The organism is Bifidobacterium sp. B4142 (assembly GCF_026537325.1).
GTDB lineage: Bacteria > Actinomycetota > Actinomycetes > Actinomycetales > Bifidobacteriaceae > Bombiscardovia.
Genome location: NZ_JAFNMJ010000002.1, coordinates 1 through 57671 on the forward strand (window position 1 = coordinate 1; position 57671 = coordinate 57671).

The following is a 57671-nucleotide window of genomic DNA, read 5'->3' on the forward strand; positions in this document are numbered from 1 at the left end:
CACCATCATCCCCCTGGTCATCGCCTTCCTCCTCCTGCAGAAATACTGGCAATCCGGCCTCGCCGCAGGAGCCGTCAAAGAATAACAAAAGAAACTAAAACCGTGCTACAGGCCTTGAGCCGTAGGACAGCGAAAAGATATCAATAGTCATGTGTTGTTGCCAAGGACAACAGAAAAGGAGATAGGGACAATGAGGTTCGAAAAGATGACGAAGGTCATAGCCCTGACAGGTGCTGTAGCCATGGCGTTTGGACTCGCCGGCTGCGGTGGATCCGGCAGCGGCTCCTCTGCGTCGGGCAAAGGCGGGAAGACCGAAATCTTGGTCTGGTCCTGGGATTCGACCCTTCCTCGAACAGTCAAGGGATTCGAAGCCAAGAACCCCGACATCAAGGTGAAGGTCACCAATGTCGGCACCAACAAAAAAGAGTACACGGCCTTGAACAACGCTCTGTCCGCCAACAAGGGCGCCCCTGACCTTGCACAGATCGAGTATTATGCTCTGCCCGAGTATGCCACTCAGGACAAGTTGCAGGATCTTTCTGACATGGGCGCCTCCGGGTACAAGAGCTTCTACACGCCGGGTACCTGGAACTCAGTGAATCTGAATGGGGGCGTCTACGCACTGCCTATGGATTCCGGCCCCATGGCCCTGTTCTACAACAAGGAAGTGTTCGACAAGGCCGGAGTGACTGAAGTACCTACGACCTGGGATGAGTATTACGAGGCGGCCAAGAAGATCAAGGCCGTCGGTTCTTACATCACTTCGGACTCAGGCGATGCAGGGTTCTTCGATTCCATGACCTGGCAGGCCGGCGCCAAGCCCTTTGCCACCAGCAAGGACGGCAAGACCGTTACCATCAATCTGACCGGTGACCCCAAGGTCAAGAAGTGGGACGACTACTGGCAGAAGATGATCAATGAGGACTTGATCAACACGAAGATTCCTGGATGGTCGGACGACTGGAACAAGGGTCTCAATGACGGATCAATCGCTTCTTTGCTCACCGGCGCTTGGATGCCCTACAACCTGCTGTCCGGTGCTCCTGATGCCTCCGGCAAGTGGCGTGTGGCGCAGATGCCTACCTGGGAGAAGGGTGGCACAGAGAATTCTGAGAATGGCGGGTCTTCCCTGGCTATGATCAAGACCAAGGACGATTCCAAGAGCAAGGCCGCATACAAGTTCTTGGAGTACGCTTGCCACAACGCCGAGGGCATTAAGACCCGTGTCGATGGCGGCGCCTTCCCGGCTGACAACAACACGCTGAAGTCCAACGAGTTCCTTTCGATGACCAGCTTGAAGGATGCCGACGGCAAGGACAACGCCTACTTCGGCGGCCAGAAGTTCAACGAGGTCCTGTCGCAGGCCGCCAAGAACGTTCTGCCTGGCTACAAGTTCCTGCCCTTTGAGGTCTACGCACGTGGAATCTACGGTGACAAGATGACCGCTTTCACCTCCAAGTCGGCCACATTGGATCAGGGGATCGCGGCTTGGCAGAAGGATCTGCAGAACTACGCCAAGCAACAGGGCTACACGGTGAAGAAATAAGGGTAACTCTCATCGAGTCAGCGCTGTAGCGTAGGTTCCTTAATAAGGTATACCGGCCAGAGGGGTTCCGGGGTATTCCCTTGGCTTTCCCTGGCCGGTTTTTTCATGCACATCGTGGTGCTCTCCCTGCGGTCTTCTATAAGACGTAAAGCGGGTAAGACTTTTTAAGAATGATCAATACCAGAATGTTCCACATTAGCAGTGGTCATCTGTTCGATTGTTGTCGTGCAACGAAGAGGCAACGTCGGCAATTCCTTGTCTTCAATGTCTGAAGAAGGATAAGAGGCATACTTATGAAATTCATGCGAACTATGGCGGTTATCATAGCGGCAACTTCGACGGCTGTAGGCGGTCTCATGCCGGCCTATGCCGAGCCTTCCTCCCCAACAACAGCGACGGTGCGTCCTAACCCGTGGTATGCCAATGGTCCCTTCCAAGGTTGGGGCACTTCATTGGCCTGGTTTGCCAATGCCACAGGCCAATACGGTGAACCAGGGTCCATTACCCGCAGCAGCGGAAACTCCGTGACGGATGCCAAGGCACTGGAGTATGGCAAGCAGCTGCGGGAGAAGTTCTACACCAGTATTTTCGGTAAAGAAGGACTGGGGCTGAATAAGGCCCGTTTCAACATTGGCGGAGGCAACGCCTCAGATGTGGCTTATGGATACCCCTTTATGCGCCAGGGGGCGGCAGTTCCTGGATATTGGGCGGAAGATCCTGACGGAAGCAAGGGGCTGTATGGTGGCGTGACGACCAAACAGTCCGATGGGAATGCCTTGGATCAGGCCTTTGATCCGGCATCGGAGGATTCCTATGTGTGGGGTCCCAAGTCTTCTAAGAGCGGAGCCGCCAAGTCCGTGAAGGCGCAGGAATGGTGGCTGAAACGCGGGGTCAAAAACGGCGATATTACTCATCTTGAGGCTTTTGCCAACTCAGCTCCTTGGTTCATGACCGAAGATGGGTATGCCACTGGCGGTTTTCGATCCGGAGACAACAACCTCAAGGATCCTGAGAAGTTCGCTGGATACATAGCCAGCGTGGTAAGTCATCTGGATCAGTTGAAGGCTGACAACGGCAACAAGGTAAAGATCAATACGGTCGAACCCTTGAATGAGTCGGAGACGGCCTACTGGGGAACGCCGGGCGGAAGGGCTTCAGACGCTTGGTCCAGTGATCAACAGGCCCTGATCACACGCTATTGGGATCGATACTATGCAGATAAGGACAAGTCTGTCACGCCTTATTCAAATGCGGTGAAGAAGCCCCAGGAGGGAATGCATGTCGACAACGTCAAGGCTCAGCAAACTATTCTGGCCTTGGCCAAGGCGCTCAAGTCAGAAGGCTTGAAGGGCGTCAAGGTCTCTGCGACGGATGCAACCGACTCCGGACAGTTTGTTGATTCCTACAATCTATATTCGCAGAATGTGCGCGATGCCATAGGGCAGTACAACACGCATTCATATGGCACCAATCGCCAACGTGTGGCCAGAGACATTGCCCAAGGGGACGGCAAGGTCATGTCCATGAGCGAGGTAGACGGCTCCTGGCAGGGTGGGGGATTCAACCCCTATGGCTTCGACAACGGCCTGGGCATGGCAGGCAAGATCAACAGTGATGTCTATGCACTGCAATCGCAGGATTTCACTTTCTGGCAGGTGGTCGAGGATCTGTACAATATGTCGACCGGGGACCAGGATGTCAATGGGCATCAAGCCAATCCCAGAGGGGAGAACACCAATTGGGGGACCGTCCTGATCGACTTTGACTGCACTGTTGCGGGCAGTGACGGAAAACTGTATTCCGAGCGTGCCGTAGACAACAATGGGGGTACGACCAGAGGCATCAAGCCTTGTTCCGTCGTAGTCAACTCGAAGTACAACGCGGTCCGGGCCTACACCCACTTTATCCATGAAGGGGATTCGATCCTGGCCAACGATGCCACCAAGGATAATATGACTGCTCGTTCGGCTGACGGTAGGACGCAAACCATCATCCATCGCAATGACAGCGACAATAAACAGCGCTTAATCATTGATCTATCCAACTATGGAAACATTGACAAGAATGCCAGCGGCAAGCTCTTCCTGACCACTGCGCCTGAATCCAAAAGCGATCCTTACGAGGCCACCATGGATTACATGAACGGGTACTCCAACCAGGAGCGTCCGGGAGCAGTCCATATCGATACAGTCGCCAAGACGGCCACTGTTGAATTGCCGGCCCGCTCGATCGCCTCCATTCAGCTGTCTGGTGTGAGCGGTCAGTCTAATCAGGCAGGCGTGAAGGATGGTGAGAGCTACCAGCTTGTGGGGCAACAATCCGGACGTACTCTTCAAACCGGGAGTGATGGCAGCCTGACCATTGAGAATTCGGCGGCGGATTCACAGAGTGGCCCAGCACAGACCTTCGTCTACCATCAGGTCAAAGCCTCGCGAGAACGTCCTGAACTCAAGCTGTTCATGATCACCGATCCCACCGGGAAAAAGATATTGAATGATCAAGGCAGAATGGTCGCCGGCTCCATCGACACGACAAATCCGGATCCGCGGCAGTCTTGGATATTTAATACCGAGGGTGGAACCACATGGAGTATGGTCAATGCAGCGAGTAAGAACGCACTTGAAGTGAGTGGACAGGCCACTGCCGCTGGTTCGCCGGTCGGTCTTTACTCTTCCAATGGTGGTGAAAACCAGGCTTGGACTCTGAGGTCTACCAAGCCTTCGGGCGTGCAGCAGGTCTATGTTCAGGCCCGAAAAGGCGGACATTTGACTATGCCGACGACGGTCACTCCCTACTATCCTTGGGGACTCGGGTCTCCGGTCCCTGTTCAATGGGATACCAGTATGATCGACGTCAGCAAAGAAGGTCGGTACCAGGTGACTGGGCAGGCCGTCGATGTGTTTGGCAATTCCATCGCATGCAAGGCTGAGGTTTACATCGGCGACTTTACAGTAACTGATCCGGTATCCGTCACCCTCATGGTTGGTGCAAGCCGTCAGCAGGTGGAGGATGCAATCAAAGCAGCCCCGGTTCATGCGCACGTTGGTGCCTCGGAGGCTATGGATGCAGACCGCACAGCTGTGAAGTGGGACTTCTCCCAACTGGATGGACAGCTTGCCGAAGCGCATGCAGGCGACAGACTCACAGTCAAAGGACGCTTGGGGTCGGTCGGAGACGGCGGGCTGCCAGTGACAGCCTCGGTCTATCTGATGCAGGCCAAAGAGCAGAACATTGCTGACACCAGCAGCAACCTGACAGTCACTGATCAGCAAACCGAATACGGCAAGGCTGAACAGTGGAAAAAGCTGACAGACGGGGATACCTCCGCCGAGGCCTGGGTGACATGGAACTCCGCAGGCGATTACTCACACAAGCCCACCGCCACTCTAGATTTCGGCCAGGAGCGGGACTTAGGCTCACTGGTCATCACCTATGGCGACCACGCTCCAATCAGTGCGCTGGCTGAATACAGCTTGGACGGTCGCACCTGGCTTCCCTTGGGAACAGCTGCGAGTCCAAAGCCGGGACAGACTGTGACATTCAAGGGCAATGCCCAGGTCAAGGCCAGGCAGGCTCGAATTGTCAATACGGTGCAGGGGGACTTCATGAACACCTCCGAAATACAGGCTTGGGCCATTCCCAAGGCTGATCCGGTGCACAATATCGCTCCGTCCTCCAGCTCTCACTTCAAGGTGAATGTGCAGGAAGGTTCGACGGCTGCAAAGGCCATAGACGGCGACAGCGATCACAAGGGCTGGTCCACTTGGAACCAGGCGGGGATTCCGGTTGCTACCTTCACCTTCGACAACCTCCAATCCATCAGCGAGGTCAAGACTACCTTCTTCAGAGACGGCCGTGCTTCCTGGCCTAAGTCCCAGACTTTGGAGTATCAGGACGACAAGGGTGTCTGGCAGAGGGTCGGTGTGAAGAGCGGCTGGTATGTCCAGCCAGGTTTCGGCGCGGATACATCTACGGATGAGGACACTCCTGTGGCTGACTTCCGCATGTCTACACCCATAGTCGCCAAGGCACTGCGTCTGACCAACACCCTGCAGGATACAGGCGTCTATATCAACGTCGCGGAAATCGAGGTTCTGGGAACTCAGGCGCAAGTCAAGGCTGAACCTATGCCCTCCGCTGATAAGGCCTTGGGCGATTTGCGGTTGGATGGCAAGACCATAGACGGATTCCTTCCTGACAAGACTGACTACACGGTACAGCTCCCGGTCGGCGCGGAAAGCAATCCGAAGCTACAAGCCTTTGCCCGCGATACTGCCGCTACGGTGAAGGTCAGGCATGTCAATGCCGAGGAGTCCGTCAAACGTGACGGGAACGTTCTAGGCGGCAAGGATGTGATCACGGTAAAAGCGGCTGACGGCAGAGGGAGCTCCGAGTACACCGTCAACTACGTTTCTTCCGTTCTTCAGAAATTGTTGGTCACTCCACCCAGCAAAACCCGATATCTGCTCAATGAGCGACTCGACTTATCCGGTATGGTTGTCAAAGCTGTGTATTCAGTGCCGAATGAGGAATTTGTCAAGGTGGATATCAGCATCAACGACCCTGAATTGCTGGTGAGCGGTTTTGATTCAGCACAGCCAGGCAGGAAAAATGTGACCGTGACCTACCGTGGTGTCAGTGCGACCTTCCAGGTGGATGTGGTTGATGGCAATGTCGGAAACGCTGATTCACAGCCAGGCTCGGGTCGTGGTCCAGGAGCCCTCGCTCATGCCAAGCAAGAGGGCGGCTCAGATGGCAGCAGCGCCTTGAGTCAGACCGGTGCGAATGTGATGCCAACGATTCTAGCGATCGCAGTCTGCCTGCTATGCGCAGGATCAGCATTAGCGGCGGCTCGCCGTCATCTGGGATGATGCGGAGAAGAGGAAAGCGATGAAGCTCAATCGAAGAAATATATTGGGATTCGCCGCGGCAGTTGTCGCCTTGGCGCTCCTGTCGCCCGGATCTGCGGCTATGGCCGTACAGGAGAAAACAGAGCAATTCGGTTCCGCCGGATTCAGCCGGCTGAAAACCGCTCAGGATGATGATCTCCGGACGATACTGGATACCACGAGGGTTGAGGATCTGCAGCCACTGGCTTCAGGTCATCGATCCGATGATCAGAGCACAGCGCCCTATGATCATGCAGAGCCTAACAAGGACGACGTGGATAAGTTGAAGCATGCTCGGTCTGTGGCCGAGGGAGTCCTAGCCTCAGGCTCTGCCGATGAAGGCGAGAAGGATCAGGCGGGCAAGGACTTGAAGCAGGCCTTTGCCGCCGTGCGCTTCATCTACCATTACACTGCAGTGACAGGCACTAATGGCGACAGATTTTTTGACAACAAGGGTGATCTGCTGCAAGCGCATGGTGCCGGAATTCAACGGGTCAGTGCTGCTCTTCTTCCTGCTGCCGATCGGGGCTTGGATGCGGATGGAGACGGATATGTCTACGTCATGTGCGGCGAGGACAAAACTGATGGTCTGGTAGCGCATGGCGTGCGGATATACTACTCCGACGATCTGTGCAACTGGGTAGATAAGGGGCTGGGCTTTCAGACCTACCAGGGCGACAAGGATCTGGCTGGTAAATTGGCGGGCTCTGACCGCGTCTACCAGCATTATTATAATGTGGCCAACCTTGAATCCGATCCGGATTACACGAACATCTACGGCCAGGATTTCAAGGCATTCTCCACGGATGCATCCAATGCCAACATCTCCGGCCCTCAGCAAGCCTTGGACTATCTGCTTTGGGATTTGAAGGTTCTGAAGGGCGACGGATCGGATCCGAAGAAGTCCAGCTGTGTCTTCGAGCGTCCCAAGATGGTCTATAACCCGACCACCAAACGCTGGGTGATCTGGTTCCATGCGGATGGGCCACGATATGGCAACGAGGCCACTGCAACGTATTCCAAGGCAAAGGCCGGAGTCGCCATTTCTGAGAGTTCCGATCCTGCTGGGCCATACAAGTACCTGGGATCCTTCCGTGTGAGTCCCGGTGCCAATGCCGGTAACCCTGGCATGGCGCGTGACATGAACCTGTACGTGGACTCCGGCAAGGATCAGAATCATGACGGTGTTGATGATGCCTATCTGGTGTATTCCAGCAACGAAAACCGCGATCTGACCATCTCGCTTCTGGACAAGACCTACACCAAGCTGGTTGAGCCGAACGCTCGACAGCGGAAAGGCGTGGACGTCTCTATTGGCGACACATACAACATCATAGCCAGCAATAGCAAGGAATCCCCGGCTCCATTCAAGTGGAACGGCAGATATTACATCATTTATTCGGGTACTACCGGATGGGCGCCCAATGAAAACAAGTACGCAATCAGCCAGGGCGACGATTTTCTAGGTCCTTATTCGGAGATGGGGGTGCCCTTCCTCAAAGGGGAGGGGTGGAACCAGAGCCCGGCCAATTCCTTCTCGACCCAATCCAGCTCGGTCATTCCCTATGACCCCGCGCACGGCGTTTTCCTCTATTGGGGCGACCGCTGGTTCAACCCTGACACCGGGAATGACATCAGCCAGTCCAGGTATGTGATGACACCGATGCAATTGGTGAACGGGCATGTCCAGGTGTTGCCGGCTGCGGACTGGAAACTGTCTGGTATGGACAAGTATCAGGCCATCGATGTGGTCAATGCCAATCTGCCGACTGAAAGCAGTTCGGTCAGTCGAATTGTTGCTGCGCTGCCCAAGAGCCTAGGCATCAGAGTGGGCGGTCAGACAGCCATCCGACAGGCCACGGTCAACTGGGAGCCCTACTTTGGCACGGACCGTCCATACGGGCAGGTGACGTTCAAGGGGAAGCTGCCTGAATACCAGAATGCGCCTATCAGCTTCACGGCTTCCATCTATCCGGAAAACTCCCGTCTGTTCATTGACGCGGGTTCGGCCCCTTCGAATGAATCGAGTTACTACCGGAAGCTGAAAACCAAGGCTCCACGACTGATGAATGCAGACCGCAGCGACCAGGAATACACTGCTCAAGGCAAGTGGGGTCTGAGCAGCCGCATAGGTTCCGATGTCGAAGCATACGAGACCAGCCAGAACGGTATCTACGAAACAGGCTACTGGGCAAAATCCGGCAAGGACATACGGTATCAGGCGGATTTGCCAGCCGGTACTTATACAGTTCAGGCGGGCTATCAGGAGTGGTGGAACAACAAGCGCCAAACTGAGTTCTCGGTCGTCTGCCATGACAAGACCGTAGGCAAGACGAATATTGTGCCTGTTCAGGCCGGGAATGCCACCGATCCGATCACTTTCACCTTGGAGCATGCCGACAGCGTGACCTTCCTGACAAGATCCACAGGCGGCGGCGATCCGTTGCTGAGTTGGATCGGAGTCTCTGCGCAGGATGACGACCAGGTGGTTTCAGTCCAGCAGGTTCAAGGCATCAGAACATTCAAGCGGGGAAGACAGCCCGGGCTTCCGGACAAGGTGAGCGTCAACAAGGCGAATGGAAAAAGCGAGGAGCGGGCCGTGCGCTGGCTGACCGATGCGTCGAGCTTGATCCTCTATGCGCCTACCGAGGTGCTGGGCATCGTAGAAGGCACAACGCTGCCTGCCAGAGCCAGCATTCAGGAGGTGGAAGACGGACTGTCCTACTTCATTGATGTCAATGGAGGGGAGGCCTCGCCCACCTACAAGGCGCTGACTGCTTTGCATGATGGCAAATTGGCCAATGGGTCCGCCGACCAGGGCTTTGACGATTTGTGGGGCAATACCTCCGGTAACTTTGGAAAACAGGCTGACGGCAATGCCGATCCCTATAGGTCAGGGATATATGCCGGCGCTAACGGCAAGAAAGATAAACTATCCTACAGGGTCTTACTGGCACCTGGCGAACATCAGGTTTCTTTCGGTTTCCATGATTGGTGGAGCCAGAGCAGACCGACTGTGATTAGCTATTCGTATGACAATCTTCCGGCATTCCGTACAGAGAATCGGCTGACGACCGCGACTGTCAACGGCGGACGAACGATTGCTTCCGGAAGGATCAAGATTCCGCAGGGCTGGAATAGGATAGTCACCTTCACCTTGGATTCCTCTACGGGGACTGGGCCAATACTTAATTGGATCTCTATCAAGGGTTCGCTGCCCCTAGGACCAGTGCCTGTGCAGCAGCAGCCTGTGATCTCGGGAGCATCCAATGTGAAAATCGATCAGGGTCTCAGCTTCGATCCTAAGGCCGGGGTCAGTGCAGTGGATTCTTTGGAAGGTGACATTACCGAGGCGATTCAAGTACAGGGATCCGTGAATAGTGCTAAGACAGGGCAATATACGCTTGACTACACGGTTGCTAATTCAAGGGGCAAACAGGCATCTGAAAAGCGGATAGTCACGGTCAGCCCCGTTGGAGGCAGCTCTTCCAACAAGTCTAAGAATCCGGCCGACAGCTCCTGCATCAATCCCGGTAAGGGTACCGGTTTAAAGCACAAGACCGGAACTCACAAGCATTCTGAGGGTTCGAGGCTTTCAGAGACGGGGCCGAACACGGGATTCTTCCTAGTGATGGAAGCCCTAAGCATGCTGTTGGCCCTAGTCAGCTTCGGGCTGATTCCGCATATCCGTCGACACGGGATGGAGGGCAAGTGATAGCGCATCATTCCAGTGTGATGTGAAATGCTGATACCCCTATCTTCAGTGATAGGGGTATCGGTCAATCTGCCGGACGAGCCGCCGGGTTAAGCCAGACCATGTTCGTACTTGCTCGGTTAAGTTTCCTTTTAGGCTTCCGTCGAGAAGGTCAGGGTGACCCGAGGCTGATTGTGGGGCATGATCCATCCCCTGAGATCAGGACTGTACTCAAGCATTGGCAGTGATTGCCAGTCGTCCACATTATGCTCGCCTATGGCCTCTATAGTCAGTCTGGTCTCCAGCAGGGCGCTGCTTATTTCCTGGAAGTCATGAGCCCAACTGTGATTGATGGAATGTGTAATTCGGGGTTTGTCCCATCTTCGATCGAGTCGACTGATGACGTGTAGGTTTGATCCGTCTTATAAGTCGTTTCTGTTCCGCCACAATAACTTGGAACTATTGACATGCCCTCATTGTTCAAGGCGAAAAGCAGTGGATGGTTGTCGCGGATCATGAATATTCAACCGTCTGCTAGCAGGGGAGCGATTGAGCGAGCCCAGTCCTCCAGATTAGAAAGCCAGGTGATGGTTCCATTGCTGGTGATGCTTACACCGAACGAGCTTTTCTGCTCGGGCATGGCATTTGCAGCGTAGCGAACATCGCCTTGAACATAGATTATGGATGCGCAGGTTCGTTCAGACGGACTCCTGGCATAATCCAGCGAGGTGGGAGAGAAATCCAGGTCATAAACGTCTCGTGACCCAAGCGTCACCAAGATAGGGTATCAGTGCCTATGTGGCATTGCAGATGCAAAAGACGCAACCCCTTGATGCTGTGTTCGGGCAGGTGGGGCTTCAAAACCTCCAGATCGCGCAAGGCCACTGGCGACAGGGCTGATGCGTCCTTTGCAAAATCGTCAAGATCTCCATAACTACCGTCGGCATGCACAACTGCCCCGTCATTTCAGTTGAGATTATCCTGTACAATCTCGTCCTGGTGCATTTTATGAGGCATGGTGTTCCTTTCGGATAGATGCCTAACGACGGTGATCGAACCAGGAAATATAATAAACACTCTTTCGAGTGCAGATTAATCGGTCATATACAATTATGTGACCCTGCTATATCTTGAACACCCACTTCGTTAGCAAATGCACAGTGCCCTGTTTGTGATTTGAATGTTTCTGTTTGCTGGTTGGTTTTGGTTTTTTCTCTGTCTCGGGCGGTCTGTTGCGTTGCTGTTTTATTGTTAGGATTTTGTTCGTGGTCGAGGTATTTGATTTATCCGTCCATATCATTTGCTTGCCTTGGATAAGGGTTTATCCAGGGGAGGGGAAGCCATGGGATGCGCGCGTTCCCAGGGTTTTCTCGATAGGTACGCTTTTGGGTGCCCTCCCCGAATTATTGACTCTTTTATAATCTTGCGGTTCTCTCTTTCATGTCTTGTTCCGTTGAAGCGATGAGCATGAAAGGTGAGCTATGACCCGTTCTCGCAGTAAGTGGGGGGGTGTCTTCCTTAAAGAAGGTCGGGAGTGGGCGCGTCACCGTCTGGCTTGGCGGGTATTCTAACCCGCTTGACCACGGCAGGAGGGTCGGCAGGCAGTTCGGGCCGGAATACCGTACGGAAGCGTTTGCCTGGCTGGAACGTGAGCATTGCCTGGTCGTTTTTCATGACAAGGGAACACGGGACTGGTGGCCTCCGAGTGGCAGGAACGCCGAGTCGAAACCAGAAGACGAAGAAGTCCTGTTCGAGGATTACCTGCAGGAATGGATGAAGCATAGGAAGAGGAACGGGAACTCCGAACTGCGGGGTGCCACGAAAAGGAACCTGAAAGCGGATATTGCTCATTTCTCGCTGTACTTCAAAGGCAAGCCAGTCGCGGAGATCAGGCCCGGCGATGTGCGTGATTGGTATGAGGCCTACCATCCCGAGGGTCCCTGGGCGTTCTACGGGGCGTGCCAGTGTGGCGGTTACCGTCCACGGGGCATCGGAGCAAGGCGATGTTTCCAATGCTGCACGATGCCTTGGGGGAGGGGACTCAGAAATGGATCGCCGATCGTGGCGGCGAGCGACCTCTGGCCGTGTCCCGCTGGGAGGATGCCGACAGTTCACAGGCGCAACCGCACCACGAGGTGCGGGAGATGCTTGAGCGCCTGCGAAATCGGGCGGATCGACGCACACAGGCTCAGGTCCGCGATCCCCTTTGCGGTGCCTACATTGTGCGCACAGCTTTTCTGCTGGTGGAGGAGCGGCCCGCGTGTGCCGCCCTGTCGGCCGACCATAGAGGATGCTTATCCTTCTTCCTAGGTGGCGCCTGAAGCGTCTTTTCTTCATCCACTTATAATGGATGCCAATTGATGGATAATAACAAGTGATAATCAGGGAAAAGTAAATGAATTAATTCATTCACGACTTTCATCACGGCACTATGGCTCGTTTTATGAAGAAGTGAATGGTCTGAGGGCAAGGGGGAGGAAAGGAAGTATATGTTCCGCGCCGAAGAACAACAAAGCCGGAATCGTATCGACAGGATGTCAGGGAAGGAAGCTGCGAGTAATGGCGATCGGATGGCAGCCGGATATCTTTCGAGAATGTCCCGCCTCCTCAAGGGCCCGCTGCTTGTCGTGCTCTGCCTGGCTGTGCTGTGCGCCTCGGTGATCGGCATCGGAACAACGGGGGCTCCAGCCGTGGCCGCTGGTGCGGAGACCCAGGTCGACACCAAACCCAAGGTCTTCCAATTCATGGCTTATAACGATAAGGTCGATTCGTATCAGGATGAGCTCCGCCTTGATCTGGTTCTACGGGTGCCCCACAAGGAGTTCGACCCAAACTGCGTGGCACTAGGCCAGACGACGCCGGCCGCATCCAGGGGTTGTTCCCTGTCCTTCCTGTACCAATACTCCGGATCAGACCAACCAAGGGGGTTCAGACGATCCCGATACATCAATACCATGGGGCGGAAAGGCGCAAACAGCTACGATGGAGCCCTCGCATGGGCGAGGAACCAGGATGAGGCCTTTACCGTTCACGAAATAATCAATTCAGGTGTTTATGACTACTTGGCCATCTCCATTGAAGGCGACCTTGACTACACGGATGCCAAATCCTCGATCGACGCCTACAAGACGGGTGGTTCGAAGCAGGAACTCGCCGTGTACGCCGTCATCGACCATGACCGTCAGGGGAGGAACATCCTATGCGGCGACGCTGTATGGAATTATGGAGATGATATGTGCGGCACCTTCAATCCGGATTCCTTGGACAGCGCACGATCGGTCAATATCATGGATGCCATTGGGGAGCGCAGTACCAGACTCTATATGCAGAATTGCAGAACGTCCGGAGGGGCCAAATACTGCAGTGGTCCGGCTTCTTTCGTCGGCTGGGATGGGCACCCGCTCCTGTGGAGCGGGCGTCAGGCGAACTGGGGGTTGGTGACCGATTTCGGGTTCCCCGCGGGCAATAACAATCCGGCCGTGCCGGAAGGGGTGGCACCGGCCAAATCGTTCTTCGTGTATTGGTATAACGTGGGAGGACCAGGGTCCTCCAAAAACCCTGGGTGCACGGAGAACACCTCCTTTAAGTATCAATGGGTGGGGTTGAAGAACAACACATGGGTGCCGGTCAAGGCGCTCACGCCCAAAGCGGTGGAAGTCCAAGGACAGCCGGCGGGCTACAGCTCACCGGGGTCCGCCTCCGGCTCCGAGCAAGGGGCCGCATATAATGACAAACCCAGGGCAGCCGGTTCGTCGCGGGCCAAGACCAACAAAACCTGTTCGCCGTCAATGATGCCGGTGAGCCCATGCCGGCGCAGCGCCCGGACGGGTCCATCGACTTCAAACTCGCCAAGTCCATGCAGGGGTTGGATGGATACTTCAAGTTACTCACTTGGCCCATAACCAAGGATGCGAACGGCCAGATCTGCAAGACCACCACACAGGTGGAGAAGGACACCTACAATCCCGAGGCCGGCATCGAGAACCTGGATGCCAAGGAAGTTGAGCACCGGATGCAGACGGCCTGGACCATCGATACCGCCTTCTACCGGTACAGTGTCAACCCTCCACAGGCGCCTACCATCAATTCCATCGATGGAACCGGTCTGGGGTCCGGAGGAGCCGTTTGGGCCGATAGTCTCACTCCGACCATATCCGGCACCTGTCAGCCGGCCGTCGACCCCCAAACGCCGAACAGGGTGACCCTGTTCGGCGAGAATCCAGCGAAACCCATCAGTGCGAACAATCCAGACGAATCGGACAATCGCGGGTTCGCCATAGGCACCGTCGCTTGCGTTCCCAACGACGCCAGGAATCCAGACAAGGGCGGCACCTGGAGTATCCGCGATGACAATACGGCCTATCCAAGCAAGGGCGTCAACACCAACATGGGCCGTCGGCGGTATCATGCCTGGATAACCGAGCACTCGACCGGCTACAACCTCACCTCCGGCTTTTCCAACCTGGCAACAGCACGATTCGCCGCTCAGAACGAGGCGGCTCCGGTGGTGCAGGCCATAACGGTACCCCATACCCGCAAGGGCGTTCTGCCAGCGGGATCGGCGGTGAGGGTCGAGGGCACAGCCAGGCCGACCTATCTTGCGGGGAACGACACGAACCTGTCGGATTCGAGGCTGGAAGTCTTCATGGTCCAATCCTCATCCGGTGCCGAGACCTCCCTAGGAACCTCAGGCGAACATGATTTCAGCACGAGCACCCCTTCAGGGGGTTCATCCCCGGTAGGTCACATCGTCATTGAGCCCGTCACGGAAGGACATGTGTGGCACTGGAAAATCGACATCAATCCATTGGTGTTCCTAAATGCCTTTGACGGCAGCCCTGGCAGCGAGCAGTATACATTCGGTGCCCGTTTGGTCAATCCCGCAGGAAAGCCTTCGGACGATGCCCGCAAGGATCAGATGGTGGATATGACCCCGACCGATCCGGGAATCATCGGCGCCGACTGGCAAACGGTCAGTGGCAGGGCGGTGATGAAGGGAACCGAAACAGTCGACGCGAATGCCAAGGTGACCGTGACTTGGCCGTCCAACCCGGCCGGCAGGACCAGCGATACCGTCATGTCAGGAGCGGACGGTGCCTGGGCGGTACTGCTCCCCAGTGGGATCGAGCCTGGGGAGGTGAGCGTAACGGTTGTGGATTCGAATGGCAATCAATCTGAACCGTATAAACAGTACCTGGATGTTGCGCCTCCATTGGATGGCCTCCCTCTCGCGGGTGCTCCAAAACATACGACGCTGCTTCTGGTGTTCTCCCTTGTTCTGCTCGTCGCCTTGACCTGTGCATGGCTGCGGCGCAGGCGCGAATTCACTCCGTCTGCATCCTGAATCGGTGGGGGTATCGGACCTTGTATGCGAGCGGGAACTGTCGTTCAGGCAGGTTCGGATGCGGCATCAGCGTGTCCCTTTCCTTGACTGGTTGTCGTAGAGTGGTTGACATGGACGAAGGCAACAATGTGACGGTGAAAACCCAAGAGGGACGTCGGCTTTCCGGCAGAGCCTATGGCCCCCGTGACGGCGACCCGGTACTTTTCATAGCCGGGGCCGGCATGGGCAAGTCCATGCTCTTCGGTGAGGAGGTACTTCCGCAGCACGGCATCCGCGTCTTGACGATGGACAGACCCGGCATGGGCGCTTCGGACCCGGAACCGAACCGCACGATGACAGGAACTGCCGAGGATTACCGAATATTCACCCAAGCCTTGCTCGGCACGGGGGCCGCATCCGTCCCGGTGGTGGCGAATTCACAGGGCGGTATGTTCGGTCTCGCGCTGGCGGCACTAGGTTTCGCCGCAGCATTGGCGCTAGTCTCTCCCGCTGATGAAGTGCAATACCCGGCCGTTCATGACAAGCTGTCTCCGCAGGCCACGCAGCTTTCCGACCTGGCCGTATCATCTCCCGACTCCGCACGAAAGATACTTCAGGATTTCTCCGCGAAGTCCATGGAGGATATGGTAATCGGCGCTTCCACGGCGAAGGATGCCGAATTTTACACCAGCGAACCATTCCTGACCCGGTACCGCCGGGCACTATCCGAAGGGTTTGCACACGAGGGTGTCGGCTATGTGCAGGACACCATGCTGGCTATGAGGCCTTGGAACATCGATATGACCCAGGTGCGATGCCCTGTGAGCATCCTGTTCGGTGAAGACGACAAGGTGCACTCGCCCGACCATGGCTTGGTGTTGCAGAGCAGAATCGAGACCGCCACGCGCAGACTTTTCCCCGGCGAGGGTGGCTCGCTCCTTTGGACAAGGGCCGGGGATGTCCTGGATATAGTGCATGCGCTAGCGGAATGATAGTGAAGCTTCAGCAGGCGATCAGGTATCGCCCGGCTGTGCTGTTGACGGTAGCGGGACGAATGCGGAAGCGACGGGTTGAGGTTTATGAAAGTGGCAGGAGGCACGTCATGGTGCTGAGGAACCAGAGATGGGGACCCCGTTGCCTTGCCTGAAGTCAGGTTTCAGGATTGGCATGCCGTTCTGCGCGTTTGGGTCTCAATAAGAGTGGTTTGCTCTCTGAAAAGACCGATTTGAGAGGACCGGCAGCGAATACCCCGCCATGTGTCCAAGCATGGCAAGGAGGGATTCCGTATGATCTGGAAAGCATCTGTAATTGAGACCAGGAACAAGCATTGAGACGGCTGCTTGGGGTCCTCCGGCACTATGCCATGTTTCAGCAGTTATGTTGGGGATATTGTCTGCTGCCCTCTTTCGCGACTGTTTCATCAGATGCTGCTTGGATCCACGTTGCCTCCTCAGCACCACTGCCTGTATGCACCTTTTCAAACTTCTGATGCTTTTCGATGCCGTCGCAGGTTACTTGGAAAATCCCTATTTTCGTCTTGCTTGCATGTACCCGATATGGCAAGATACCGCATGAATAGATGCTGATATATGCCTCTATGAAGCTGCTCATAAGAAGCCGTATTGGAAGCATGGGACCGCCGACCCACATGTTCTTATGTCTGAATCGTCAGGTTGCCCCGGATGCTAGGAGGGGTTCATCGGCCTGTATTTATTCGGTTTTGTGATCGTGGCGGCCGGCAAGGAAACCGGCAGGCAGGGCGGTTGAGATTCCCTTCCGCATGAATAGGGGGGTAAAGCACTGCCCCCGGTGCTCTGCTTCATCGAGAAGGGAGCAAAGGGGGCGGGCCGGTGACTGATGGGTCAGCGGTACTGCATGCCGCCATCGACGATCAGGGTCTGCCCGGTCACGTAGTTGGCCTTGTCGCTGGCCAGGAACGAGACGGCGCCGGCCACATCCGCAGGGGTCTCCAAACGGCCTAGGTCGATGCTGTCCTTCATGTCCTGAAGGTTCTGTCCCTTGGGTTTGCCGTTGAGCTTGCCCATCTCCTCATCGATGTAGCCCCACATGGGGGTGTCCACCACGCCGGGGGCGTAGGCGTTCACGGTGATTCCCCTGGGCGAGAGCTCCTGGGCTGCCGTCTGGGTGAGGCCCCTGATGGCGAACTTCGTAGCCGAGTAGGCGGCCAGGATCGGGAAGCCCTCGAAACCTGCGATTGACGATGCGGAGATAATGTGGCCGTGCTCCTTGCCCAACTCCTGGAACTTGGCCGCGGCGGCCTGGATGCCGTAGACCACGCTGAAGATGTTGACCTTCGAAATCTGCTCCAGCTGGTCGGGGGTGATGTCGGTGAAGGGCACTATCTGGCAGATGCCCGCGTTGTTGACAATCACATCGAAGGAACCCAACCTGGATGCGGCCTCATCGACCAGGTCGAACACCTGGTCCCTGTCTGACACATCGGTAGGGTGGAAGAAGGACCGACGGCCGATCTTCTCCACTTCGGCCACGGTCTGTTCGGCCGATTCCCTCTGGCCCTCAAGATCGGCCACGACGATGTCGAAGCCGTCCTGGGCCAGCTGGAGGGCTATGCCCCTCCCGATTCCCCTGGCCGAGCCGGTGACGACAGCTACCTTGTTATCGCTCATCTGTCTTTTCCTAACCTTGTTGGTTCCTATCTATAGGGCCGGTCGCAACTTCGGGCCAGGCCACTGTTGCCAGTCTATACGGCGGAGGTGGAGAAGCGGGTGACGGGGAGGAGCGGGCTGTGGTGTGGAGCCTTGTCGTTCCTTGCGGAAACCGGCGGCCAGTCCCAGCGCACCCGTCTTCAAGGCCAGGATCCCTGATCCCACCGGACCAGGAAGGTTCTTCCGGCCATTGAACAGGTTGATTTTCGCCTGTTCGATGTGGCCAGCATCGGCCTTGTCCCCCGACTTGTCGGGGGGACGTCCACCAAGTGGAAGCATAACCGTTCGTTGAAAGTTGTCAGGCTGTTAATAGAGTTCAGATCGTTCAGCTTCTGATCCTGTGTGATGGTCCTGGCCATCCAGTCACCTGCGTCGGTGGCCATCGTGTCCGCCCATTCGCGGGATGGCCTTCTTCGTCTGTCCTCGTCTTGCTCTTCATCGTGCGCCATGCTCTTGCAGTTGTGCGCCCCTGCCGCTTCTTCGCTTTGCCTCTGTCTAGTACAGGCCGGAGGCCATATCACACCTTCTGGCCTGAAATGAGCTTTTCTGCACGGGGGTTGACGGCGAAGCTCCTGTCGATGGTGTTGGAACCTCCGGCCCCGTGGATGATTTTCTCCAGACCCTTGACCTCGATGGTGTTGATGGTCTTGCCGGTGTCAAGATCCTGGCGGGTGATCGTCACCCGGTCGGGTTCGTTGATGTGGTGATACCAGACGTCCACGGTTTTGTCGGAGAAAGAGGCCCAGAAACATGATCTGGACCAATTGTCCTTTTGGCAATGGGTTCTGTTCAGTCTGACGGTCTTTCCTGAGTTGACTTCAGTCCTCAAAAGGCCGCCGTCCCCATACCACCAGTAGAACTGGTCGCCGTGCAGTGAGTGGGAGTCATAATATGAGTATCCTATCTGGCTTTCATGGAAATGCACCGGTCTGGCCTCCTCGTCGACAAGGGGCAGGACACGACGATTTCCTGTTTTTGCATCCCACTGTTCTATGGTTGCATAGGAAAAGTTCTCGCCTTCGGTATCTTCGGCAGTGAGGAAGCGGCGGAGATTATAATCCAGATCATTGTGCTTCTTTTTTATTGTCGAAGAATTGCCTCCTTGGCTGGAGATAAAGACAATGCTGTCATTAGTGCATGATGGATTACTGATGACGACATTATCGGATGTCAGGATATTGTCATGTGTGCTTATCGTTCTCGGGTGATAGTGATTGTCAACTATCAAAGATGAGAAGCGGATCAACTCTTTGCTGAGATTGACGCCATCGTCGGTAAGCTGATAGGCGTAGACGGAGCTTCCGCAAACACTGATGCTTGAAACAGGGTGGTCCGTCAGGAAGCGATGCTTTTCGGCTTTCTGACCGTCGAAAAGGACGATGTCCTCGTTGTATCCTTCACCGTCCTCGGTGAAGCCCCCGTTATAGACACCGACATGGGTTATGTTGTCTTGCAACACACCAAGCTTGGCCTGCGTGTCGACTTTGGAGCTGGGAACGACTTTTGGCTTTTGCCCCTCAGCCAGCCAGTAATCGTTGTCTTTGTCGGCGAAGAACAGGCCTTTGACGTTCAAGACACCTTGCCGTATTCCATACCCTTGGTTTTGACCAGTCTGAAGGATCCGTCGGCATAGATAAAGGCCATGTATGTGTTTCCGGAATGGTGGCGCTGGCCCGTTGCGGGACCAGATAGGCAGCTGCGTACACCTTGGAGATGTCTATCTGGTCGAGTGCAATGGTTTTCCTCGAAGCATCCAAGCGGGAACAACCCGCGCCGGAAGCGATCAGGACAAGCGATAGCAGAATGTAAACGGAAGCCCTGACTCGTTGACTGATACGATGCATCGCGGATCCCTCACTTCCGTTTCTGTAAACTGACACCGTCGGTGACGTGATTAGCGAAACCTATTCAGACGCTTTCCTCGGAAAGTTGATGTTCAGTACCTTTTATATGTGATGGTCCACTTGGACTGCATGATGTCACTTGGATACACGCCGGGTCCGCCGTTGAAGTCCAAATCGATTCCGGCGCCGTCCTTGTAGCTGACCCAAACGACTTGCGAGCAGTTCATTGAACCCTTGGAGGTCTTATTGAATGGGAAGTTGTAGTTGTACGCCCTTCCTTTGAAGATGCGAGACAAACGTACGGCCCTGTCCCTGTTGCCCTGTGAGGTATTTACATACTGCAGCTGTCCACCGGAAGCCACTCTAACGTTGCGATAATTAGTTTCTTCAACTGTTCTTCTAGGCCCTGGAGCATGCACAATCATGTCTTTCCGAGAGAAAATACCTGAATGTCCATGATGAATGTCGGCGGTAGAAACGGGGCTGTAGAAAACGGCTCCGGCGTTTCTTGCTTGTGTAATTGGTATGGTTGCCTGATTGTTGTTACTTCTCGTCAAGTTAGTATGTAGACGTGCCTCCTTGAGCGCTGAATTAACGACATCAGAAAGTGGTTTGCCCTCCCTGTCCGCCTCTGACTGACGGCATTGCGCATGCCTTCGTAAGACGATCCGGGGTTGAGTTCAACAAGTTCTTGGATTTGTTGGGATGTAGATTCGCTTGCAGATGCCGGCATGACCATGCTGCCGAGAGCACTGCAATAAGATTATGCCGTTTCATTCGATACCTCCTTGTACTATGTGGGCCATCTTTCGTCTTCGAAAGTTGGCGAAGTTTATTGTAGGGTATCGGTTGGTGGCGGTCAAGGTGATGCAAGGCACAGTGAATTGCCTGCCGCTTCGAACGCAGACTGCGCGTGCGTGGCGCCTCTGTCGGGAATCCTGCCTGGAGGCCGTATTCGTCGTTCCCTCCCGGCCGCCGGGATGTGGCGCCCCGCTGGGAGCCCCGTGCGCCGCAATCGGTCGACCCGCAGGTCCATCCGGCCGTTTCATCCCTATGGCCATGGCACGATGGGGATTCCTGGCTGGCTTCGACTGGCTCTGCCGGTCGCGGCGGCGTCGGCCCGGATGCCGCAGGTCGGGCATCCGGGTCTGAGCCTTTAGACAGTTTCCGGCTTCTGCACCACCAGCGAGAAGGTCAGGGGAATCCTGGGAAGGCCACCAGGCATGACCCAACCCTGGCGATCCCTGTCGTACTCCAGCATGGGGAGGGCCTTCCAGTCGCTGATGTCATGCTCTCCCAGGGCTCTGATGGTCAGGCCTGCGTCGATGAGGACCCCGGTCATCTCCTGGAAGTCATGTGCCTAGTTGTGGTTGGTCGTGTGTGTGATTCTGGGGCCCGGGGCCTCGGCTTTCCCGACGATGCCTCCTGTCCTTTCTTCCTCGCCGTCATCCTGTCTCATCGTGTAGGTCTGGTCGGTCTCGTAGGTGATTTCGGTCCCGCTGAACCAACCCTGCACGATGGTCAGGCCGTCATCGTCCAGGGCGAAAAGGAGGGGGTGGATGTCCCTGATCGTGAAGATGCCTCCCGGTGCCAGGAGGGAGGCGATGGATTGCGCCCACTCTCGGAGGTCGGGCAGCCAAGTGATGGTGCCGACCGATGTGACGATCAGGTCGAAGAAACCCTTCTTGTCGGGCATGACCTCGGAGGCGAAACGGGCATCACCTTCGACGTAGGTAATGGGGGCGTGGGCGCGGGCGGCCAGCCGACGGGCGTGGTTGAGGGCGGCGGGGGAGAAGTCCAGCCCGTGGACATCTCTGGCCCCCAACCTCCACCAGGTCAGGGTGTCATCGCCTAAGTGGCACTGGAGATGGAGGAGGCGGCGGCCCTGCATCGTGTGGTCGGGCAGGTGGTCCCTGAGCACGGCCATGTCCTTCATGACCACCGGGGTCAGGGCGGTAGGATCGTCGGCGAAGGCATCCAGGTCGCCGTACCCTCCATGCGCGTGGACCTCGGCCCGATCGTTCCAGTTCTCCAGGTTGTCGCTGACATCGCTGGAAGAGGCATGTGTTCTGTCGGTCATGTTTCGTTCTTTCCTATGATTCGATGGATGGATGTTCCCTTGAAGATGGCATCGTTCTGATGACGATGCCGCAGCGGCACTTTTGCATACGGCTTGATGGAACATGTCGATGGCATGACAAGAGGGCCCCGTTCGGGCTCTGTCGCCCGCGATACGGAGCCGGGCCGAAGCCCGGTGCTCACTGCTCTATGAAAATCGTCAGTACAAAGTTTACGCTTCACAGGGGACGCCACACCAGTGGGGACAGCTGTTATGGTTGGCTCCGAGTAACGCCGGCGGGATGGGAGACCTGCAAGCAACCGGTCCCGCCGACACATTCTTTATATTCGGTTAGCCGATACCACAAACTCCGGCCGAATTACAGGCTTCTCCATATGGTTTATGGTTCTGCACCTATTGGTTCCAATCGAATCCACCACTTCCTCCTCCTTGTGGTGTTGCTGGCGCGGGTGCGGTGTTGCTGGCGCGGAGCCGCCTCCTCTGCTGCCGTGGTTGTATGAGGGCCGACGGGAGGGCGTGTGGCCTTGCCGATCCCTGCTGTGGGAGGGGGTCGGACGCTGCTGGGCGGGCGCCGGACGCCGGGCTGGCTGCCGGGCGGCAGGAGCCGCCGCCTGGGCTGGCGGGGCGGCTTGGTCTTTCTGTTGGATGGACGTGTTCACCTGGTCGATGGCCGATTGCAGGGCTGCGGCCGCGTCCTGATAGTCCCTGGCCTTGTCGCCTTTGATGCTGCCGGCCTGGCTGATGGCCTGCTGCAGGCTGTCGCGGACGGCGTTGTCCGCTACTTTCCCGTCGGAGTCGCTCAAAAGCTTTGAAGCCTCGTCCTTCTTCGCGTTCAAGACCGTCTTCGCATCATCCAGGCTTTTCGCATCCCGAGAGGCCAGCACCGCCTTGCCGGCCTTCGCATAGTCGCGGTCGATGCCCTTCAAGCGGTTGCTGGCGCGTCCGGCCTTGTCGGCGGCGCTGACCTTCGGATGTGTCTGGGCCTCTTGCTCGTAGGGCTCCAGACGCTTGGGCGAGATCGCTAGGGCCAGGACCGACTGTGTTGCAGCATTCATATGCTTATGCTGCTATATGAGCAATAAGTTCTTCGTCCCTATATCGTAAGATACGGGGACGTCGTATTTTCGGCATAGGATTTAGTTCCTATAGGCCCTTTTGCTAATTGAACTGATCGTCAGAGTAGCTTTCGATTGCTGCCGTCGAGAATCAGAATGTCATCCATTGTGCTGGCAACGTTACGGCCGATTACTTGGGGCGTCTGTCCGTTGGAGAGTGCATGTTGGATGTTGGGAATGTCTCCCCATATCCTGCGGAGCGCGTGAATGCCGTCGGACAACTCGGCAGTTGGCATTTCATGTTCGACGAGGACATCGCCGACCTGATGGTAGAAACCGCCGAGGTTGAACATTGGCCGCATCTCATTATGGAACTGTCCAGGGCTGAATGTTCCTCCGGTCAGGAAATTGTCCAGACAGTCAGAGAAATGCGGGTATTGGCTCGGATCCATGGTTCGCACTTCGTCTGGGAGCTGGTCCAACCGTTCAGCGGAATGGTCAAGTTCTTCAGCGCTGATCGATCAGGCCGCCTTAATAGAGAGGAAAGCCCATGAGTTCAACTGTTGCTCGATTGGTTCCTTGATGGGGTTCTGCGGCGCTAGCGGTTTGTCGACAAGGACATAGTCATTGTCGCGACCACGGTCACGGCGGTGGCACCTATCCTGCGTTCGATCCTGGTGAGAGTAAACATTATCAATCTCCTTTGGTTGATGTGTGCGCCTACGGCAATTCCGTGGTAGCAAAAGAGCGGGGGTGGGGTCTTTTCTGATTTGTTTAGGGAACATGTGTCAATTTGCTGAGATTTGTAAATATTGTCCTATTCGTGGGAATTTCCCCTGCAGATCGAAGTTTTTTGGTTTTACCCCTCATCAAAACTACATAGACCGTCACGCCGGAGTGAACAGGACGGTATTTCGTCTTTCATGTTATCGAGGAGACCCCCATGAGCGCCAGCAAACCGATCGACAACAAAGCCCACGCCGAAGAACTCGACCGCATGGCCGACCGGGGTGAACTGCACCCCGTACCAGGTACGAAGGTCCATCGCGGCTACGACGCGGAACCCCTGACCGAAGACGATCTGCTCGACATCTTCCAAGGCCGGCCACGGGCGGTATTTAAATAGCCCGCGGCCAAGACCTGGAAACCCATTTCCCGAACCTAAGAAGCCAAGCAGCCTGACAGACCTAATTAGAAAAGAACCCAATGAAGAGCCCGTTAAGGTGATTTCATTGGGTTCTTTCCGGATTGGGCTCATATGTACTGCAGGGGAGAGGCTGACTGCCCGGAGATGCCAACATTTTTCTAAACAAAGAAGTACAAGGCTACAGCAATCAAGGCACCCAGAAGAAACCCCAGTGACGGAAGGATCAGGGTCGATGACGTTACTTTTTTGTTTCCCCTGGTCATGGCCCCCAGGAGAACCCCGAATGATCCAAAACCCATCAGGAAGCCTGTGAGTATCGATAAGGCTGGATCATGCTTACCTAAAATAGGGTATAACACTTGGATGGCCGCACCTAAAATAAGCTGTCCAAAACAGACTCTTGCTAAACCTTGTGTATTCCAATGTCTTGCGTGTGCCTGGCTTGTCTGGTCTTGATACATAGGAAATCCTTTACCTAGAAAAGTGCCTATCGAGATAAACGTATATCCGGTAGGCACCCAGCATCATTTGTGTCGTGAATAACTTGTTAGCAGAATGCTTCGCCAATACCGATTACAGCTCCAGTGACACAGCCTCCGATGGTCGCTGCTATGCCTGCAGGAGTTGGTGCTGTAACGCCTGCCACGCTCCAGATAATGCTATTGACAACTCCCAAACCTGTCATGGCTGCGGAACAGCCGCTGATACGGTGCGATTGTAATCCGGGATTTGCAGAAGATACACCCGGGTCGACCGCCTCCGCCTTCTCGCGTACTTCTTGCCCGGTGACGCTTCCCTTGTGCATGCCGTTGGTATAAACATCAATCACGTCAGTGGTTTTGTCGTAGGAGAAACGAACGGTTGTGCCGTCAGACAGCTTGTAAGTATCCCAGGCAACAGCATAGTCGGCTGGCCCCCTGAGGGTACAAAGAGCGCAGAGGAGCAAGCTAGACGAATCGTATATGCAATTCGAGCCTGGGCCACGTCCCGCCCTCCTACGGAGGTTGGACTGCCTACCCGAGTGGCGCAGGCAGGTAGGTCAATAGCGCAGGGTTGAGCATTTTTAGTGGGCACTTTTTGGCAGGTGGGGTTAGCAAGCATATAACTTGGAATGTCAAACGATGTTGAAAGGGGGTGTAATATGCAGAACTCATCTGATTTTCTTCACTCACTTATGCAAGATCATGATGTTGTTGACCTTGCCGACCAAGACGACCTCAGCTACTTCGTGACACAAGGCACTGTTCTCCATTGGTAATTTCCAGTAGAACCGGGTCGAGGACAGCGATCCTTGATTCTGAAACTGTCCTAGGCCATTCTTTTTAGAGAAAGTCTCATTATGGTCGCATTGGGTATCATCATAGATCGTAAATGTAATATACGTTGCAGTCATTGCTGCTTTTCTTCCGGGCCTAAGGCTACCGAGCACCTGACAGATGATCAGGTGATGAGCATCGTTGAGCAAGCCTGCAATTCATCTGCAATCGACACGATAAGCCTCAGCGGCGGGGAAGCTCTATTAAGACATCAATTAGTTATAAATTGTCTTCGCATGGCAAAAGAGCATGGTAAGCCAGCCGGTTTGGTATCGAACGGTTTTTGGGGTCAGAATATTAAACGAGCGAACTCCACTCTTCGCCAATTGAAGGAATCAGGCCTCAGAGCATTAACGCTTAGCTTTGATGAATTCCATCAGGACAACCTCAAAGTGGAACGGATAAAAAACATATTGGATGCGAACACCAACGTTGGCATTCCGATTTCGATGAACGTAGCAGTCTCCAGATCTCATAACCCCGACCGACTTTTGAGCCAGCTCGGGGATTCCCTGATCGGAGTAAAGGTCACGAGGTTTCCGATTCAACGAGTGGGTGCTGCGCTCCAATTTCCAGAGCAAGACATAATCAGGAGATACAGCATCAACGATGACCTGAGATGCCCCGGTTTTGAACCCACGTACCATTTCAATGGCAAGGTCTATCCATGCTGTTCCCCTGTAGTGTTCGGAAGCACCCTAGTGCTTGGTGATGCCGATGACACATCCGTACAAAAAGCGCTCACCTTAATCCAAAGAAACCTGATGTTTTCTGTCATGCGCCATAAGGGTTTCAAATGGTTATTCGAACTTTGAGTAAAAAATAATTTACTCGACGAGTCATTCCTCCACCGCGAGTATGTCGATGCTTGTGAAATGTGCGGAATTATCTTCTCCAATCCTGAGATTGTGAATGGTCTGGTTCCACTCATCGAACAGGAATACAGCAGTGAAGATCAACGATGACATCGTATTCACGCTACAACGACAGTGATATGGAGATTCTTCGCGAGGACGCGAAGCTGGTAATAAAGAACAAAGCCACCGGAAGAATCGTGGAAGTGGAGAATTCCGACGACCTGACGAGTCACTTGGATTTCGATTCGGTCAAGCCCAAAGTATCCGGCGTTGTCTTTGTCTTGTATTGCATCGTTTCTAGCTGTGCGATTGCAGGGATGATTGTCCTTGGCGTCTGGTGGGCGCTGTCCGTTGACATTAGCAGAATCCCTTTCGTTGCTTGGATCGTTCTTGCGATGTATTCCACTGTGCAGACTCTTTTCCACGAGGCTTCCCACTATTTGGTGTTCCTTTCATTCGGAAGAAGGCCGGACTCTATTGGATTCAAAATGAACTATTATCTATTCCCTGCCTTCTACGTGAGGATGAACGACGTGCATCTTTTGACAAGACCTGACAAATATGTACTGCACACTGTCGGAATAACAGTAAACGCAATTGTGAGTCTTGCTGGTTTTGGCATCGTTCAAACTTTCTTAATGGGTGAATCTGCCCGGTTTGTTGTTGCTTGGTATGCGGTAGCCATGTCCTATAATTGCCTTCCGGTGCTCAATTCTGATGGATTCAAAGCGTTGCTCGCTATTACTGGGGAGAATGAGCGGCGCCATTTTTCAGATAATCCTTTGTGGATTAGAGGCATTGTCGTGGTAGGATATATCCTTGTTTTTCTCTACACGGCAAGGATTGCGGTGGCCGTGATCAGATGGTTCGCCTAGGGATTGAGAAGTGCGTATGCTTCTGTTGAAACTTGCGGTGCGTTCCGTGGCTATTGACGTGGTGTCGTGGCTGGCGTTGATCATTACTTCTGCGATGCTGGCGGTGGTGGTCACTCTAGACATTGGATTGGTAGTTGCCGGCGCTGGCACATCTGGCGAAGCACAGCAGTCGTTCGTCGCGTTCGGATGTGTGGCGTTGGGATTCTGTGTTCTGGTGGGTCTGTTGTCGCTGATGATGGTGATTCGCGTATGTCTAGGATTGCAGCGTCGTTCCGTGGCGCTGTGGCAGTTGGCGGGCGTTCTGCCCCGGACGGTGTTCGTGGTGCTTCTTGGCGAGGTGCTTCTGGTGGGTCTACTGTCCTCCCTGCTGGGTGCGCTGGTGGCGGGACTGGCATGGTTTCCGTTCGCGCGTCTTATTTCTTCCAGCGGGCTGCCCTCGGACGGCGCGCTGGCTCGGCCTCTTACTCCACTCGCTCTGTGGATCGGCACCGGATCCACAGGCGTGATCTGCGTTCTGGGCGGGCTGCTTTCGGCCAGGAGAATCGCGCGCGGCGATGTCCTTGAGGCAGTGCACGGCGGCGGTCAGACATCGCGAAGCGGATTTTCTTTGCCAAGGCGCATCTCAAGAACCGTGCTGTCAGCTGCCATTATCGCGGGCACCGCAGCGCTCTACATGGCGATAGGCCATGAGCGGCCGCTTGCCTCGAAGCGGGCCGTGGGAGATTTCATGACCGTGTACGCAGGTATGGGCATGCTTGTGTGCCTGGTAGTCGCATGCTGCGCCAACCCTCTGATACGAGGGTTGCTCGCGCTCATCGGCCTGGGCTCCGATCGACTCGGAGCTCCGTGGTTTCTGGCGGTGAGGGAAGCATCCTCGCACCCTGACCTGACCCGCGGGCTGATAATGCCCATCGGGCTGGCCGGCGGCGCGGTCGGTGTGATGATGGCGTGGATAGGCAAGCTGGGCTCAGTCCTTTCTGGATCCGGCGAGACCGTGTCTGCGCCCCCGGGACAGATGGCGTTGCTGTTCGGCGGTGCCGTCGTCGTCGGATGCGTCGCCGCCTCGTCGGTCGTGTTCGCCACCATGCGCAGCAGAGAAAGGGATGCCGCGATCCTGATCGCCGGCGGCGGCACGAATGGACTGGTCTGGATGAAAGCCGCGTGCGAGACCGTGATCTATCTGGCCCTTTCGCTCGTCGTCGCCTACACAATCGTGTGGGCCAACGAGCTGGCCATGGATCACGCACTCACCTCGGGGCCGATACCATCCGCACCATTCACTCTGCCAGGCTGGCATGCCGCAGGAATCGTGGTTTTCGGCATGCTCGTCGTTGCCATGATGCTTGCCGTCACCACTGCAGGAATAACCCACAGACAGATAATCCGTGTAGTTCTCAACGAAAGGTAGATCATGACATCACCATTGCTTGCAGCCTCGGGAATCCGCAAGACCTACCACACGAGAAAAGACCGTGTCGAAGTGCTACGTGGCATCAACCTGAGCGTGGATCCCGGCGAGTTCGTGGCCATCGTCGGCAGGTCCGGTTCTGGCAAGTCCACGCTGCTTTATTGCCTATGTGGGCTGCTCAAGCCAGATTCCGGGTCCATCAGCATATGCGGACAGCACGTCATGGGACAATCCAACGCGCAGCTCGCACGGCTACGACGCGATCACGTCGGCTTCGTGTTCCAGGATCTGAACCTGATCAGCGCGCTCAACGTCGCTGACAATGTGCGTCTTCCTGCCAAGATGGCCGGCATCCATGCCTCTAATGGGCAAGTCGATGCAATCCTGCATCAGGTGGGACTAGACGGGATGGGACATGAACGGACGGACAATCTGTCGGGAGGGCAGCGTCAGCGCGTCGCCATCGCAAGGGCGCTGCTACGCCGTCCCGATATCCTATTCGCAGACGAGCCAACAGGATCGCTTGATCCTTCGACCGCACGATCGGTCATGCATCTCATGCGGCAGACCGTCACACCCGGCAGCGCCCTGATCATGGTCACCCATGACCTAGAGATCGCCGTGACCGCTGACCGGGTCGTCGTGCTTTCCAACGGCATCAGCAATGATGTCCTGACTCATCCCACCGTCGAACAACTTTTCGAACTCACCCAAGAGGAGAACGACTGACCGGCGTGTGAAGAGTGTGCATCAAAATACTCACACTTAATGGATTGGATAATGCATTGTGATGCCTCGGGCGATTCCGTGTCCGCAGCGTCATCCTATGGTATCGACGGGCCCATGCATCCGCCCGCGTCTTTGGCGCGATGGCCTCGGCATCATGCATCAGATTCCAGGCGTCGTCGAGCTGGCGTTTTTTGAAATTGATCTTCAATTGAGCTCCTTTGCTAGGGGGTATTTGCTGAACAGCCGGGACGATCGTTTCTGTGCATGTTGTTTTTGAAAGACGTTTCGTCGGGTGTTCGAGGCATCTTGTTCGATGGTGGAAAGACGTATAGTCGGATGCGTTTTTGTTGACGCTTTCGTTTTTGGTTTTGTTGATTTGCGGTACGTTCGTTTCTTCTTCTTGTCGAAGATCGGCTGGGCCATGCTTTCCGAATGCTGGATGGCCTGCCTCGCTCTCGTGCTGGTCATCGCAAGTCCTGCCGGGTGTTGTGGTTGGGGTGGGTTCGGGTGATGCGGTGCGGGATGTGTTTGTGTTTGTTCCCGTCCCGCTGTTGTTGTGGGGTGTTTCTGGATGCTGTGGCGGGTGTAAGCGCTTTGTCTTGGTTGGGGTGTTGTTCGGGGGGGGGTGTTTGTTTTCTTGCGGGGTTGATGCGGGTTGGGGATGCTGGGCGGGGGTCTTTGGCGCAGGGGGTTGGAGGGTGCCGGCTTGTGGTGGGGCGTGTGGTCGTGTCCGGGTCGTTCGTTGCCTGCGGGGTGCCGGCCGTCCGGGTAGACTCGGCCGTGACGGCATGGATGGAAGGGGTCGGCATGGCTGAGCGTGATGACGTGGATCGGCGGGACGGTGACGGCAGGGCCCGCATGGAGCTGGCGGCGTGGAGGCTGGTGGCGCAACGGGCGTCGGGCCTGAGCGTCGAGGAGTTGCAGGGGCGGGTGGACGCCGTCCTGGCCGACGAGCCCGAGAGCCTCAACGGCTGACCTGTCCCGCCTGTCTCCGGCCGCTCTTCGGGGCGGTTTTTTTATGCCTGTGGGTTGATATGCCGCCTAACCTCCCCATTGGGGGTGAATAGTGTGACCGTCCCCCATACAGGAGCGTCCATGATTTCTCCGCGACCTGCGCCGTCACCCCTTCCCGGGCCGGGCGTCCCCGCCGCAGCTCCCCCCAGGCAGTGCTGCGCCACGCATCCCCGGGCGATGGCCATTCCCCTCCGGACCCACGCTAGGAGAAGGGGGGCGTCCGCCCTCTCTCACACGAAACCGAAGGAGTGCACCATGGCCATCAGACCAGACATCCCGGAAAGAGCACGGCGCAGACCCGCCCCGACCGCCAACGCAGGACGGGAAGGAGGTACCGGCCATGCCCTTCCGCTACCACTGCACGAATCCTGACACCGGCAAATACGAGTACCTGTGGGTCGACGAGGTATCGCACATCATGATCCACGGCGACGACGCGAGCCGTGAATCCATGCGGGACGCCGCAGAGAACTTCTCCATCGAGATCATGCATTTCCAACTCATGGCCATCCTCGCCGACGGCCTCAACTACGGCTACCGGATCCTCCGCGACACGGAGGTCGACCCGCGCATCCTCGACTACCTGAAGATGAGCCCCAAGGTGCGCTACCGCGACACCTCCTACAGGATCCTGTACAACCACATCGTCAAACCCGACGGCACACGCCAGCAGCGGGTATAGCCGAACAGCCTCCCGGCCCCGCCCGTCAGGGTATCCTGGAAAAAGAGGAATGACAAACACCCCGCAACCCAGCGGGGCCGGGAAGGACACCATGGAAGCAGAGGGCCTGCTGCCACACAGCAAGGCGGCATTCGCAGCAGCACGCGAAACCGTCGGCATCTCCCAGGCCATGCTCGCCACCCTCCTGCACATCAACCCCAAAACCGTCAAAAGCTGGGAATCACCCCACATACCAGCCATGCCCTCCGCCAAAGCCTGGAACCTGATAACCAGCCTCATGACCCAGATCGACAGCTTCACCAGCCTCGCGCTCGCCGAAGCCGCATACGGACCCGTCGAACTGCTCATAGTGCGCGCCATCCGCAAGGACGCGCAGGTCCAGATCGTCAACGCCCGCATCAGATCCGCAATGACCGCCCTGATCCACGCCGGAAGCCCCCCAAGCATTGACTACATCCCCATGCCCGAAGACACCACCCGCCTCGGCCTGGACATGTCCGGCTTCATCCGCAGACCCCCACACCGCCACGACAAAACCCACCATCAACGAACCCACCACCCCGAAAGCCCAGACCCGACAACAGCACATGCCTGAAAAACCGCCGCCGATCGGCACAGCAGCCCCTGACGACCCACCCGAAAGCCCCACAGACGCGGCCACCCCGCGCCACAACTGAAAACCACCGCCCCCAAAACGGGACCGGACCCGCCACAAGAAAAAAGACCACCCAAGCCACAATAGATACCACCCACACAAAAAGGAGCAGCACGATCCACCAGAACAACACCGACACAACCAGCAAAACCAAACAAACCCGCACCACCCCCAACCAAGGAATAGCCTCGCTCGCAGAGAGCGGGCAATGGGACAGGATGCTGGACCGCCTGGCCGGGTTCCGGCCGTATTCGGCCCCCAACGTCCTGCTGATGCTCGCCCAGGCGCCCCAGGCGACGCGGGTCGCCGGCTGCCGCAAATGGCGGGAGATGGCCTGCTGTCCGTTGCCGAGCGTCTTCGGCATCTCCCAGGCGGACCCTATCGAGGGGTTCGGCCACCCCCTGACGACGGAGCCGAAGATCGAGGGGACGTCGTCCCGATGGCCCATCGTCCGCTGGACCCCCACGTGGATAGGGGCACGTCTGGCTGTCGACGTGGAGGGCCGGGCAGCCTGGCTAAAAGTGTAATGCAAAAGTGTAATGCAAAAGTGGCATACTATGGATATGAGCAGGAAAGACAAGGGACCGGCGTTCAGCGCCACGGGTCGGCGCCATTTCAAGGAACTTGACCTGGACGAGGACAAGGCCCGGAGAATGGTGACGGACGCGGACGACGACCAGAGCATCCTATGGTCGGCCATCCCCGACCCGCGCGACACAGCCGTGCCGCCCATGCGCCACCGGCGCCCGGTCCTGTTCCTGGTCTGCCACCTGCCGCCCGACGCCCTGTACCACCCTCTGGCGGAGGTCCTGCTGGGGCCGGACGAATACGGCCATCCCGAGGTCTTCCACCTGTACCGGCTCACCGACATCTGGCAGCGCTACTGGCTCGACCACGACCCGCAGGCCCCGGCCAAAATGAGACGCTGGGGCCGCCTGAACGGATAGGAGAAACACATGACCAAGAACAGGGAATACGAACAATACAAGGACTACATGGCCCACCCCGAGCGGGACTTCCAAAGCCCGCCGCTCGCAGCCTGGACGGGGGAGGACGCGCACAGGCTGGGCCGCATGCTGGCCGACCCGGACACGGACTGGGACAGCATGGTCGCCACCATCCAAGGCCGCCCGTCCATGGACCAAAGGCAGGAAGGACGGGCCGCAACCCGTCAACGCTCCATCCGGCTGCCCCGGGCCATGGACGAATACGTGGGAGCTGCCGTGCGCAGGGAAGGTCTGAAGAACGCCAGCGAGTACGTCAGACTGCTGATAAGCCGTGACGCCGCCCAGCACCAGCACAAGAAAATCGTCGCATGACTGAAAAGACAGGGAAACCCGAAACGGACCAGACCGCGACCGTCAGGGAACTAACATGGTGGGACCAGACCCGAAGCGCCCTGACACCCAAAGGCAAACACGGCGCTGACAAATACCTCACCGTCCTCGCCGACCTGCTTCTGTGCGCACTCACCATCTGCTTCATCCTCGCCGTGGCTACGTTCGTCCGCATGGCCCTGACCATGCATCCACGCCAGACCCTCGCCGTGGCCCCGGTCCTGCTGATCCTGATTGGACTCTTCGAGCTCGGCACGCTCCTGGTGGGCATACCACAGACCGACACAAAAACCACCATGGTATCCGCCATCCACATCATCTACATCGAAACACTCATCTTCGCCCTGACGACACGACTGGGCCACCCGGATCCCACACCATCGACAGCCCTCACATGCCTCACACTCCTCGGCATAGTCGAGGCGCTCGCCATGGCCGTGTTTTGTTGTGACGTCATCCGCGATCGGTTTGATGCCCGGCAGAACCGTTGGTGGCTTCGGACCGTCATCTACCCCATCATCGGCATCGTCTTCATCGTCGCCTATTGGGTCATGCCGGACCTGGCGGACCAGTCAGGCACGCTCGTCTATTCGCTCGCCATCACGATCGTGGTCGTCAACTATCTGATGCAGCTGGTGAACGAGCGCCTAATCCCGCGCGAAAGGCCGTCCGTGTAGCTGCCACACTTTTTATGTGTGCTCAGTTAAAGGTTCCCTGATATAAGGAGAGTTCATAGGGGGATTTCCTCATTTGCTGCTGTCCCCAGCCAAGGTGCTTCACTGCAGCTCTGGCGATTAAGGTCTTCCTCTGATGTTGGTCCATTGGTGGATGTCGGTGTAGGTGGGTTTCATTGGTTGTTTCCGCGATGTCGTGGTAGTTGGTTGTTGGTGGTCCATTGGTATTCGTAGGCGGTGTGTTGTTGGCCTCTGAGTGTGGTGAGGATGCCGTGTTTGATGGTGGTGGTGCTGGTTCCTGGGCGTGTGGGGGCGATGGCTTGTGCGGCTTCGGTGCTGTTGGAGTATCGGGCGACGAGCCTGCCGTTGGCCCATTGGTGGATGCTGGTGTAGGTGGTTCCTGGGCGGTGGCGTCTTTTGGGTGCCTGGTTGCGTGCGGCGAGTTGGGTGATGGCGGTTCGGGCGGTGCCGCTGGGGTTGCGGTAGCCGGATTCCCAGGATGAGACGGTCTTGGCGCTGCATCCGAGCAGCTGGCCGAACTCTTGTTGGGTGAGGCGGAGTCGTTTCCGGATGCTTCTGATGTCCTGGGAGTGTAGGTGGGCATGTGCGCATCCTCCCTTCAGTCTGCAATGTAGCACTCTCCATGGGGTGGCGCGGTGGAGCTGGGGGAGGGGACCGTGGATGGCCGGACCCGGACCGCCTGGCCGGGGGGATCGGACCGCCTGGACGCGGTCCTGGTCGTACGGATCGGGGCCCGCACGGATGCCGGCACACACACATGCACGGCCCTGTGCTCATGCTCATATGCATATGAAACCTTGTACAGATACACATATGATCATATGAGAAGATGAGCAGATGATCATGCAAGCCCATTCCACAATGATACTACCCACACAAAAAAGGAGCGCTGATGGCCGCATTGGCCGAAGCCCAATTCCGGATCTTCGCGAGCTCGCCGGCGGGGATCGGGTCCTGTGCAGCGCGGGCGGACACACCGTGGAGCGCATGGAGAGGGCCAGGCTCATCCGCCGGCAGCCTCACCGCCCCCGAGAAGCGCGCCGTCCTCCTGGAACGGGCCTGCCCCGAGCGCGCCCGGCGCCGCCTTATCCTCGACCGCGCCCGGTCCGTCGCCCTGCCCGCCGCAAGCAGCTTCACCCCTTCGCCAGGGAGGGGCTCGCCCGCCTCGCCGCCCCCCCCCCCCCCTTCGACCGGGGGCGTGGGCTCCACGACCTGGGCTCCGGCCGGTCCGGACGCTGACCCGTGCGGGGACGCCCCTTCCCGGCCTGGGCCCCGGCGCCTTCGTCCGGATCCCCGGGTGCACGGACCCCCCCCCCCCCCAGGCCGCCACCGTCCGGCGCGGAGCCCACCCGCCGGATCCCGCCAGACCCGGCCATCCTGCCCAGCCTCTCGAACCAAGCACGGCCCCGCTCCCCCAACTCCCCCGAATTCGACCCCCATGCGCCAAGACGCCCCGTTGCGCACCGGCCACGACCAACGGGCGCCGCAAACACGCCCCATCAGCCCGGCTGCACGCCGCCCCCGCCACCGACATCCACCCGCCGGGTCCGCTCCGCCCAATACTTCCACGCATACCCGTAGGCCGACCTGCGCTTCCCCCGACACGCATCACTGACATTGGCATGCGCCGCTCTGGGAGCGCCATGCCCCCTCAGCCAGCGCACCGCATCCTCCACGCTCCTGTACCTCGCCAGAATCTCATGATTGTCCGGATCAACCCGCACCACATCATGATTGGCATGCGCCGACCGCATCCTGCCCCCCACCCGGACCGGCCGGCCAGCGTCCCCGCCCCGCCACGCAGCACGAGCCCGCCGGTTCGACATCCCCCGATACTCGAAGAACGGCGACTCCGCCCGGGGATCATCCCCCACGAACAACAGCCGCTCGGACCCCACCCGCAGCACACGGGCAGCCAGAACCGCCTCAGCCAACGGCACACGACGACGAATATGGTTCTCCGCACGGGTCACCGCATCCCTGCTGGTGACCACGCCGCCCGCCAGATCATTCACAGCCGCGGCAAGCTTCGCCGCCGTGAGCCCGCGCTCGCGGCGCAGCCTCTTCAGACGGGTCCCGTAGTCGGTGTGTTCGCTCATGTCGCCTCCGTCGATGGTCCTTTCCGTGGCGCACCCGGCCTTCCCCGGACGTCCGGCCGGGCCCCCCTGCAGGCGGCTTTGGATCGGCCGGCGTCGCGCATTTGCTCGACGCCTCCCATTATGTGTGAGTGGTATCATTGTAGCATTTTCCCCGGCTGCCGAGGATCAGTCCCCCGCCCACTTCAGGCGGCCGGGTGATGCCATGCACCCCCGCCGCCGCGGCCGTGCGCGGGCGGAGACTGTTGGCGCCCCGCAGGATCCCCCCCGTCTTCGGACGTTCAGGGTCCGGGCGCACCAGTCCCTGAGGAGATGCAAGGGCCCTTTCCGCACCGGCCTTCCGCATCCGTCGAGGAGCACGGCCCGAGCGGCGATGCCCGTCAGCCCTGCCTCCCCCGTGGCCGGGGCGCATCCGTAGGCGTACTGGAAGTCACGGCATCCGATCGTCCTGCCGGTCTCCGGGTCCGTCAGGTCCCCCCCCCCCCCCCCCAGCCGGTCGCAGGTGGCGTCGTATCAGTTCCATAGCCCTCCCCTCGTCAATGGCACTAGCGCACACCCCCATTGGGGAGGTTGCCCGTGATTTCAATGCTCCAAGAAGCATCATTGACAGCAGAAGGGCAGTCCGGGTCGATTGGCTCGGGCTGCCGGAGGGGGAGTGGTCGGCCACGGGGGCCGTCCCCAGGAGGCGGGGGAATGAGATGACAGCGGCCCCGCCGACTAAATGGCGAGCGCCGCAGGAGGCGGCACGGGGATGTCCGAGCGAGCCCCGGCCGCTCCATGACCAACCCATGGACAGATGGGAATATGCTGATATCATCATATGTCCATATGTTCATCTGAAGATATGACTGATGGCTGAGATGAAAACATGACCATATGACCATACGTATGCCTTGCCTGCGCCAGCCGACGTCGGTATCGGCCATGCAGCAGCGGTGACGGCGCACCGGCCCCGCCGGAGGTTCGGCCGGGGCCGGGGAGGGCTGGTCAGTCCCGATGCGGGCGGTCGCGGAGCCTGATGATGGGGGAGGGGTGGTCTGCGTCCGGTGGGGTGACAGTGAAGAGCATATGGCCGGTCCGCGAACGGGGCGAGCGCGTGATGATGCCAGCGACCCTGCCCGGGCTGGTGCCGCTGGGCAGGGGCGGCCTGTCGTTGCGTGAGAGAAAGTCCGCGTAGATCTCCATGAGTCTGTCGGCGTCCTCGGGCCCAGGGTGAGGCGGCTGATCGTGGGATGGGTGCTCATCCAGTCCCTGGCCACCTCCGGCAGCGTTCTGCCGCCCGTCTGGGGGGCGGGGCGTGTGCCGGGGTCGACGGGTGCAGGCGGGTCCGTGGGGTCGGTCATTGTCCCTCGTCCAGGTACTTTTCGAGGGCGTCGGCCACGAGGTCGCTCATGGTGGAGTCGCGTTCGACGGCCGCGGTCTTCAGGCGGCGGATCATGCCTCTGCGCATCATGATGGTGGTCTGCACCTTGGGCTCCTTGCGGGTTTCGCCGTCCATGAGTGCTTCGTTGATGTTCTTCTTCTTGCCGCCTGTCATGAGTTTCTGCATGGGGGGCTCCTTATTCCTTGATGTTGGGTAGTTCGAGCAGCTCTGAGGTGAATTCGATGAATCCGGAGTCCGTGGGCACTTGGTTGCCTCCGTTGCTGGCGTTGTGGACCGATTCGCGTTGGGGGATGAGGGTGTCGAATCGGGCCAGGTGTTTGCGTCCGATCAGGTCGATGGCCTGGCGGGTGGTCTTCTGCCGGGGGTTGGCGAAGTTGAGCAGGATGGCCCTGGGGGAGGCGAAGGAGTCGACGGCAGCCAGGGTGCGTTCGGTGTCCAGGGATCCGGGCTTGGCGACGATCATGATGATGTCGGAGACCCGGTCGATGGCCTCGCTCATGGCGTTGCGGATGTCCTGGGGCGTGTCGACAAGGAGGAAGTCGCAGTCGCGTGCGTCCTCCGGGTCGGTGATGTTCCTGGCGATGGCGGTCCTGACCGGGAAGGGGAGAGGGGTGCCGGCTTCCTCGGCGCGGCTGTTCCAGTCGTAGGCGCTGCCCCAGGGGTCCAGGTCCTTGACGATGACCCGGTAGCCTCGCCTGCTCAGCGCCAGGGCAGTCATGATGGTGGCCGTGGTCTTGCCGACGCCCCCTTCACGTTCGCGAATGTGATGACCTTTATGTCAGCCTCCGATCGGTTGCGGTCGTGCGCATGCGCGCATGCCTGCATGTTCCAGCGTCCATATGCTCACATGCCTCCGTATTCATACGTTCATATGACAGTATAGACATATGATTAAGCACATGTGGCCTTTTAATGCCGACGGGCCGCCGCATCATGGGTCGGCATACCAGGGAGGGACGCCTTGCGGATCCTGATGGGTACAGGATGACGCCACCCTTCACAGTGTGAGGGCCGGCGATCAACGGCATCAGTCCGTCCGGCCCGTGCCCGGAGCCAGACGCTGGAGCCGGGCCGCCCAGGCCTTTGCTTCTCTCACTGGCAGCTTCATTTATGTTTCTTCGGATATGTGAAGGGGACGGCTGTTATGGTTGGCCTCAAGTAACGTCGGCGGGATGGGAGGCCTTCTCCATGTATCCGGTTCCGCCGGCAAAGCCTCAGTCAATCAGCCAATGCCACAAGCCTGACCCTTCTGGCATACAGGCTTGCCCATGTGATGCATCCAGTTATTCACATCATCACTGACCCCTCCGCCTTGCGGTGCTGCTGGTGCTGCGGGGGCTGGCGCGGTGCTGCTGGTGCTGCGGGGGCTGGCGCGGAGCTGCCGCCATGGTTGTATGAGGGCCGGCGTGAGGGCATGTAGCCTTGCCGCCCCCGACTAGTAGAGGGGCCGGACGCTGCTGGGCGGGCGTCAAACGCCGGGCTGGCTGCCGGGCGGCTGAAGCCGCCGCCTGGGCTGGCGGGGCGGCCTGGCCGGCCTGGCTTTTCTGTTGGATGGACGTGTTCACCTGGTCCATGGCCGACTGCAAGGCATCCGCCGCGTCCTGGTAGGCTTCCGCCTTGTCGCCTTTGATGCTGCCGGCCTGGCTGATGGCCTGCTGCAGGCTGTCGCGGACGGCATTGTCCGCCACCTTCCCGTCGGAATCGCCCAGGAGTTTTGATGCCTCGTCCTTCTTCGCGTTCAAGGCCGTCTTCGCATCATCCAGGCTTTTCGCATCCCGGGAGGCCAGCACCGCCTTGCCGGCCTTCGCATAGTCGCGGTCGATGCCCCTCAAGCGGTTGCTGGCCCGTCCGGCCTTGTCGGCGGCGGCGTGCAGATCCGACGTGGACATGGATGCCTCGCATACGACGACCTGCGGCTTGATGTCGCCGGCGGTCTTGATGGTCCTGTGCATGGCGTCCACGGTCTTCGCGTCCTTGACCTGGCCGGCCTGGATGCCGGCCGCCCTGCGATACCTGTTCAAGGTGGCCTGGGCCGACTTGACGCTGGACTGCATGGCCTTGACCGACTGCGTGCAGTCCGTCATCGCGGACTTGTGCTGATGGGACTCGTACACCTTCCAACCGGCCAAACCGGCCGCGGCCAGCACGGCCACCACCACAGGCGCCAGCCACTTCGGACGCGGCTTCCCTGCCGGGCCTGAACCGCCTCCAGGATCTATGGCCGGAGGCAGGCCATCGCCACCCGGCTGCGGATCGTTCTCCTGCGGAGGCTGGCCGCCGGATCCATCAGCATCAGCCAGGCTCCCGGTCTTCCCGTCATCGGGTGTGCGCTCCTCGTCCATGATCCCTCTTTCTTCTGTTGCCTATTTTCGAGTATTGCATGCTTCTTTCCCAAAGTAGGGGGACAGTCGTGGACCGTTGATGATTCCCTTCCGCTACTATGAAGGTGACGACCTCAACGATGGTCCACAAGTAACGCCAGCGGGATAGGAGACCTCCCAAGCAACCAGTCCCTCCGGCAAATTTCAATCAATCAGCCAATACCACACGAACCATCCGGATTACACCCATGATCTGTGTTATCAGGTCGGTGAATCCAGTCATTCCAATTAAATCCGCCGCCTTCTTGCGGCGCTGCTGGTGCTGCGGGTGCGGGGGCTGCTGGCGCGGGGCCGCTGCCGTGGTTGTATGAGGGCTGGCGGGAGGGCGTGTAGCCTTGCCGTCCTCGGCTGTTGGCGGGGGCCGAACGTTGGGCGGCCTGGGAGGCGGCTTGCGCCTGCTGTTGGGCGGCCTGGTCGGCTTGGCTTTTCTGTTGGATGGACGTGTTCACCTGGTCCATGGCCGACTGGAGGGCGCCGGCCGCGTCCTGGTAGGCTTTCGCCTTGTTGTCTTTGATGCTGCCGGCCTGGCTGATGGCCTGCTGCAGGCTGTCGCGGACGGCGTTGTCCGCCACCTTCCCGTCGGAATCGCCCAGGAGTTTTGATGCCTCGTCCTTCTTCGCGTTCAAGGCCTTCCTGGCGTCCTCAAGGCTTTTCGCGTCACGGGAGGCCAGCACCGCCTTCGACGCCTTGTCCAGGCTCCGATAAACATCGTCCATCTTCTTCGCCTTGCCGGCCATGGCCTGCAGGTCGCCTGCGGACATGGACGCCTCGCATAGGACGGCTTGCGGTTCGATATCCCCTGCGCTGCTGAGGGACTGTTGCATGTCGTCCACCGTTTTCGGGTCCTTCACCTGGTCCTTCCGGATACCGGCCGTTTTACGATACCTGTTCAAGGTGGCCTGGGCCGACTTGACGCTGGACTGCATGGCCTCGACTGATTGCGCGCAGTCCGCCAAGGCGGATTCATGCTGATGGGACTCGTACACCTTCCAACCGACCAAACCGGCCGCGACCAGCACGGCCACCACGCCGGCTGACACCACAGGCGCCAGCCACTTCGGGCGGAGCTTTTGTTCCCTGTCTGGCGGATTCTGGGACTCGAACATCGCAGGGTCATTCACTTCCTCGACACCGGATTCCTGATCCTGGTTAGTCTTGCTCATAAGTCCCTTTCTTTCGTAGCTCATTTGGAATGTCACACACTTGGCCCATAAGGCGGGAAGGAGCAAAGCTGTGGATTATTGCTCGTCGCTTATACTGCGTTTCTGGATCAGCAGGCCAAGAAGGTGGGATAGCTTCATTGTCCTGTGCAGCTTCTCGGTCGACTGATACGTGTACCCGTGCCTTTCATGCCCGGACTTGACATTCCGCACCGTAAACCCGAGCTCCCTGGTTTTCCGACCCGCATGGTCTCTATATGTTCCTCCTTGACCTGAGGGAACTGATAGTATCCCTCCAACGTTTTCCAGTCTACGCATATCCCCGTCGATCCCCAGCCTGCGTCCATTTTCCTCTACCTGAACCTGTCGACGGTTGTAGAGAAGGTTTATGCTGATCAGCAAGCCAGCACTTCAATATAGTGGCGGCAGAACGAGATCTATTCGTTTGTCGAATCATGGTCGATATAACAGCGATTCGACGAAGGACGCATTATTCTCCCATTAGTCAGGCGAGAACTGACGGAATATCCAATACAACGACGTGAGAGCAGCGGAGGAATTGATCCGGGGGGGGGGTTGGTGCAAGCCGGGTCGGAAGCGTCGTTCTGCTCAGCGTGCGGATCTGGCGAATTATCTCGTACTGCGGTCTTTGATGTTTTCGCTGGCGGTGAAGGGCAAGTCGGAATGTGCTGTTCCTTGTCTTGTCCATGCAGCCAACCAACTGGGCTCCACTTCGGCAGCGTTGATAAACGATCTGGTGATGAGGACCATAAACAGCACTGGCGCGTTTTAAAGTCCACGGAATCCGGGCGGATCCACGGAACCTCGCTATTTCCTTATGCCTGAGCCACCAGAGTGCTCCGAATCGGGGTCGACGACTTCACCTTCCATTTGCCGTGTGTCATGCGTGCGCCTTGATCGAAGCAGCGCCCTGGGGAAGGTCTTAGACGGGCTGGACCATACCTTCCATAAGGTCGCCGTTAAACATTGTCGGCATATCGTGCCAAAACACCGGATCCAGTTGGTCGGAAATCTCTTATACGCCCACCTGCCCGTATCGAAGGCGTCGCTGACCGGCCAAATAGAACACCTCAAGAAAGAACGGGACAATCCGGATTGGACATGTTGAAGTTCGAACGGCTCCAAGCTGCGTGAAGCTAGGTGGCGACCTGTACCCGGGCCGCCCGGCCGCGTACGAACGTATGCTGCAGTACACTTTCAAGAGGCAATCCGCGTCCTTGAAAATGCTTGCCAATATGCGTATGGGACTTGACTGAACAGCTCTTGTGCGCAGTTGATGCCTGCCGGAGCCAGGCTCAGCAGGCGTGGCAGGATGCATGCTCGGATAAGGTACCGTCCAGTGAGTTTGGGATGCATCATCTGAATTGCCAGATATGGATTAACCCAATGCGGCAGTTCATGCTGATGGCAAGTGATCTTCACAGGCGTGGCAGAATGGCATCATACTATGGGCAAGACTGCAGGCTAAGTTCTGTTGCTACTAGCAAACCCCCTCCCTAAGCTGCAGCTTAGGGAGGGGGCACGATCCGATAAGGAGATCATCATGGCAAACGCCGCCGCTCAGGAACCCGATGCTGCGCAGGATCAGAGATACGACCCCTACATAGTTAAGGCGGCATGCTGGCTTGAAGACCACCATGCCGATAAGAATACGGAGATGTTAACGCTGGCCTACTGGGCCAAGGGCCACGCAGACGGCTCGCACTGGGCAGCCGTGGCCCAGGACGGAAGCATAGTGGGTGAAGCCGACCCGGTCAGAGACCACTCCGGCAATATCGTTGGCTACTGCACGACCCCAGAGACCTCAGAACGCTACCACCTGGACCTTAATACGGCCGCCGACCTGGCCATTGGCGAGATACAGAGGGCTGTGGGCATGAATGTCGCCTGGGCGCACAGCGACGACCTGAGCGGCCCAGCCGGGCCGATCGAGATGGATCGGTTCGAACGGTACATGGACAGGTGGAAGCAAAGCCTAGAACAACAGCCGACCCCGCATGAGTGCGGTAGAGCCAGGCGCGAAATGCAGGGGCTCGCTGCGCCGGTAGAGCTTCCGCCCCACACCCTGTCAACTTGGTTCAGGTCGATCATCGGACTGCTGCGTAAGTTCAGGGGCAAACAGCGCCCCTGAAAACGCTTGTCTACATCTACTCTATATAGGTCGATTCTTGTTCTGTCTGTATCCTAACCATGATACGAGAATGGTGCCGCCGCCAGCGAACGGTGACTGGTCGCCGACCTGCGCCATGCCCGGAGTAACAGGTCGGAGTCGACCGGCCCAGGCCCTTGTCTCTCCTGGTGATTCCATTGATGTTTCCCTTCCGCTACTGCGGAGGGAATGGCCGTTACGGTCGCCCATAAGTAACGCCGGCGGGATGGGAACCGTCCAAAGCAACCAGTCCCGCCGGCAAATTCTCTACATTCGGTTAGCCGATACCACACGAACCATCTGGATTACACCCATGATTACCTATCGGTTTATGGTTCTGCTTCCATTGGTTCCAATCGAATCCACCACTTCCCCCTCCTTGTGGTGCTGCTGGCGCAGCAGGTGCTGGCGCGGACCCGCCGCCATGGTTGTATGAGGGCCGGTAGGAAGGCGTGGAGCCTTGTCGCCCCGGGCTGTTGGAGGGCGCCGAACGTTGCTGGGCGGCCGACGCCGACGCCGCCTGGGCGGCGGCCTGTGCTTGCTGTTGGGCGGCCTGGTCGGCTTGGCTCTTCTGTTGGATGGAGGCGTTCACCTGGTCCATGGCCGACTGCAGGGCGCCGGCCGCGTCCTGGTAGGCTTTCGCCTCGCCGCCTTTGATGCCGCCGGCCTGGCTGATGGCCTGCTGCAGGCTGTCGCGGACGGCGTTGTCCGCCACTTTCCCGTCGGAATCGCCCAGGAGTTTTGATGCCTCGTCCTTCTTCGCGTTCAAGGCCGTCTTCGCATCCTCAAGGCTTTTCGCGTCACGGGAGGCCAGCACCGCCTTCGACGCCTTGTCCAGGCTGCGGTAGACGCCGTCGATCCTCTTCGCCTTGCCGGCCATGGCTTGCAGGTCGTCTGTGGGCATGGACGCCTCGCATCTGAAGGCCTGGGCCTGGGTGTGCTTGGCCTTCCCGACGGCCTTGGCCATATCCGTCACGGTCTCCGCGTCCTTGACCTGATCCTCTTTCACCGCCGCGGCCTGAAGGTAGCTGGAAGAGGCCGCCTCGGCCCGCTGCTCCGACCCCTTCACAGCGCGCACCTGCCGGGAGCACTGCGCCAAGGCCCGGTCGTGGCTCCTGTTCGAGGACACCCTCCAAACAGCCAGGCCCGCCACAGCCAGCACCGCGACGACCACCACGACGATCACCGGCACCAGCCACCTCGGGCGGGGCTTCCCTGCCGGGCCCGGATCATTCTCGGGTTCGATGGCTGGCGGCAGACTGGCCCCGCCCGGCTCCGGATCACCCACCTGCGGAGGCTGGCCGCCGGATCCGCCGGCATCGGCCAGGGTCCTAGTCTCCCCGCCATCGGGTGTGTGTTCCTCGTCCATGATCCCTCTTTCTTTTGTTGCTTATTTTAGAGTATTGCATGCTTCTTTCTCAAAGTAGGGGGGGGGGTGGATTCATGGATGCTTTCTAACACATTTCATGTTCCCCTTCCTTCTTGTGGAGTCGGTCTGCTTCAATCGGGGAAAAGCAAGGGATGCGCCTAAAGCCTTGCATGCAGTTCGGCATGGAGGTGTACCGCTCCGGTCCGTGTCCGTATCAGATTTTTCCAAAGCTCCCGCGTTAAAGAGAGGATGATTTTGAGCATTGCTGTTTCGGCTGTCACTTGTGACAGCCACGAAATCGGCTTTAGTTTGTGAACTGCCTTTTTTGCAGGTTAAAACAGTAGTGAAATCAATCCGGGGGGGGGGGTGTTTGGTGCAAGGCGGGTCGGAAGCGTGTTCTGCTCAGCGTGCTGATCTGGCGAATTATCTCGTACTGCGGTCTTTGATGTTTCATTGGCGGTGAAGGGCAAGTCGGAATGTGCTGTTCCTGGTATTGTCCATGTGGCCAACTAACCCGGCACCGCTTCGGCAGCTCTTCCGGATGACTCGGTGCTGAAGACCATAAGCAAAATGGGCGCACTCCAAGGTTCGCAGAATCAAGTCGGAACCACGGAACCCAAGTATTTCCTCATACCCGAACCGACACAGTGCTACGGATGCGATTCGAACATTTCCATTTTGATGGTCAGCTTTAGTTTTCCCTCCGCCTCAAACGGTCTGTTGCGTTGCTACTTTATTATTAGGATTTTGTTCGTGGTCGAGGTATTTGATTTATCCGTCCATGTCATTTGTTTGCCTTGGATAAGGGTTTATCCAGGGGAGGGGAAGCCATGGGATGCGCGCGTTCCCAGGGTTTTCTCGATAGGTACGCTTTTGGGTGCCCTCCCCGAATTATTGACTCTTTTATAATCTTGCGGTTCTCTCTTTCATGTCTTGTTCCGTTGAAGCGATGAGCATGAAAGGTGAGCTATGACCCGTTCTCGCAGTAAGTGGGGGAGTGTCTTCCTTAAAGAAGGTCGGGAGTGGGCGCGTCACCGTCTGGCTTGGCGGGTATCCTAACCCGCTTGACCACGGCAGGAGGGTCGGCAGGCAGTTCGGGCCGGAATACCGTACGGAAGCGCATGCTTGGCTGGAGCAAGAGCATTACCTGGTCGTCCTGCACAAGAAGGGGATACGTGACTGGCAGCACCCCAGGGAAAGGAACACCAAACCAGCGGAGGACAAGGGGATCCTGTTCGAGGATTACCTGCGGGAGTGGTTGAGCCATCGGAAAAGGAACGGTAATTCCGACCTGCGGGGCTCAACGAAGAGGAACCTGAAAGCTGACATCTCCCACTTCCTGCCGTACTTCAAAGGCAAGCCAGTCGCGGGGATCACGACCGCCGAAGTGCGCGCCTGGTATGAGGCCGACCACTCCGAGGGTCCCTGGGCGTTCTACGGGGCGTGCCAGGTGCTGCATTCGGTCCTGCAGGAGGCCTCGAACCCTACCTACGGCCCTCCGCTGCTGGACAGTAACCCGTTCGTCCTTCCGATCAGGGAGCCGGCGCCTTCCAAGCGACGTGAGCAGGAACCGATCACCCGGGAGCAGGCCGGCAGACTGGCCCGGGCCATGCCTGCGCGCACCAGGCTGAGCATCTGGCTGGGGCTCCTGGTGGGCGGATTGAGGACAGGGGAGGTGTGCACCCTGCAGATCCGGGACATCGACCTGGACCACAGACTTCTACATGCGCGGCATTCGGTCTGCAGAGGGCCGGACGACGTCGGCCCCTGCAGGCTCGGCTCGACGAAGACCCTCCCCAGCATGAGGATCGTGCCCATCCCCTCAGGGCACATTCAGGCCATCTGCGACCATATTGACCGGTACTGCGTCGACGAGCCGGAGGCTATGCTCTTTCCCGCCGTCAGGTCAACCAGCGGGGTCATGTCGCCGACCACGCTGGGCCAGCAGTCCCGGAAGGCCCGCGTCAAGGCAGGCAGACCGGACATCACCTTCCACTCGCTGCGCGCCACGCATGCGACCATGCTCATGATCGAGGGCGGCACCCTGAGGGAGGCCATGGACGAACTGGGCCACACGTCAGAGAAGATCGCCGTCAGACATTACCAACGCATCGTACCCAAACACCGGATCCAAGTGGTCGAAAACCTCTCATATGCTTACCTGCCCGTATCGGATACATCCTTGACCAGCCAGATAGAACAACTCAGGGAGCAGCGGGACAGGCTGGACCAGAAAATACTGGAACTCGAGCAGATCCAAACAATGCAGCGCGAGGAGGCAATCAAAACGCGGGGCCGCCTGCCCCGCACCCTGGCGACCTGAATCAGGTCGATCATTTGCTGCCGCACGTCTTCAGGGGCAAATCACGCCCCTGAAGACGCTTGCCAATATGCATCGGATTAGACAGTGTAATTCGTGTGCATAGTTGGTGCCTGCCGTGGTCAGGCACAGATAGTGCTGCAGGCTATGTGCTCGGATTTGCTGCCGTCGCGAAAGTTTGTGACGCAATCAGATGAAGATCGTCTATATTCGGGAGTTTATGTTGATCGCAGGTAATCACTAACGCATGTCCTTCTCTAAGTGGATCTAATTGCCGCCAGCAAATTCGCAAGTTGCCAGACAATTAATGAGCAAACAGATGAACGTAGACTGGTTCACTTAGTGAATCGGTCTGCTTTGTTAGTATATGTATGTTCACCAGATTGGAATAGCGTAATTCTTTCTGCCGGTGATTTCAAAAAGGACATGCTGAAAAAGGGAAAAGCTAAGCGGTTACCTGATGAAGAAGTTGCATTTAATTACTTTAAAGCAGTGTTTAAAGAGGATAATCAGGATTGCACAGGGCGAGAAGAGGACCAAGCTTTTTGAATCGTTTTCTGCTCATTTGGTGCTTAAGGGATTTTCATTACCATATACTGCTGTTGAAGACGGAATCGTCGGAGGTGGTGAGGATGGGGGTATTGACTCTCTGTTTGCATTGCTCAATGGACAATTACTACCCAATGGTTCCCTCGACGAAAAAGATATCCATTTTCTGCCTAAGCGGACGCCTCTTGATTTATACTTTATTCAATCAAAGAATAGCTTCTCTTGGAGAGCTGACGTTTGGCCGAAAATGGGTTCTGCGTTGAAGTTTTTGCTTAGTGATCTCTCGCAGAGCTCTAATTTGCATAAGCTGGAAAAGAGCGGATTGAGCGATCGCATAAAAAGGTTCGCAATCAATTTGAATGAGACACGGCGTGCCTTATATAGCGTTATGCCTTTAATGCGAGTTCATTGTATTTATGTCTCATTTGGATCACGTGGCAAGCTTTCGGAACTAGCCCTCTCAAGAGGAGACGTATTAAAAAATGCAGTTAAGAAGTTACTGCCAACAGATTCTAAGGTTGAAGTGGACTATTGGGATTGTATACAAATTGTCCGAGCTGGATCACAATCTGCTAATCACAAGGTTAAGTTACATATATACGACCAAGCTATAATCGAAAATGATCTAAAGGAAAATGGGGATGGGAAGAAACCCAAAAACTTTGTTGCTTTGGTTACGCTAGAGAACTATTTGAATTTCATTCAGAAAAAGGGCGGTAACGGAATCGATGATGATATGTTCGAAGAGAATGTGAGGGGTTATGCAGGTCATGCGGTTGATGTTAATAAAGCAATTCAGAAAACGCTGACAAGGGACAGCGATACACATTTTTGGTGGTTGAATAACGGAATCACTATTTTGGCAGATGAAACTTATGACAATACCAATACAGAGTGGGTTATAGAAAATCCTCTGATAGCTAATGGGTTGCAAACCTCTTATACCCTCTACGATGCGTTTGCTGAAAAACGATAACCGCAAAACGACTCCAAGAATATTTATTAGTGCGAGTAATAACCAGCAAAGACGAGGGGATAAGACAAGATATCATAACAGGCACAAACAACCAGAACTCGATTCGAAAGCTGCAGCTTCATGCAAATGATGAGTTACAAATAAGAATCGAAAACTATTTGTCGGGTTATGATTGATACTACGAGCGTCGAAGGTACCAATATAAGAATAGTCACAAGCCTCAACGTAGGATAAGGAATTTAACTGAGCTAAGTCAAGCAGTGATGGCTTACAAGCTTCTTGAACCTGATCAGGCAAGGGCTCGTCCTACGACTTTCCTTAATAAAAGTGGGGGTAAAGGATGGGATTTGGTTTTCCCTGTGAATGTAGATATCACCTTGTACTTAAAAGCCCTGCAAGTGCAGGATAAGGTGGATGCTTTCTTGAAAACACCTGAAGCGCTGAATATATCATCTGATTCAACAAACGCTCGATTCTATTTGAATTCGTATTATTCCTTGCAGAGCTCAAATGTAAAGAGTCCAGAAGACTTTAAGCAATTACCAGTTTCAGTCTTAAAAGATGAACCATCAGATAATGTCCTTAAGCAGCTGTTACAAAAATTTGTGAAGGTATCAAAGAATTTCGATTCTTCCACAATGAAGAACGATCAGCTGTATAAAAGTCAGGAATTTAAAGACGAACTATTCAAAGAGATACTGAATGGTTAACTTATTGATTTGCTATATAAGCGTCTTGTAAGTCGGATATGGGGGCTGAAGGAACAGCGGGCGCACAGCCTCCATATTTGTAACTTTAGTACCAGTTGTGGGAGAGCCAGAAGGTTTTGGCACCACAAGGGTTGTTGTACCGGCTCCAAATATACCCTACCCACGTGCTATCTGCCTAAATTGTGCCAGTTCGATCATTCTGACAAACAAACGAGACGGACGCATGCATAAGTGTCCACCTCGCTTGCATAATAGTTCGAGCAGAAAGGGGTTACGCGCGCATGAGTTTCAGCGCAATGCCGGTGCCCTGGTTCTGCATGTATGCCAGACGGATCAGTACCTCGGCCATGGGTTCGATATACCGGGAGCAGGTGATGTCGCCGACGTATTGGGCATCGAATCCGATGGAGCGAAGCAGGTCAACGACTGTGCCGGCGCTGGTTTCCTCGCCGGAGACGGGGACGAACATCTGACCCTTTTCGAAGGATCTCAGGTCATGGTTAGGGGCCAGTACAGCATTGAGCGCCTTGACGACCTTCGCCTTCGGCAGGGCCTTGGTAACCTGTTCGCCGGCGGAATCCTTGAAGCCGACGGTGAGGTTCGCGAAGTCGGGGGTGAGGGGGTTGGTCATGTCGATGACCGTCTTGCCGGTCAGGGCATCGACCCAGTTGTCCTGTAGGGACAGGGCAGCCTTCAGGGGGATGGCAAGGAAGACGAAGTCCGCTTGTCGAATGGCGGTGGCGCCGTTCTCCTTGCTGGTGGAGGTGTTAATTGACGTGACTGCGTGCCCTGCGTTACGGAGGGCCTTGCAGATACCAGTGCCGACGGCGCCAGATCCGAGAACTACCATGTTTGACATTATGTTTCCTATCTTTGTGGTTTTCGGTTTGCATTATTTATCATTTCTCGGTCTGATACCGGTGACAAGGGTCAAAGCACGAAGTGAACTATCGTAGATTACGATAGTTATTTGTCCGAGCAGAAGGAAGACAAGTGGAGTTTCGGCAGTTGGAGATTTTCCTTACGGCCGCCCGGGAAGAGAATTTCAGCAGGGCTGCCGAGGCGCTTTTCCTGCCGCAATCGGTGGTCAGCGAGCAGATCGGCAGGCTAGAACGCGAGTTGGGAGTGAAGCTTTTCGACAGGTCCCACCGGGCAGTGCGCCTTACTACCGAGGGAAGGACCACGGTCGATCTTGCCTCCACCGTCATGCGTGACGTGGGTAAGTTGCGCCGTGAGGTGGGTTCCGGGCGGGAAACCAAGGGCCTTGTCACCATATCGCTGGCCATCGGCAAGGGCATGACGGAACGTATCACCAAGGTCGCCAACGCCCTCCGTGCTGAAAAAGTGCAGCTGGAGATAATGGAAGCTAAGCCCGCTCAAAGGGTCTCCCTGGTGAAAAGCAGCCAAGTGAATGCGGCGATCCTGCGCGGTCGGAGGGCCGGGGCCATGGATGATTCCAAGCTAATCTGTGAGGATTACCTGGTGGCGGCCGTGAACAGGGCGCATGAGTCATTCGGCTCTTCCAGAATATCCCTAGAATCGCTGCGCCATACTCCCATGGCCCTGACTGCCCGCCAAAGGAACCCCATGTTGGTGGATTTGGTGGCGCAGGCATTCCAAGTTGATCCGAAACTCATCCCGCGTGCCTTCGCCTTCAGTACGGTCGAGGCCGCCTTTGCGCAGATCTCCATCTGCGACAAGCCTGCCTGGGTGCCGATCTACGAGGACTATGAGTCACAGCATGAATATCAGGGTATCTGGTCGGCGCCGATCGACCCGCCCCTGACGGTTCCTGTCTACCTGATTCCAGGTTCATTCCCCAGCGCGGCTCAGACCAACGCTATTCGTCTCCTGCTGAAGTTCTGCCGGCATTTCATGAAGAGGGATGCTTAATCTTGAGTTTGGTACAGAAGTATCATTGATTACATATCGGAGTCTTCAGGTGCTCTTGATAAGTAAGCAGGCATGCGATCTCGTCACCGCTCTTGGGATGGATGACAAAAAGCGAGGGACCGGACGGAGGCTTCACCTCCCGTTCTGGTGCCTCGCTTCGCATGGTTCAGAACTTGCTGATCGTATTCAGGGTTGGCCGTAGACGCTCCTGTATCGGTCGTTGAGCTTGGTGATGTCGTCGTGGTCGACGAGATGGGCGTGCCGTTTGTGGACAGGAGGACGATCCGGCCATGGCCTTCACGGGCTCCCAAAGAGCTCGATAACATGGCGAAGCGTCTCGCCGACAAGAAGGTCTGCCCAAGTCGGCCAGGCGCACAGCGTAACCACAGATACGATGTCCCTCCCCAAGTGGGGAGGGATTTTCATTTACCTTTCCCACCAGTCGAACACCAGATAACCAGACATCAACCCATCAACCTACCAGAGCAACAGTCACATCAGAGTATCCAACCCACCATCAGAAACACCACCAAACAACAACTAATTACACGATGCGCTTCTTGGCATTGAATGGCATTAAGCTGGGGGAAGTGTGTTGAGAGATCATTCCGAAGGCTTTAGGTTTGATCAGGTGTGGGCGGCAAAAAGAAAATGTACGGTGAATGACCGTTGTTGGAAAAGGAGAAAAGCGTGGCTTTTGATTTCAAGAAGGAATACAAGGAACTGTATCGACCATCGTCGACTCCTTCGATCATAGAAGTCCCGACGATGAACTTCCTCGCTGTCAGGGGCAAGGGCGATCCCAATTAGAAGGACGGCGAATACGGTAAGGCGGTTGAGTTGCTCTATGGCGAGGCATACACCCTTAAGATGAGCTACAAAGGGCCGCATAGGATTGACGGTTTCTTTGAGTATGTCGTACCTCCTCTGGAGGGGCTTTGGTGGCAGGACGGTGCGCAGAGGGTCGATTACGCGCACAAGGAGGATTTCGGGTGGATCTCCCTTAACAGGCTGCCAGACTTCATTCAACGCTCCGATGTTGAGTGGGCCATCGGTGAGGCAACCCGAAAGAAGAAGCTGGATTACTCTCCAGTGGAGTTCCTCACCTATGACGAAGGCCTGTGGGTCCAGTGCATGCATGTCGGCGGTTATGACGATGAGCCCGCAACGATCCAAGCCATGGATGCCTTCGCACAGGAGCAGGGGTATGCGGACAGTATCACCGCGGATAGGTACCACCACAAGATCTACCTGTCCGATCCTTCCAAATGCGACCCGGCTAAGCTGAAAACCGTGATCAGACATCCTGTGATCAGGCAGTAGATTCGGTCTCGGTCGGGAGGAAGAGGAAGGCGTCGCCAACTTTGGATTGGCGTTGACCTTCCGGCGCCTCTCCAGCAACCTTCTGGTCCGCCCATCCTCCTCCTGGCTTACCCCCGCTTGGTGGCTTCCAGCCCGGGTTGATGCCGACAAGGTGCTCCCGTCTCCTCTGGGCTCGATCAGCGCATGAAGATATTGGTTTCGTGGGGGCTTCGTCGATCAGGATTGCCAGGCCGAGTTCGGTAATCCGATTGGTCGCCTTTCAGGGTTGGGCTGGTGCCGGTAGGTGATGTCGGGGTTGTGGGACGATGCTGGCGCAGGGTAGGAGCTGCATTCGAACATTTGTGCTAATCTGATTCCTGCAGTGAAGAACATGTTGAGATCAATCGGAATGACAGGGGTTGCTTCAGTGAACAGGATCAATTTAATAGCTCTTGGGGTCAAGAGCATTTCTAAGTCGATGGAATTCTATAAGTCCATTGGGTTTACCTAATATGCCAATGAAAAGGAACCACCGGTTGTCTTTTTCGATAACCAGGGAACCAAGTTGGAACTGTACCCATTGGATGAGCTGGCGAAGGATGTAGACGAGAATACCCCCCCCCCCCCGGCGACGGACAGGTCGGGGTTCCTGGGGTTCACGCTGGCCATCAATATGAAGTCCAAGGAAGAGGTTGACGACTTCCTTTCGTTGGCGGAAAAGAACAACGGGAAAATCGTGAAGAAGGCCCAGCCAGTTGCATGGGGAGGCTATAGCGGTTACTTCCAGGACCTGGATGGATATTACTGGGAGGTCGCTTACTCTGAGGCTTGGAAATTCGATGAGCAGAACATGTTGATCATCGAGTGAGATTAGGTTGATGGTCCTTCCAGTTACTAATGGCCGCATGCCTCATCCCGTCCCAGTCCCGTTCCTGGCCGGCCCGTCGTGGTTGAAAGGCCTTCCGGCTTGTCTCAATCGCGTCAGGCTGAGCCAGGAACCATTGCATGAAGTCCGGCATGAGGGTGCTGTGCTCCGATACAACTAAAGATGCTGCTTTCTGCTACTCCGGGATTAAGCAGACAACCCTGGCCTGGCTCTTCGACATTCCAGCTGCCGGAATGTCCTAAATGCTCACCCGGCGCGATTGTTCATCTTCGAAGACGAAATCTTCTTTGCCGATGTGTGGGCACCCCGGTATTGGTACAGCGGCCCATGGATGTCGGGTCGTTGGGAAACCGAAGACGCGGAATTTAGATGATGAAAGCACGGAATCGGACGGTAAACCCGGTATTTCCTTATGCCTGAGTCGTCAGAGTGCCCCGGATGCGATTCGAACGCACGACACCTTCTTTAGGAGAGAAGTGCTCTATCCCCTGAGCTACCGGGGCAACGGAAACTACTGTACCACGAAGTGCGACTCGGGCAGGTCGCTGCTGTGCAGGCTAGGACCGTGCGCCTCCTGGAGAAGTTAGCCTCCTATCCATGCCCGCCGTACTGTCATGGTTTACAATTGCTCAACGGTCGAGCTGGCTGTGTGTTCCTTGGAAGGGAGCCGAGCTGGCGATGATTAGCTGGAGGAAACCATGGCGCAATTCAGACGGTCCTTCCTGGTGAAGCATGTCTTTGGGTGGACGGCTAGGCTGCTGGCGCTGGTCAGCTTGCTGGCCTTAGTGGCGCGTGCCTGCCCGGCATGGCTGTCATCGATCCCATATCTGCCGGATCTGGCAGCGCTGACGCCCTGGTTCGTCCTTTTGGGTCTGCTGGCCCTGGTCCTGGCTCTGATGGCTTCACGATGGTTCACGGCTTTGGTGCTTATAGCCGCCTTGGCCCTGAATGTCTACTGGCAGTACCCCTTCTATCAGGAGGGGTTCGAACTCAACGGGCAAGCTGATCGGCTCATAGCCCTTGAGCATCCCGACAGGTACGATGATGTGGCCCGGGTCATGACCCTGAACGTCTACAAGGGTCAGGCCGAAGCCGATCAGGTAGTCAAGACCGTCAGCGACAACCGGGTCGAAGTGCTGGCTTTGCAAGAGGTCAGCAAGGATTTTGTGTACCGATTGCACAAGGCCGGCATCGACCGATATCTGCCGCACGAGCAGCTTTCCACATCTTCGAAGGAATATGCCAACGGTCTTTGGACGGCCGCGCCAATGCAGTCGCCATCAAAGGATGACGTGGGATCTTGTTCCTCCATGATGCCGGCGGCCAGCATCGACTTCGGCAGAGGCAAGACCAGCGTCAGGTTCGTCTCAGTCCATACCACCTCGCCGCAGCCGGGCAGCTGGAATGCCTGGCGACGCAGCGTATCCGACCTGGGAACTCTGCGAAAGCATGACCACACCCGGTATGTGCTGATGGGAGATTTCAATGCTACCTATGACCATGCCGTTTTCCGAGACATGTTGGGGGAGCGGTTCAGCGATGGGGCACGTCAGGCCGGACATGGCATGAGCATGACCTGGCCGGCCGACAAGGCCCCCCTGCCCAGGTTGGCGGCCATCGATCATGTTGTAGTGGACCGTGACATCAGGGCCAGCCGGATGCAGGCCATACCCATCGCAGGTTCGGATCACGCGGCTCTGCTGGCCACTCTGATGGTGGAGTAGCGGGCTTTTCAGCCTTCCAAGTTGGACTGGGTGCCAGCCTGTGCCCCAGCGCTGGCCTGTTCCTGTTGGGCGGCATCGAGCCTGGCCCTCACCTGGCCCAGCAGTTCCTGGGCGCGCTTGGCCAGTGCCTCGCCGATCTCCCACTGACGCATGGAGGCATCCAGATCCAGGCCGCCGGCTTCCAGCGCTTGAACCGCCTGAATCAGCTGATCCCGGGCCTGCTCATAGGGCAATTTAGCGATGGTTTCGCGTTCCTTCTGGCTCAGGGCCGAGGCCAATACCGGCTGTTCCTTCGCTTTCTCCTGGGTCTGTTCTTCGTCGGTATCGCTCATGCCTGCTCCTCTTCTTGTCTGATTCTTATCCGATGCGTTATCCCAATTCCTGATGACGCAGATGCTTATCGCGGTTGATTATATGCGGCTGATTACGTCAAATCGGTCACTGCCCGTCGATGACCCTGGTCTCGATGCGTCCCTCTTTGACGGTCAGAGTCAGATCCTGATCGGCCTGAACCTGCTGGGGACTGATGACCACCTTCCTGTCCAGGGCCTGCACGACTGCATATCCGCGGTCCAGGGTGGACTGGGGAGAGAGGGCGGTCAGTGAAGATTGCAGCTTCTCGACGGTCAGGGAGGCATCATCAACGATCCGTCGCAGGGCTATGTCCAGTCGGACCAGAGACTCGTCGACCAGCCGTTGGGGCTTGTCCAGCATGGTCTGTGGCCTTGTCAGGCTGGGACGGTTGGCATATCCCTCAATCAAACGCGTCTCGCCTTCGACCATATTTTCGATACGTGCGTTTATGCGCATCCGGGCCTCCTGGATGATGCCCTCTTGCTCGACTAGGTCAGGCACCACCCGCTTGGCTGCGTCGGTTGGAGTAGAGGCGCGCAGATCTGCCGCCAGGTCGATCAGGGTCCAGTCATCCTCGTGGCCAATGGCCGAGACGATGGGGGTGGCGCAGGCTGCCGTGGCTCGGACCACGGACTCGTCCGAGAAGCCCAGCAGATCCTCGAAACTGCCGCCGCCTCTGGCTACAATAATCACATCCACAGCCGGATCAGCATCCAGCTTCTGGATGGCTTCGACCACCTCGGGGGGGCACTGAGGGCCCTGGACGTGGGCGTGCACCACTGAGAATTCGATAGTGGGCCAGCGCAGACGGGCGTTGGTGATCACATCCCCCTCGGCCCTGGCCTTGGGTGCGCAAATCAGGCCGATGCGCCGGGGGAATTCTGGCAGGGGAACCTTGTTCTCCGCATCGAAGAGGCCCTCGCCCTTGAGCTTGCGCCTGAGCTGGTCGATCTGCTCTTTCAGGTCGCCGGTGCCTACACGTTTGATCCGGTCGGCCATAAAGCTCAAACGGGTTTGTTTAATCCACAGGTCAGGCCGCCCGTGGACTACCACCCGGTCGCCTTGGCGGAATTCCCGGGCCTGGGCGGCGAAGGCGCGGAATCCCATGACGTTGATGGAAATGTCCTCGAAGTTGTCGCGCAGGGTCAGGTATGCCGAACCTGTCCGGCGGGTGTTGATCTCCACGATCTGACCCTCCACCCAGGCTCCGGGCCAGCGGGCCACCGCGTCGTGGTACTTCTGGCTGAGCACACTGACCGGCCACGGGTCTTCCTCGGTGGTATCGCGCGCCAGGCGGGGCAGCTGGTCAAGAGGTTTGGGGGCCAGCCCTGACGAGGATGTGCCAGCCGCCGCACCCATTGACCCCTGCATGTTCGCATCCATGTATGCTCGCATCTGATGCCTCCTGACCATCGGTTTCGCCAGCCTGACCAACTCATCTGACATGCCTGTACAGGTGGTATTCGGGTTGGTCAGTGAAGGAAACGTTCTCTCAGGGTCTCTCAATACGGGGACAATTCCATATGCTCTGGAGGCTCTCTAGAGGCCCTCTGCCGGTTGCTCCTGAGCTGATTTCGCCGAGGGCACAGTGGCATTTCTTTCACTCGCTAGCAGGCTGGAACTGAGGCGAAAGCATGGAAGGCGAGGGTTGCAACCAACGCTTTGATGCACCTGCCCTAGTCTGCGGCTTACCTGCAGCAGAGGCGGTTTCCTGGCGGCTGTGTCAAAGGAGACAGCACTGATTCCTGATATCGCAGAAGTTATTTACGTTCTGGCGGTAGCATAAATAGAGTAAGCCGGATATGGTGCGGTTCCTGCTTCTTGAACCCATCATGCGGCGGTCTCACGGATTGAGGTTGTTTCATGTCTGATGGCGTCGACATAGCAGGTCGATATAAGGGCACAGGGCCGCGGGATCTCCTGCGTGTGGGCTTGGACATCGGCTCTACTACAGTCAAAGCCGTGGTTCTGGGCACAGGCGACGGGCTGGATCAGGCGCTTTTCAATGACTATCGCCGTCATCATGCCAATGTGCGGCAGTGCGTGGCAGAACTGGTCACCGACATCAAGCTTTCCCTGTCGCGGGTTGGTTTGGCCGGCAATCCCATCAGTCTGGTGATCACCGGCTCGGGCGGGTTGGAGCTGGCCAGCCAGCTTCAGGCTGAATTCGCCCAGGAGGTAATTGCCGAGACCGAGGCCATCAACGCCACCTATCCAGAAGGGGATGTGATCATCGAGCTGGGCGGCGAAGATGCCAAAATCACCTATCTAAAGCCTACTCCGGAACAACGAATGAACGGGTCCTGCGCAGGCGGGACCGGTGCTTTCATCGATCAGATGGCCACCCTGCTCAACACCGATGCTTCAGGGCTGAACGATATGGCCTCCAAATACAAGACTATTTATCCTATCGCATCGCGCTGTGGGGTCTTCGCCAAGTCCGACCTCCAGCCCTTGATCAACGACGGAGCCGCTAAGGAGGATCTGGCTGCATCCATTTTCAACGCCGTTGCCACACAGACCATTTCCGGTCTGGCCTGTGGACGTCCCATCCGCGGCAACGT

At 57.1% G+C, this 57671-nt stretch carries 46 protein-coding genes, 1 tRNA gene and 3 pseudogenes (1 of these 50 running past the window's edge); 31 read left to right on the forward strand and 19 right to left on the reverse strand.

Annotated elements, in window-relative coordinates; translation table 11 throughout:
* From J3U06_RS09370 to J3U06_RS04550, 8 genes and pseudogenes are all read left to right on the forward strand, one after another.
* Positions 1-85 (forward strand): annotated as a pseudogene (locus J3U06_RS09370) (carbohydrate ABC transporter permease); the annotation flags it as partial.
* 105 nt (positions 86-190) lie between these two features.
* Positions 191-1546, forward strand: a complete 1356-nt coding sequence (locus J3U06_RS04520; RefSeq protein ID WP_267444454.1) for an ABC transporter substrate-binding protein — start codon at positions 191-193, stop codon at positions 1544-1546.
* Between the two features lie 311 nt (positions 1547-1857).
* Entirely contained in the window at positions 1858-6417 is a 4560-nt protein-coding gene (locus J3U06_RS04525; protein WP_267444455.1) for a discoidin domain-containing protein, read from the forward strand.
* A gap of 292 nt (positions 6418-6709) precedes the next feature.
* Positions 6710-10150, forward strand: a complete 3441-nt coding sequence (locus tag J3U06_RS04530; RefSeq protein WP_267444456.1) for an immunoglobulin-like domain-containing protein — start codon at positions 6710-6712, stop codon at positions 10148-10150.
* A 1991-nt stretch (positions 10151-12141) separates the two neighbouring features.
* Positions 12142-12450 carry a hypothetical protein gene (locus J3U06_RS04535; protein ID WP_267400786.1) on the forward strand — a complete coding sequence of 103 codons (309 nt, stop codon included), beginning with the start codon at positions 12142-12144 and terminating at the stop codon, positions 12448-12450.
* A 249-nt stretch (positions 12451-12699) separates the two neighbouring features.
* The gene (locus tag J3U06_RS04540; RefSeq protein WP_267444457.1) at positions 12700-14031 is read left to right on the forward strand and encodes a hypothetical protein; all 1332 of its coding nucleotides are present in this window, start codon (positions 12700-12702) and stop codon (positions 14029-14031) included.
* Positions 13935-15473 (forward strand): hypothetical protein, encoded by a 1539-nt coding sequence (locus J3U06_RS04545; protein ID WP_267444458.1) that lies wholly within the window; start codon positions 13935-13937, stop codon positions 15471-15473. The genes J3U06_RS04540 and J3U06_RS04545 overlap by 97 nt, the downstream gene beginning before the upstream one ends.
* Before the next feature lie 110 nt (positions 15474-15583).
* Positions 15584-16444, forward strand: coding sequence for an alpha/beta fold hydrolase (locus J3U06_RS04550; protein ID WP_267444459.1), 861 nt, complete (start codon positions 15584-15586; stop codon positions 16442-16444).
* A gap of 870 nt (positions 16445-17314) precedes the next feature.
* Here J3U06_RS04550 and J3U06_RS04555 read toward each other — a convergent pair.
* The 5 genes from J3U06_RS04555 to J3U06_RS04575 form a co-directional block, all read right to left on the reverse strand.
* Positions 17315-18100, reverse strand: coding sequence for an acetoin reductase (locus J3U06_RS04555; protein WP_267400783.1), 786 nt, complete (start codon positions 18098-18100; stop codon positions 17315-17317).
* A 556-nt stretch (positions 18101-18656) separates the two neighbouring features.
* Positions 18657-19712: a hypothetical protein gene (locus J3U06_RS04560; protein ID WP_267444460.1), complete on the reverse strand. Its 1056-nt coding sequence runs from the start codon at positions 19710-19712 to the stop codon at positions 18657-18659.
* A 1427-nt stretch (positions 19713-21139) separates the two neighbouring features.
* Complete coding sequence (locus tag J3U06_RS04565; RefSeq protein ID WP_267400780.1) at positions 21140-21325, reverse strand: hypothetical protein; 186 nt, start codon at positions 21323-21325, stop codon at positions 21140-21142.
* An 18-nt stretch (positions 21326-21343) separates the two neighbouring features.
* A complete protein-coding gene (locus J3U06_RS04570) occupies positions 21344-22063 on the reverse strand; it encodes a class I SAM-dependent methyltransferase (protein WP_267400779.1) in 720 nt (239 codons plus the stop codon).
* 320 nt (positions 22064-22383) lie between these two features.
* Positions 22384-23118, reverse strand: a complete 735-nt coding sequence (locus J3U06_RS04575; protein WP_267400778.1) for a hypothetical protein — start codon at positions 23116-23118, stop codon at positions 22384-22386.
* Between the two features lie 221 nt (positions 23119-23339).
* On the opposite strand from J3U06_RS04575, the gene J3U06_RS04580 reads away from it, so the two are divergent.
* Positions 23340-23672 carry a hypothetical protein gene (locus J3U06_RS04580; RefSeq protein WP_267400777.1) on the forward strand — a complete coding sequence of 111 codons (333 nt, stop codon included), beginning with the start codon at positions 23340-23342 and terminating at the stop codon, positions 23670-23672.
* A gap of 389 nt (positions 23673-24061) precedes the next feature.
* Complete coding sequence (locus tag J3U06_RS04585) at positions 24062-24244, forward strand: hypothetical protein (RefSeq protein ID WP_267431493.1); 183 nt, start codon at positions 24062-24064, stop codon at positions 24242-24244.
* A 179-nt stretch (positions 24245-24423) separates the two neighbouring features.
* Here the strand turns inward: J3U06_RS04585 and J3U06_RS04590 are convergent, their stop codons facing one another.
* Positions 24424-24726: a hypothetical protein gene (locus J3U06_RS04590; protein WP_267400775.1), complete on the reverse strand. Its 303-nt coding sequence runs from the start codon at positions 24724-24726 to the stop codon at positions 24424-24426.
* Between the two features lie 878 nt (positions 24727-25604).
* Between J3U06_RS04590 and J3U06_RS04595 the strand changes: the two genes are divergently transcribed.
* The 4 genes from J3U06_RS04595 (at position 25605) to J3U06_RS04610 (ending at position 29450) form a co-directional block, all read left to right on the forward strand.
* Entirely contained in the window at positions 25605-26396 is a 792-nt protein-coding gene (locus tag J3U06_RS04595; RefSeq protein ID WP_267444461.1) for a radical SAM protein, read from the forward strand.
* Between the two features lie 146 nt (positions 26397-26542).
* The gene (locus J3U06_RS04600; RefSeq protein ID WP_267444462.1) at positions 26543-27313 is read left to right on the forward strand and encodes a hypothetical protein; all 771 of its coding nucleotides are present in this window, start codon (positions 26543-26545) and stop codon (positions 27311-27313) included.
* 16 nt (positions 27314-27329) lie between these two features.
* Positions 27330-28721: an FtsX-like permease family protein gene (locus tag J3U06_RS04605; RefSeq protein ID WP_267444463.1), complete on the forward strand. Its 1392-nt coding sequence runs from the start codon at positions 27330-27332 to the stop codon at positions 28719-28721.
* A 3-nt stretch (positions 28722-28724) separates the two neighbouring features.
* A complete protein-coding gene (locus J3U06_RS04610; RefSeq protein WP_267400771.1) occupies positions 28725-29450 on the forward strand; it encodes an ABC transporter ATP-binding protein in 726 nt (241 codons plus the stop codon).
* A 204-nt stretch (positions 29451-29654) separates the two neighbouring features.
* Here the strand turns inward: J3U06_RS04610 and J3U06_RS04615 are convergent, their stop codons facing one another.
* Positions 29655-29918 carry a hypothetical protein gene (locus J3U06_RS04615; protein WP_267444464.1) on the reverse strand — a complete coding sequence of 88 codons (264 nt, stop codon included), beginning with the start codon at positions 29916-29918 and terminating at the stop codon, positions 29655-29657.
* Between the two features lie 339 nt (positions 29919-30257).
* On the opposite strand from J3U06_RS04615, the gene J3U06_RS04620 reads away from it, so the two are divergent.
* The 7 genes from J3U06_RS04620 (at position 30258) to J3U06_RS04650 (ending at position 33815) form a co-directional block, all read left to right on the forward strand.
* Positions 30258-30425, forward strand: coding sequence for a hypothetical protein (locus tag J3U06_RS04620; RefSeq protein ID WP_220236990.1), 168 nt, complete (start codon positions 30258-30260; stop codon positions 30423-30425).
* Between the two features lie 379 nt (positions 30426-30804).
* Positions 30805-31146, forward strand: a complete 342-nt coding sequence (locus tag J3U06_RS04625) for a hypothetical protein (RefSeq protein ID WP_267444465.1) — start codon at positions 30805-30807, stop codon at positions 31144-31146.
* Positions 31147-31195: 49 nt separating this feature from the next.
* Positions 31196-31741, forward strand: a complete 546-nt coding sequence (locus tag J3U06_RS04630) for a helix-turn-helix domain-containing protein (protein WP_267444466.1) — start codon at positions 31196-31198, stop codon at positions 31739-31741.
* A gap of 278 nt (positions 31742-32019) precedes the next feature.
* On the forward strand, positions 32020-32328 hold the full coding sequence (locus J3U06_RS04635) for a hypothetical protein (protein WP_267444467.1): 309 nt from the start codon (positions 32020-32022) through the stop codon (positions 32326-32328).
* A gap of 12 nt (positions 32329-32340) precedes the next feature.
* Complete coding sequence (locus tag J3U06_RS04640) at positions 32341-32748, forward strand: hypothetical protein (protein WP_267444468.1); 408 nt, start codon at positions 32341-32343, stop codon at positions 32746-32748.
* 9 nt (positions 32749-32757) lie between these two features.
* A complete protein-coding gene (locus J3U06_RS04645; protein WP_267444469.1) occupies positions 32758-33120 on the forward strand; it encodes a hypothetical protein in 363 nt (120 codons plus the stop codon).
* Positions 33117-33815: a hypothetical protein gene (locus tag J3U06_RS04650; RefSeq protein WP_267444470.1), complete on the forward strand. Its 699-nt coding sequence runs from the start codon at positions 33117-33119 to the stop codon at positions 33813-33815. The genes J3U06_RS04645 and J3U06_RS04650 overlap by 4 nt, the downstream gene beginning before the upstream one ends.
* 170 nt (positions 33816-33985) lie before the next feature.
* Here the strand turns inward: J3U06_RS04650 and J3U06_RS04655 are convergent, their stop codons facing one another.
* The 7 genes from J3U06_RS04655 to J3U06_RS04685 form a co-directional block, all read right to left on the reverse strand.
* Entirely contained in the window at positions 33986-34450 is a 465-nt protein-coding gene (locus tag J3U06_RS04655) for a helix-turn-helix domain-containing protein (RefSeq protein ID WP_267444471.1), read from the reverse strand.
* 882 nt (positions 34451-35332) lie between these two features.
* The gene (locus J3U06_RS04660) at positions 35333-35932 is read right to left on the reverse strand and encodes a helix-turn-helix domain-containing protein (RefSeq protein WP_267431274.1); all 600 of its coding nucleotides are present in this window, start codon (positions 35930-35932) and stop codon (positions 35333-35335) included.
* Between the two features lie 984 nt (positions 35933-36916).
* On the reverse strand, positions 36917-37114 hold the full coding sequence (locus tag J3U06_RS04665) for a hypothetical protein (RefSeq protein WP_267444472.1): 198 nt from the start codon (positions 37112-37114) through the stop codon (positions 36917-36919).
* Positions 37115-37268: 154 nt separating this feature from the next.
* Entirely contained in the window at positions 37269-37478 is a 210-nt protein-coding gene (locus J3U06_RS04670) for a hypothetical protein (protein ID WP_220236998.1), read from the reverse strand.
* A gap of 10 nt (positions 37479-37488) precedes the next feature.
* A complete protein-coding gene (locus tag J3U06_RS04675) occupies positions 37489-38076 on the reverse strand; it encodes a ParA family protein (RefSeq protein WP_267431363.1) in 588 nt (195 codons plus the stop codon).
* 532 nt (positions 38077-38608) lie between these two features.
* A complete protein-coding gene (locus tag J3U06_RS04680) occupies positions 38609-39655 on the reverse strand; it encodes a hypothetical protein (protein WP_267444473.1) in 1047 nt (348 codons plus the stop codon).
* A 191-nt stretch (positions 39656-39846) separates the two neighbouring features.
* Positions 39847-40857, reverse strand: coding sequence for a hypothetical protein (locus J3U06_RS04685; RefSeq protein WP_267444474.1), 1011 nt, complete (start codon positions 40855-40857; stop codon positions 39847-39849).
* A 1561-nt stretch (positions 40858-42418) separates the two neighbouring features.
* On the opposite strand from J3U06_RS04685, the gene J3U06_RS04690 reads away from it, so the two are divergent.
* A complete protein-coding gene (locus J3U06_RS04690) occupies positions 42419-43006 on the forward strand; it encodes a hypothetical protein (protein WP_267431280.1) in 588 nt (195 codons plus the stop codon).
* Positions 43007-43301: 295 nt separating this feature from the next.
* Here the strand turns inward: J3U06_RS04690 and J3U06_RS04695 are convergent, their stop codons facing one another.
* A complete protein-coding gene (locus J3U06_RS04695) occupies positions 43302-44393 on the reverse strand; it encodes a hypothetical protein (RefSeq protein ID WP_267444475.1) in 1092 nt (363 codons plus the stop codon).
* Between the two features lie 997 nt (positions 44394-45390).
* On the opposite strand from J3U06_RS04695, the gene J3U06_RS04700 reads away from it, so the two are divergent.
* The 4 genes from J3U06_RS04700 (at position 45391) to J3U06_RS04710 (ending at position 48948) form a co-directional block, all read left to right on the forward strand.
* Positions 45391-46716: a tyrosine-type recombinase/integrase gene (locus tag J3U06_RS04700; protein ID WP_267444476.1), complete on the forward strand. Its 1326-nt coding sequence runs from the start codon at positions 45391-45393 to the stop codon at positions 46714-46716.
* Between the two features lie 457 nt (positions 46717-47173).
* A complete protein-coding gene (locus J3U06_RS04705; RefSeq protein WP_267444477.1) occupies positions 47174-48238 on the forward strand; it encodes an AIPR family protein in 1065 nt (354 codons plus the stop codon).
* Complete coding sequence (locus J3U06_RS09375) at positions 48235-48414, forward strand: AIPR family protein (RefSeq protein ID WP_416378868.1); 180 nt, start codon at positions 48235-48237, stop codon at positions 48412-48414. The genes J3U06_RS04705 and J3U06_RS09375 overlap by 4 nt, the downstream gene beginning before the upstream one ends.
* Positions 48415-48501: 87 nt before the next feature.
* On the forward strand, positions 48502-48948 hold the full coding sequence (locus J3U06_RS04710) for a hypothetical protein (protein WP_267400752.1): 447 nt from the start codon (positions 48502-48504) through the stop codon (positions 48946-48948).
* A 271-nt stretch (positions 48949-49219) separates the two neighbouring features.
* On the opposite strand, the gene J3U06_RS04715 is transcribed toward J3U06_RS04710, so the two are convergent.
* Entirely contained in the window at positions 49220-49807 is a 588-nt protein-coding gene (locus J3U06_RS04715; protein ID WP_267442696.1) for an NADPH-dependent F420 reductase, read from the reverse strand.
* Between the two features lie 134 nt (positions 49808-49941).
* Here J3U06_RS04715 and J3U06_RS04720 point away from each other — a divergent pair, with 134 nt between their 5' ends.
* From J3U06_RS04720 to J3U06_RS04730, 3 genes and pseudogenes are all read left to right on the forward strand, one after another.
* Complete coding sequence (locus J3U06_RS04720) at positions 49942-50841, forward strand: LysR family transcriptional regulator (protein WP_267400750.1); 900 nt, start codon at positions 49942-49944, stop codon at positions 50839-50841.
* A 690-nt stretch (positions 50842-51531) separates the two neighbouring features.
* A pseudogene (locus J3U06_RS04725) lies at positions 51532-52164 on the forward strand (GyrI-like domain-containing protein).
* 514 nt (positions 52165-52678) lie between these two features.
* A pseudogene (locus tag J3U06_RS04730) lies at positions 52679-53011 on the forward strand (VOC family protein); the annotation flags it as partial.
* A gap of 448 nt (positions 53012-53459) precedes the next feature.
* On the opposite strand, the gene J3U06_RS04735 reads toward J3U06_RS04730, so the two are convergent.
* A tRNA-Arg gene (locus J3U06_RS04735) sits at positions 53460-53532 on the reverse strand.
* 195 nt (positions 53533-53727) lie between these two features.
* On the opposite strand from J3U06_RS04735, the gene J3U06_RS04740 reads away from it, so the two are divergent.
* A complete protein-coding gene (locus J3U06_RS04740) occupies positions 53728-54753 on the forward strand; it encodes an endonuclease/exonuclease/phosphatase family protein (protein WP_267444479.1) in 1026 nt (341 codons plus the stop codon).
* 8 nt (positions 54754-54761) lie between these two features.
* On the opposite strand, the gene J3U06_RS04745 is transcribed toward J3U06_RS04740, so the two are convergent.
* Positions 54762-55085: an exodeoxyribonuclease VII small subunit gene (locus J3U06_RS04745; RefSeq protein ID WP_267400747.1), complete on the reverse strand. Its 324-nt coding sequence runs from the start codon at positions 55083-55085 to the stop codon at positions 54762-54764.
* A 106-nt stretch (positions 55086-55191) separates the two neighbouring features.
* On the reverse strand, positions 55192-56466 hold the full coding sequence (gene xseA / locus J3U06_RS04750) for an exodeoxyribonuclease VII large subunit (protein WP_267444615.1): 1275 nt from the start codon (positions 56464-56466) through the stop codon (positions 55192-55194).
* A 504-nt stretch (positions 56467-56970) separates the two neighbouring features.
* On the opposite strand from xseA, the gene J3U06_RS04755 reads away from it, so the two are divergent.
* Positions 56971-57671, forward strand: partial view of an acyl-CoA dehydratase activase-related protein gene (locus J3U06_RS04755; RefSeq protein ID WP_267444480.1) — the beginning only. It continues 4576 nt past the right edge of the window; 701 of the gene's 5277 nt are visible here — the first part of the coding sequence; the start codon lies at positions 56971-56973; its stop codon lies beyond the right edge, outside the window.

Excerpts from the sequence above, each read along its gene's own strand:
- J3U06_RS04520 (WP_267444454.1), top strand. The coding sequence starts at position 191 with ATGAGGTTCGAAAAGATGACGAAGGTCATAGCCCTGACAGGTGCTGTA.
- J3U06_RS04525 (WP_267444455.1), top strand. The coding sequence starts at position 1,858 with ATGGCGGTTATCATAGCGGCAACTTCGACGGCTGTAGGCGGTCTCATG.
- J3U06_RS04535 (WP_267400786.1), top strand. The coding sequence starts at position 12,142 with ATGCTGCACGATGCCTTGGGGGAGGGGACTCAGAAATGGATCGCCGAT.
- J3U06_RS04540 (WP_267444457.1), top strand. The coding sequence starts at position 12,700 with ATGGCAGCCGGATATCTTTCGAGAATGTCCCGCCTCCTCAAGGGCCCG.
- J3U06_RS04545 (WP_267444458.1), top strand. The coding sequence starts at position 13,935 with ATGCCGGCGCAGCGCCCGGACGGGTCCATCGACTTCAAACTCGCCAAG.
- J3U06_RS04550 (WP_267444459.1), top strand. The coding sequence starts at position 15,584 with ATGGACGAAGGCAACAATGTGACGGTGAAAACCCAAGAGGGACGTCGG.
- J3U06_RS04555 (WP_267400783.1), bottom strand. The coding sequence starts at position 18,100 with ATGAGCGATAACAAGGTAGCTGTCGTCACCGGCTCGGCCAGGGGAATC.
- J3U06_RS04565 (WP_267400780.1), bottom strand. The coding sequence starts at position 21,325 with ATGACCGGGGTCCTCATCGACGCAGGCCTGACCATCAGAGCCCTGGGA.
- J3U06_RS04570 (WP_267400779.1), bottom strand. The coding sequence starts at position 22,063 with ATGACCGACAGAACACATGCCTCTTCCAGCGATGTCAGCGACAACCTG.
- J3U06_RS04575 (WP_267400778.1), bottom strand. The coding sequence starts at position 23,118 with ATGAATGCTGCAACACAGTCGGTCCTGGCCCTAGCGATCTCGCCCAAG.
- J3U06_RS04580 (WP_267400777.1), top strand. The coding sequence starts at position 23,340 with ATGTTGGATGTTGGGAATGTCTCCCCATATCCTGCGGAGCGCGTGAAT.
- J3U06_RS04585 (WP_267431493.1), top strand. The coding sequence starts at position 24,062 with ATGAGCGCCAGCAAACCGATCGACAACAAAGCCCACGCCGAAGAACTC.
- J3U06_RS04590 (WP_267400775.1), bottom strand. The coding sequence starts at position 24,726 with ATGTATCAAGACCAGACAAGCCAGGCACACGCAAGACATTGGAATACA.
- J3U06_RS04595 (WP_267444461.1), top strand. The coding sequence starts at position 25,605 with ATGGTCGCATTGGGTATCATCATAGATCGTAAATGTAATATACGTTGC.
- J3U06_RS04600 (WP_267444462.1), top strand. The coding sequence starts at position 26,543 with ATGACATCGTATTCACGCTACAACGACAGTGATATGGAGATTCTTCGC.
- J3U06_RS04605 (WP_267444463.1), top strand. The coding sequence starts at position 27,330 with ATGCTTCTGTTGAAACTTGCGGTGCGTTCCGTGGCTATTGACGTGGTG.
- J3U06_RS04610 (WP_267400771.1), top strand. The coding sequence starts at position 28,725 with ATGACATCACCATTGCTTGCAGCCTCGGGAATCCGCAAGACCTACCAC.
- J3U06_RS04615 (WP_267444464.1), bottom strand. The coding sequence starts at position 29,918 with ATGACCAGCACGAGAGCGAGGCAGGCCATCCAGCATTCGGAAAGCATG.
- J3U06_RS04620 (WP_220236990.1), top strand. The coding sequence starts at position 30,258 with ATGGCTGAGCGTGATGACGTGGATCGGCGGGACGGTGACGGCAGGGCC.
- J3U06_RS04625 (WP_267444465.1), top strand. The coding sequence starts at position 30,805 with ATGCCCTTCCGCTACCACTGCACGAATCCTGACACCGGCAAATACGAG.
- J3U06_RS04630 (WP_267444466.1), top strand. The coding sequence starts at position 31,196 with ATGACAAACACCCCGCAACCCAGCGGGGCCGGGAAGGACACCATGGAA.
- J3U06_RS04635 (WP_267444467.1), top strand. The coding sequence starts at position 32,020 with ATGCTGGACCGCCTGGCCGGGTTCCGGCCGTATTCGGCCCCCAACGTC.
- J3U06_RS04640 (WP_267444468.1), top strand. The coding sequence starts at position 32,341 with ATGCAAAAGTGGCATACTATGGATATGAGCAGGAAAGACAAGGGACCG.
- J3U06_RS04645 (WP_267444469.1), top strand. The coding sequence starts at position 32,758 with ATGACCAAGAACAGGGAATACGAACAATACAAGGACTACATGGCCCAC.
- J3U06_RS04650 (WP_267444470.1), top strand. The coding sequence starts at position 33,117 with ATGACTGAAAAGACAGGGAAACCCGAAACGGACCAGACCGCGACCGTC.
- J3U06_RS04660 (WP_267431274.1), bottom strand. The coding sequence starts at position 35,932 with ATGAGCGAACACACCGACTACGGGACCCGTCTGAAGAGGCTGCGCCGC.
- J3U06_RS04665 (WP_267444472.1), bottom strand. The coding sequence starts at position 37,114 with ATGGAGATCTACGCGGACTTTCTCTCACGCAACGACAGGCCGCCCCTG.
- J3U06_RS04670 (WP_220236998.1), bottom strand. The coding sequence starts at position 37,478 with ATGCAGAAACTCATGACAGGCGGCAAGAAGAAGAACATCAACGAAGCA.
- J3U06_RS04680 (WP_267444473.1), bottom strand. The coding sequence starts at position 39,655 with ATGGACGAGGAGCGCACACCCGATGACGGGAAGACCGGGAGCCTGGCT.
- J3U06_RS04685 (WP_267444474.1), bottom strand. The coding sequence starts at position 40,857 with ATGAGCAAGACTAACCAGGATCAGGAATCCGGTGTCGAGGAAGTGAAT.
- J3U06_RS04690 (WP_267431280.1), top strand. The coding sequence starts at position 42,419 with ATGGCAAACGCCGCCGCTCAGGAACCCGATGCTGCGCAGGATCAGAGA.
- J3U06_RS04695 (WP_267444475.1), bottom strand. The coding sequence starts at position 44,393 with ATGGACGAGGAACACACACCCGATGGCGGGGAGACTAGGACCCTGGCC.
- J3U06_RS04705 (WP_267444477.1), top strand. The coding sequence starts at position 47,174 with ATGAAGAAGTTGCATTTAATTACTTTAAAGCAGTGTTTAAAGAGGATA.
- J3U06_RS04710 (WP_267400752.1), top strand. The coding sequence starts at position 48,502 with ATGGCTTACAAGCTTCTTGAACCTGATCAGGCAAGGGCTCGTCCTACG.
- J3U06_RS04715 (WP_267442696.1), bottom strand. The coding sequence starts at position 49,807 with ATGTCAAACATGGTAGTTCTCGGATCTGGCGCCGTCGGCACTGGTATC.
- J3U06_RS04740 (WP_267444479.1), top strand. The coding sequence starts at position 53,728 with ATGGCGCAATTCAGACGGTCCTTCCTGGTGAAGCATGTCTTTGGGTGG.
- J3U06_RS04745 (WP_267400747.1), bottom strand. The coding sequence starts at position 55,085 with ATGAGCGATACCGACGAAGAACAGACCCAGGAGAAAGCGAAGGAACAG.
- xseA (WP_267444615.1), bottom strand. The coding sequence starts at position 56,466 with ATGGGTGCGGCGGCTGGCACATCCTCGTCAGGGCTGGCCCCCAAACCT.